This window comes from uncultured Thioclava sp., assembly GCF_913064665.1.
GTDB classification, from domain to species: domain Bacteria; phylum Pseudomonadota; class Alphaproteobacteria; order Rhodobacterales; family Rhodobacteraceae; genus Thioclava; species Thioclava arctica.
Window position 1 is genome coordinate 1 of sequence record NZ_CAJYBT010000009.1, and the last position, 57,671, is coordinate 57,671.

The 57,671-nt window shown below is 61.3% G+C and carries 50 protein-coding genes and 1 pseudogene (1 of these 51 running past the window's edge); 12 read left to right on the plus strand and 39 right to left on the minus strand.

Annotation, left to right across the window (positions count from 1 at the left end):
• Positions 1-571: 571 nt before the first annotated feature.
• The 10 genes from pssA to QZ571_RS05355 form a co-directional block, all read right to left on the minus strand.
• Positions 572-1,303, minus strand: coding sequence for a CDP-diacylglycerol--serine O-phosphatidyltransferase (gene pssA / locus QZ571_RS05310; protein ID WP_295532674.1), 732 nt, complete (start codon positions 1,301-1,303; stop codon positions 572-574).
• Between the two features lie 23 nt (positions 1,304-1,326).
• Positions 1,327-2,025, minus strand: a complete 699-nt coding sequence (locus QZ571_RS05315) for a phosphatidylserine decarboxylase (RefSeq protein ID WP_295532675.1) — start codon at positions 2,023-2,025, stop codon at positions 1,327-1,329.
• 615 nt (positions 2,026-2,640) lie between these two features.
• Complete coding sequence (gene mraY, locus QZ571_RS05320) at positions 2,641-3,723, minus strand: phospho-N-acetylmuramoyl-pentapeptide-transferase (protein WP_295532676.1); 1,083 nt, start codon at positions 3,721-3,723, stop codon at positions 2,641-2,643.
• Positions 3,723-5,171, minus strand: a complete 1,449-nt coding sequence (gene murF, locus QZ571_RS05325) for a UDP-N-acetylmuramoyl-tripeptide--D-alanyl-D-alanine ligase (protein ID WP_295532677.1) — start codon at positions 5,169-5,171, stop codon at positions 3,723-3,725. The genes mraY and murF overlap by 1 nt, the downstream gene beginning before the upstream one ends.
• Positions 5,171-6,652 carry a UDP-N-acetylmuramoyl-L-alanyl-D-glutamate--2,6-diaminopimelate ligase gene (locus tag QZ571_RS05330; RefSeq protein ID WP_295532678.1) on the minus strand — a complete coding sequence of 494 codons (1,482 nt, stop codon included), beginning with the start codon at positions 6,650-6,652 and terminating at the stop codon, positions 5,171-5,173. Before QZ571_RS05330 ends, murF begins: the two co-directional genes overlap by 1 nt.
• Before the next feature lie 108 nt (positions 6,653-6,760).
• Positions 6,761-8,575, minus strand: coding sequence for a penicillin-binding protein 2 (locus tag QZ571_RS05335; protein ID WP_295532775.1), 1,815 nt, complete (start codon positions 8,573-8,575; stop codon positions 6,761-6,763).
• Positions 8,572-8,919 carry a cell division protein FtsL gene (locus QZ571_RS05340; protein ID WP_295532679.1) on the minus strand — a complete coding sequence of 116 codons (348 nt, stop codon included), beginning with the start codon at positions 8,917-8,919 and terminating at the stop codon, positions 8,572-8,574. Before QZ571_RS05340 ends, QZ571_RS05335 begins: the two co-directional genes overlap by 4 nt.
• Positions 8,916-9,926, minus strand: a complete 1,011-nt coding sequence (gene rsmH, locus QZ571_RS05345; RefSeq protein ID WP_295532680.1) for a 16S rRNA (cytosine(1402)-N(4))-methyltransferase RsmH — start codon at positions 9,924-9,926, stop codon at positions 8,916-8,918. Before rsmH ends, QZ571_RS05340 begins: the two co-directional genes overlap by 4 nt.
• 3 nt (positions 9,927-9,929) lie before the next feature.
• Complete coding sequence (gene mraZ / locus QZ571_RS05350) at positions 9,930-10,415, minus strand: division/cell wall cluster transcriptional repressor MraZ (protein WP_295532681.1); 486 nt, start codon at positions 10,413-10,415, stop codon at positions 9,930-9,932.
• 719 nt (positions 10,416-11,134) lie between these two features.
• Positions 11,135-12,217, minus strand: coding sequence for an Mrp/NBP35 family ATP-binding protein (locus tag QZ571_RS05355; RefSeq protein ID WP_295532682.1), 1,083 nt, complete (start codon positions 12,215-12,217; stop codon positions 11,135-11,137).
• Between the two features lie 395 nt (positions 12,218-12,612).
• Between QZ571_RS05355 and QZ571_RS05360 the strand changes: the two genes are divergently transcribed.
• From QZ571_RS05360 to QZ571_RS05370, 3 genes are all read left to right on the plus strand, one after another.
• The gene (locus tag QZ571_RS05360) at positions 12,613-12,765 is read left to right on the plus strand and encodes a DUF1127 domain-containing protein (RefSeq protein ID WP_295532776.1); all 153 of its coding nucleotides are present in this window, start codon (positions 12,613-12,615) and stop codon (positions 12,763-12,765) included.
• 711 nt (positions 12,766-13,476) lie between these two features.
• Positions 13,477-14,259, plus strand: coding sequence for a 23S rRNA (adenine(2030)-N(6))-methyltransferase RlmJ (gene rlmJ, locus QZ571_RS05365; RefSeq protein WP_295532683.1), 783 nt, complete (start codon positions 13,477-13,479; stop codon positions 14,257-14,259).
• A gap of 146 nt (positions 14,260-14,405) precedes the next feature.
• Complete coding sequence (locus QZ571_RS05370) at positions 14,406-15,926, plus strand: acetyl-CoA hydrolase/transferase family protein (RefSeq protein ID WP_295532684.1); 1,521 nt, start codon at positions 14,406-14,408, stop codon at positions 15,924-15,926.
• Here QZ571_RS05370 and mntR read toward each other — a convergent pair.
• Positions 15,923-16,420, minus strand: coding sequence for a manganese-binding transcriptional regulator MntR (gene mntR, locus QZ571_RS05375; protein WP_295532685.1), 498 nt, complete (start codon positions 16,418-16,420; stop codon positions 15,923-15,925). The genes QZ571_RS05370 and mntR overlap by 4 nt on opposite strands.
• A gap of 96 nt (positions 16,421-16,516) precedes the next feature.
• Here mntR and QZ571_RS05380 point away from each other — a divergent pair, with 96 nt between their 5' ends.
• Positions 16,517-17,806, plus strand: coding sequence for an Nramp family divalent metal transporter (locus tag QZ571_RS05380; protein ID WP_295532686.1), 1,290 nt, complete (start codon positions 16,517-16,519; stop codon positions 17,804-17,806).
• A gap of 144 nt (positions 17,807-17,950) precedes the next feature.
• Positions 17,951-18,706: pseudogene (locus tag QZ571_RS05385) on the plus strand (Hint domain-containing protein); the annotation flags it as partial.
• Positions 18,707-18,966: 260 nt separating this feature from the next.
• Here QZ571_RS05385 and QZ571_RS05390 read toward each other — a convergent pair.
• The 17 genes from QZ571_RS05390 to QZ571_RS05470 form a co-directional block, all read right to left on the minus strand.
• Positions 18,967-21,426, minus strand: a complete 2,460-nt coding sequence (locus QZ571_RS05390) for an ATP-dependent helicase (RefSeq protein ID WP_295532687.1) — start codon at positions 21,424-21,426, stop codon at positions 18,967-18,969.
• Between the two features lie 345 nt (positions 21,427-21,771).
• A complete protein-coding gene (locus QZ571_RS05395) occupies positions 21,772-23,196 on the minus strand; it encodes an aldehyde dehydrogenase family protein (protein WP_295532688.1) in 1,425 nt (474 codons plus the stop codon).
• 26 nt (positions 23,197-23,222) lie between these two features.
• Complete coding sequence (locus QZ571_RS05400; RefSeq protein ID WP_295532689.1) at positions 23,223-24,284, minus strand: ABC transporter ATP-binding protein; 1,062 nt, start codon at positions 24,282-24,284, stop codon at positions 23,223-23,225.
• Positions 24,274-24,897, minus strand: a complete 624-nt coding sequence (locus QZ571_RS05405; RefSeq protein WP_295532690.1) for a cupin domain-containing protein — start codon at positions 24,895-24,897, stop codon at positions 24,274-24,276. The genes QZ571_RS05400 and QZ571_RS05405 overlap by 11 nt, the downstream gene beginning before the upstream one ends.
• A 55-nt stretch (positions 24,898-24,952) precedes the next feature.
• A complete protein-coding gene (locus tag QZ571_RS05410; RefSeq protein WP_295532691.1) occupies positions 24,953-26,002 on the minus strand; it encodes an extracellular solute-binding protein in 1,050 nt (349 codons plus the stop codon).
• Between the two features lie 56 nt (positions 26,003-26,058).
• Positions 26,059-26,835: an ABC transporter permease gene (locus tag QZ571_RS05415; RefSeq protein ID WP_295532692.1), complete on the minus strand. Its 777-nt coding sequence runs from the start codon at positions 26,833-26,835 to the stop codon at positions 26,059-26,061.
• Positions 26,832-27,779, minus strand: coding sequence for an ABC transporter permease (locus tag QZ571_RS05420; RefSeq protein WP_295532693.1), 948 nt, complete (start codon positions 27,777-27,779; stop codon positions 26,832-26,834). The genes QZ571_RS05415 and QZ571_RS05420 overlap by 4 nt, the downstream gene beginning before the upstream one ends.
• 41 nt (positions 27,780-27,820) lie before the next feature.
• Positions 27,821-29,113, minus strand: a complete 1,293-nt coding sequence (locus tag QZ571_RS05425) for an FAD-binding oxidoreductase (RefSeq protein ID WP_295532694.1) — start codon at positions 29,111-29,113, stop codon at positions 27,821-27,823.
• A gap of 538 nt (positions 29,114-29,651) precedes the next feature.
• The gene (locus QZ571_RS05430) at positions 29,652-30,437 is read right to left on the minus strand and encodes an SDR family oxidoreductase (RefSeq protein WP_295532695.1); all 786 of its coding nucleotides are present in this window, start codon (positions 30,435-30,437) and stop codon (positions 29,652-29,654) included.
• A gap of 46 nt (positions 30,438-30,483) precedes the next feature.
• Positions 30,484-31,413 (minus strand): LysR family transcriptional regulator, encoded by a 930-nt coding sequence (locus tag QZ571_RS05435; protein WP_295532696.1) that lies wholly within the window; start codon positions 31,411-31,413, stop codon positions 30,484-30,486.
• Positions 31,414-31,433: 20 nt separating this feature from the next.
• Entirely contained in the window at positions 31,434-32,735 is a 1,302-nt protein-coding gene (locus tag QZ571_RS05440; protein ID WP_295532697.1) for a TRAP transporter large permease subunit, read from the minus strand.
• A gap of 2 nt (positions 32,736-32,737) precedes the next feature.
• Positions 32,738-33,283, minus strand: coding sequence for a TRAP transporter small permease (locus QZ571_RS05445; protein ID WP_295532698.1), 546 nt, complete (start codon positions 33,281-33,283; stop codon positions 32,738-32,740).
• Positions 33,284-33,340: 57 nt separating this feature from the next.
• Complete coding sequence (locus QZ571_RS05450; protein ID WP_295532699.1) at positions 33,341-34,321, minus strand: TRAP transporter substrate-binding protein; 981 nt, start codon at positions 34,319-34,321, stop codon at positions 33,341-33,343.
• Between the two features lie 11 nt (positions 34,322-34,332).
• Complete coding sequence (locus QZ571_RS05455) at positions 34,333-35,070, minus strand: aspartate/glutamate racemase family protein (RefSeq protein ID WP_295532700.1); 738 nt, start codon at positions 35,068-35,070, stop codon at positions 34,333-34,335.
• A gap of 122 nt (positions 35,071-35,192) precedes the next feature.
• Positions 35,193-36,473 (minus strand): TRAP transporter large permease, encoded by a 1,281-nt coding sequence (locus tag QZ571_RS05460; protein WP_295532701.1) that lies wholly within the window; start codon positions 36,471-36,473, stop codon positions 35,193-35,195.
• A 29-nt stretch (positions 36,474-36,502) separates the two neighbouring features.
• Positions 36,503-37,066, minus strand: a complete 564-nt coding sequence (locus QZ571_RS05465; RefSeq protein WP_295532702.1) for a TRAP transporter small permease — start codon at positions 37,064-37,066, stop codon at positions 36,503-36,505.
• A gap of 55 nt (positions 37,067-37,121) precedes the next feature.
• Positions 37,122-38,123, minus strand: a complete 1,002-nt coding sequence (locus QZ571_RS05470) for a TRAP transporter substrate-binding protein (protein WP_295532703.1) — start codon at positions 38,121-38,123, stop codon at positions 37,122-37,124.
• Between the two features lie 278 nt (positions 38,124-38,401).
• Between QZ571_RS05470 and QZ571_RS05475 the strand changes: the two genes are divergently transcribed.
• Positions 38,402-39,268 (plus strand): polysaccharide deacetylase family protein, encoded by an 867-nt coding sequence (locus QZ571_RS05475; protein WP_295532704.1) that lies wholly within the window; start codon positions 38,402-38,404, stop codon positions 39,266-39,268.
• Positions 39,269-39,310: 42 nt separating this feature from the next.
• The gene (locus QZ571_RS05480; RefSeq protein WP_295532705.1) at positions 39,311-39,679 is read left to right on the plus strand and encodes a cupin domain-containing protein; all 369 of its coding nucleotides are present in this window, start codon (positions 39,311-39,313) and stop codon (positions 39,677-39,679) included.
• Positions 39,680-40,256: 577 nt separating this feature from the next.
• Here QZ571_RS05480 and QZ571_RS05485 read toward each other — a convergent pair.
• The 4 genes from QZ571_RS05485 to QZ571_RS05500 form a co-directional block, all read right to left on the minus strand.
• Complete coding sequence (locus tag QZ571_RS05485) at positions 40,257-40,829, minus strand: sarcosine oxidase subunit gamma (RefSeq protein ID WP_295532706.1); 573 nt, start codon at positions 40,827-40,829, stop codon at positions 40,257-40,259.
• A complete protein-coding gene (locus QZ571_RS05490; RefSeq protein WP_295532707.1) occupies positions 40,822-43,776 on the minus strand; it encodes a sarcosine oxidase subunit alpha family protein in 2,955 nt (984 codons plus the stop codon). Before QZ571_RS05490 ends, QZ571_RS05485 begins: the two co-directional genes overlap by 8 nt.
• Positions 43,773-44,096 carry a sarcosine oxidase subunit delta gene (locus tag QZ571_RS05495; RefSeq protein ID WP_295532708.1) on the minus strand — a complete coding sequence of 108 codons (324 nt, stop codon included), beginning with the start codon at positions 44,094-44,096 and terminating at the stop codon, positions 43,773-43,775. The genes QZ571_RS05490 and QZ571_RS05495 overlap by 4 nt, the downstream gene beginning before the upstream one ends.
• A gap of 91 nt (positions 44,097-44,187) precedes the next feature.
• Positions 44,188-45,432, minus strand: coding sequence for a sarcosine oxidase subunit beta family protein (locus tag QZ571_RS05500; RefSeq protein ID WP_295532709.1), 1,245 nt, complete (start codon positions 45,430-45,432; stop codon positions 44,188-44,190).
• A gap of 197 nt (positions 45,433-45,629) precedes the next feature.
• On the opposite strand from QZ571_RS05500, the gene ccmI reads away from it, so the two are divergent.
• The 4 genes from ccmI (at position 45,630) to QZ571_RS05520 (ending at position 48,998) form a co-directional block, all read left to right on the plus strand.
• Entirely contained in the window at positions 45,630-47,198 is a 1,569-nt protein-coding gene (gene ccmI, locus QZ571_RS05505; protein ID WP_295532710.1) for a c-type cytochrome biogenesis protein CcmI, read from the plus strand.
• Positions 47,195-47,668, plus strand: coding sequence for a Holliday junction resolvase RuvX (gene ruvX, locus QZ571_RS05510; RefSeq protein ID WP_295532711.1), 474 nt, complete (start codon positions 47,195-47,197; stop codon positions 47,666-47,668). Before ccmI ends, ruvX begins: the two co-directional genes overlap by 4 nt.
• Positions 47,665-47,895 (plus strand): DUF1289 domain-containing protein, encoded by a 231-nt coding sequence (locus QZ571_RS05515; RefSeq protein ID WP_295532712.1) that lies wholly within the window; start codon positions 47,665-47,667, stop codon positions 47,893-47,895. The genes ruvX and QZ571_RS05515 overlap by 4 nt, the downstream gene beginning before the upstream one ends.
• A gap of 83 nt (positions 47,896-47,978) precedes the next feature.
• The gene (locus QZ571_RS05520; protein ID WP_295532713.1) at positions 47,979-48,998 is read left to right on the plus strand and encodes an NAD-dependent epimerase/dehydratase family protein; all 1,020 of its coding nucleotides are present in this window, start codon (positions 47,979-47,981) and stop codon (positions 48,996-48,998) included.
• Between the two features lie 12 nt (positions 48,999-49,010).
• Here the strand turns inward: QZ571_RS05520 and QZ571_RS05525 are convergent, their stop codons facing one another.
• From QZ571_RS05525 to QZ571_RS05555, 7 genes are all read right to left on the minus strand, one after another.
• The gene (locus QZ571_RS05525; RefSeq protein ID WP_295532714.1) at positions 49,011-49,451 is read right to left on the minus strand and encodes a YtoQ family protein; all 441 of its coding nucleotides are present in this window, start codon (positions 49,449-49,451) and stop codon (positions 49,011-49,013) included.
• A gap of 63 nt (positions 49,452-49,514) precedes the next feature.
• A complete protein-coding gene (locus tag QZ571_RS05530; protein ID WP_295532715.1) occupies positions 49,515-50,891 on the minus strand; it encodes an aminotransferase class III-fold pyridoxal phosphate-dependent enzyme in 1,377 nt (458 codons plus the stop codon).
• A 163-nt stretch (positions 50,892-51,054) separates the two neighbouring features.
• Positions 51,055-52,830, minus strand: a complete 1,776-nt coding sequence (xsc, locus tag QZ571_RS05535) for a sulfoacetaldehyde acetyltransferase (protein WP_295532716.1) — start codon at positions 52,828-52,830, stop codon at positions 51,055-51,057.
• Between the two features lie 103 nt (positions 52,831-52,933).
• The gene (locus QZ571_RS05540) at positions 52,934-54,406 is read right to left on the minus strand and encodes a PLP-dependent aminotransferase family protein (RefSeq protein WP_295532717.1); all 1,473 of its coding nucleotides are present in this window, start codon (positions 54,404-54,406) and stop codon (positions 52,934-52,936) included.
• Positions 54,407-54,496: 90 nt separating this feature from the next.
• Positions 54,497-56,161: a Na/Pi cotransporter family protein gene (locus QZ571_RS05545; protein WP_295532718.1), complete on the minus strand. Its 1,665-nt coding sequence runs from the start codon at positions 56,159-56,161 to the stop codon at positions 54,497-54,499.
• 52 nt (positions 56,162-56,213) lie between these two features.
• Entirely contained in the window at positions 56,214-56,507 is a 294-nt protein-coding gene (locus QZ571_RS05550) for a hypothetical protein (protein ID WP_295532777.1), read from the minus strand.
• Between the two features lie 17 nt (positions 56,508-56,524).
• Positions 56,525-56,752, minus strand: coding sequence for a hypothetical protein (locus tag QZ571_RS05555; protein ID WP_295532719.1), 228 nt, complete (start codon positions 56,750-56,752; stop codon positions 56,525-56,527).
• Positions 56,753-56,904: 152 nt separating this feature from the next.
• Here QZ571_RS05555 and QZ571_RS05560 point away from each other — a divergent pair, with 152 nt between their 5' ends.
• Positions 56,905-57,671, plus strand: the 5' portion of a protein-coding gene (locus QZ571_RS05560; RefSeq protein ID WP_295532720.1) for an ABC transporter substrate-binding protein. 205 nt of this gene lie beyond the right edge of the window; only the first 767 of its 972 coding nucleotides appear in the window; the start codon lies at positions 56,905-56,907; its stop codon lies off the right edge, out of view.

A 57,671-nucleotide genomic window follows, 5' to 3' on the forward strand; every position in this document is an offset into this window, starting at 1 on the left:
ACAAACAGTGAAGCTGACACTCATATCATCGGACCGAAATCCTAATGAGCCGATATGCTACGGTTAAACGTCGAAATCGACCAAACCGCCCACATATCTCTTCAGATAAATAGCAATGTCAAAGAGCGTGAGGCCAAAAAGAACCGGAAGCGCTTATCTCTAAGCGCAGCCCGCCCTTAAACCTCGAATTCCTAGTGCCATCCATTCCAGCCCTGCTGGTCTTTCCGGCGTCCCGTGCAGCGTTGTGTGCCGCTTCGGTGAGGGGACTTCTACGGTTAGTGCCCAAACTCCGCAACCACTTTTTTCACTTCGGGCGCATTTTTTTCTCACCCCCTTTATTTCATTGGTGAAAAATCAGGCGTCTAGCGCGAACACGCCGTCAGTGCAGCGCTGCGAAAAGCCGATCGGCGCCGCCTCCCCTAGGGGAAAGCGATTCATCTCGGGGTTTTAGGTGAGTCTTGGGGGCGTTTTGAGCGCGCAAACGGGCGATTCCAAAGCGACTCGCGCGTGCAAGGGACCTAATATCAGGGAAACGCCTTAGTCATGCCGCTCAAAGGCGAGTCGGCCCGGCTTAGCCGCGCAGAATCATTCCGCGCGCACGCCAGATCGCGGGCATCAACAGCGCCACATAGATTATGACGATAATCACCATCAGCAGCCAGATCTTGGTGAACACCATGCCCACCGCGATCACCGTGCCGATCAGGGCAAATCCGACAGCCCCCCGCGGGATGCGCAAGGCTTTGGGCGAGAACGTCTTGATCCGCGAGATCATCAGCGTGCCCACCAGCCCAAGCCAGATCGCCACCAGAGCCGGCACAGCGCGCGCGTCCCCGAGATCGGCGAAGGTGACAAACATCGGCAAAAGCGCAAGCCCCGCCCCCGCAGGCGCGGGCACCCCGGTGAAATGACGCATCGATTCGGGCTCGGCGCGCATCACATTGAACCGCGCAAGGCGCAAACAGGCGGCCCCGGCATAGATCAGCACGAAAATCCAACCAAACGCGTGGGTCTCTCCCAGCGCGAACCGATACACCAACAGACCGGGCGCGACGCCAAAGCACAGGAAGTCAGACAGGCTGTCGAGCTCCGCCCCAAAATCAGAGGTCGCGTGCAGACGGCGCGCAATCAGCCCGTCCAAGCCATCAATCAGCCCTGCGAGCAGGATCAGCACCACAGCGAATTCGAACCGGTCATCCATCGTAAAGCGGATCGCGGTCAGACCAAGGCCCATCCCCGCAATCGTGACCAGATTGGGCACAAGCTGCAAAAACGGCATCCGGTCTTTTTCATGCGGCTCCATTCTGCGCTCCCCTGCCCTGTTGCTTAGCGAACGCCGCCTTGGCGCTGCGGTTCCGTGCCGTCGAGATCGGCGATCACGGTTTCGCCTGCACACATCGTTTGACCAATGCACACCAGCGGCGTCACCCCTTCGGGCAGATAGATATCAAGACGCGAGCCAAAGCGGATCAGGCCAAAGCGCTCACCGCTCATCAGGCTCTGGCCCTCTTTGGACCAGCACAGGATGCGCCGCGCCACGAGTCCCGCTATCTGCACCACGCCATATTGCCGCCCATCGGGCAGCGTGACGGCCAGCCCGTTGCGCTCATTATCCGAGCTCGCCTTATCCAGCGCGGCATTGAAAAACTTGCCAGGGCGATAGGCGACTTTCGAAATCCGCCCTGCAGCGGGCAGCCGGTTCACATGGCAGTTGAACACCGACATGAACACCGAGATCCGCATCATCGGCTGATCGCCCAAACCCAGCTCGACCGGCGGCACGGCGGGTTCAAGCAGCGAGACAACCCCATCCGCAGGCGAGACCATCAGCCCCTCGCGCGTGGGTGTCACCCGATCCGGATCGCGGAAGAAATAGTAACACCACACCGTCAGTCCGACACCGATCCAGCCCAGCGGCTCCCACAACAGGAACAACACAAGGGTGATGCCCGCAAAGATGGCGACGAATTTGCGCCCCTCGGGATGCATCGGTTTCACAAAGGTGGAGAGCATAGAGACGGACATGGGGCCTCGCATAAGGTGTTTGCCCCCGTTGCTTAGCCTATGCGGTCGGGCTTGGAAATCCCGTGCATTCGGCTTTGACACATCACGACCGCGCGTGCGCTGCGCATCTGGTGCCCCGCGTTGCCGAAAAGTCGGCTATGTTTAGCACGTGCCGGGACACAGGATTGACCCCGGCACGGCCTGTTCAGGCGTCGGGATTGCCGTTGAGGGGCGACGACGCAGCGGGGGCGGGGGGCGCGGGCCCTCGCGCCCGCGCCACCAAAGCCGCCGACATTCATCATCGTGATGCGGTCGCATCTTTTCGGCCGGGCGCATCATCGCCTCAAGGGTCGCGGAAAACGTCCCTGGCTGCTCACAATGACTCTGGCGATGAAATCGCCACTCGGGATGATAGATTTGTTTCAATAGTGCCCCCTCGCCAGCGCGCCGTTGAGGGGGACGCTATTTGACCAAACTCACGCTAAAACTGCGTGCACAAACAGCTATAATTCGACGAAGACTGGGCAAAGCCGTGGCGTTGCAGACGAAACCAGTGACAAGACCAGCCTGATCTGTTGGCAACAGGGCGCGCGTGTCTTGAACGGGATGGGCCGCGCCAAAGGCGCACCCCTGCCTTTAGCGGATTTTCAGTGTCGCCAGTCCGATCAGCGCCAAGATCAGCGAAATGATCCAGAACCGAATGACGATCTGGGGCTCGGACCAGCCCTTTTTCTCAAAATGATGATGGATAGGGGCCATCAGAAAGACCCGTTTTCCGGTGCGTTTGAAATAAGCGACTTGAATGATCACCGACAGCGCCTCGACGACGAACAGCCCGCCCACGATGCCAAGGACGATCTCATGCTGGGTGCACACCGCGATCGCGCCCAAGGCACCGCCCAGCGCAAGGCTGCCCGTGTCGCCCATGAACACCGCCGCGGGGGGCGCGTTATACCACAAGAACCCAAGCCCGCCGCCCATCAGCGCCGCCGTGAAGATCGCCAATTCCCCCGTGCCGGGCACGAATTGCACGCCCAGATATTCGGTGAAATCGGTGCGCCCGACGACATAGGCAATCGCGCCCAGCGTGCCCGCAGCGATCATCACCGGCATGATCGCCAGCCCATCCAGACCATCCGTCAGGTTCACCGCATTGGCTGACCCGACAATCACGAACATCGCGAAGGGGATGTAGAAATACCCCAGATTGAGCACAACGCTTTTGAGGAAGGGCACCTCGACATGACCAGCCAGCTCTGCCGGGTGCAAATACCAGGTGGCCAGCGAGGCGATCAGGGCGAGCAGAAACCCAAGCCCAAGGCGAATCTTACCGCTGACACCTTTGGTGTTTTGCTTGGAGACCTTGGCGTAATCATCGGCAAAACCAATCGCCGCGTAACCATAGGTCACCAGCAGGACAACCCAGATATAGCCATTGCTCAGGCGCGCCCAAAGCAGGGTCGAGACCAACAGCGCCGACAGGATCAGGATACCGCCCATCGTGGGCGTGCCTGCCTTGGCAATATGCCCTTCGGGGCCGTCATCGCGAATGGGCTGGCCCTTGCCCTGACGCATCCGCAAGGTGCGGATCAGCCAAGGGCCAAAGATAAAGCCAAACAGCAATGCGGTGAAAAACGCCCCGCCCGCGCGGAAGGTGATATAACGAAACAGGTTAAACGCGCCGCCGCCATCGGACAGATCGGTGAGCCAGTAAAGCATTACTCTTTCCCCCTATGCGCATCGCGCGCGCCGGGCTGGCGCAGTTTCTTCAAAGCCTCGACCACAAGGCTCACCTTTGAGCCTTTGGACCCTTTCACCAACACCACATCGCCGGGATCGACAAGGTGGCGCGCGCGCGCAGCCAATGCTGCGGCGGTCTCAAAATACTCGCCCCGTTTGGCGCGCGGCAGCACATCGCGCAGCGCCGCCATGCGCGGCCCCGCCAGATGCACTACATCGACGCGCGCCATCGCAGGATGTTCCGCAAGGGCTGCGTGCATTGCCCGCTCGTCGGGGCCAAGTTCCAGCATATCGCCCAAGAACGCGATCCGGCGACCCTTGGCGGTGCGCCCGACCCCATCGCGCGGCGTGCTGCCAGCCAGCACCTCAAGGGCGGCCACCATCGAGGCCGGATTGGCGTTGAACGCGTCATCAAACAGATCAAAGCTTTCGCGCTCATCCACGATATCCATATAGATCCGCTGGCGTTGGCCCCGCCCCGCCGGGGGCTCCCAAGCGCCGAGATCCATCGCAGCGACCGTTGGGTCGCAGCCCGCGGCCTCGGCCAATGCCAAGACGCCAAGGGCGTTAGAGGCAAAATGCGTGCCCGGCGTCATCACCTTGAACAGCATCGGCTTGCCCGCGCGCTCGGCCTGCACCACCGTGGCATCGCCCGCGATATGGGCGCTGATCAGGTGATAATCAGAACCCGGCGCAGTGCCAAAGGTCACGATCGTTGCAGCCCCCGCTGCGCCTGCGCGCAAAATATCGCTGACCTCAAGCCCGGTGGGAATTACGGCAGTGCCGCCGGACTCCAGCCCCTCAAAGATCGAGGCCTTTTCGCGCGCAATCCCGGCCAGATCATCAAAGGCCTCAAGATGGGCGGGGGCGATGGTGGTGATCATCGCGGCATGCGGACGTGCCATTTTCGCCAGCGGCGCGATCTCGCCGGGGTTGGACATGCCGATCTCGATCACCGCGAAATCGGCGTCTTGCGGCAAGCGCGCCAGCGTGATCGGCACGCCCCAGTGATTGTTGAAACTCGCCTCGGCGGCGTGAACGGTGCCATGCGCCGACAGCACTGCGCGCAGCATTTCCTTGCTCGAGGTTTTGCCCACCGAGCCGGTCACCGCCAACACGCGCGCCCGCGCCCGCGCCCGGCCCGCGCGGCCCAGATCTTGCAGCGCGTCCAGCACATCGGGCACGACCAGCAACGCATCATCTTGCGAACAGCCCTCGGGGATACGCGAAACCAACGCCCCTGCCGCCCCCGCATCCAACGCCGCGCGCACAAAATCATGCCCATCGCGCGCGTCTTTCAACGCCACGAACAAATCGCCGGGGCGGATCGTGCGAGTGTCGATGGAAATGCCCGTGGCGGCAAAGCGTTGCGTGGCGCGCCCTCGGGTCGCCGCCGCCGCATCCTCAGAGGTCCAGAGCACCGACATCAGATTTTCCCATCCAGAGCAGCCACCGCAAGGCTCGCCTGTTCGACATCATCAAACGGGTAGACATCGCTGCCGATGACCTGCCCACTTTCATGACCCTTGCCCATCACAAGCAGCGCATCTCCGGGTTGCAGCGCATCGACGCCGCGCAAGATTGCCTCGGCGCGATCGCCCACTTCCATCGCCTCGGGCGCGCCCAGCATCACGGCGGCGCGGATCACGGCGGGGTCTTCCGAGCGCGGGTTGTCATCGGTCACGATCACCAGATCGGCATTCTTATGCGCCGCCTGCCCCATCAGCGGGCGCTTCGTAGCATCACGATCGCCCCCCGCCCCGACAATCGCAATCAGGCGGCCCATCACATGCGGGCGCAGCGCGGACAACGCGGTTTTCACCGCATCGGGCGTATGGGCATAATCGACGAAGACGGTGGCGCCGTTTTCGCGCGTCGCGGCCAGTTGCATACGCCCGCGCACGGTGGTCAGGCGCGGCAAGGTGGCGAACACCTCTTCGGCCTCGGCCCCGCACGCAATGGCAAGGGCGGCGGCGCTAAGCACGTTCATCGCCTGAAATCCGCCAATCAGCGGCAGGCGGGTCATCTGCGTCCAGCCCTGCCAGGCAAAGCGCACATCCTGCCCCGTCGCGTCATAGCGCTGCCCGAGAATCTGCATCTCGCAATCATCACCAGTGCCGATCCCGATCAGTTCCTGACCGCGCGCGACGATGTATTTCGCCAACTCGCGCCCCTTGGGATCGTCGAGATTGATCACCGCCGCGCCATCCTCGGGCAGAACGCGGGTGAACAGCCCGGCCTTGGCAGCGAAATAATCATCAAAACTGGCGTGATAATCGAGGTGATCTTGCGTGAAATTCGTGAACGCCGCCGCGGTCAGCGTTACCCCGTCAAGGCGGCGCTGCGCGAGACCATGCGAGGAGGCCTCCATCGCGGCATGGGTCACACCTGTTTCCGCCATATCGCTGAGCAATCGGTGCAGGGTGATGGGTTCAGGCGTGGTATGGGGCGAGGGCGCGGTATAGCTGCCCTCAACGCCCGTGGTGCCGATATTGGAGGCCTCAAGCCCCAGCTCTTGCCAGATCTGGCGGGTAAATGTGGCCACGCTGGTCTTGCCATTGGTGCCCGTCACCGCGACCACCGTCTCGGGCTGGCGGCCAAACCAAAGTGCCGCCGCAAAGGCCAACGCCTGACGCGGGTCTTCGGTCACGACAATGGCGACATCGGTGCCCGCAAGTGCGGCGCGCGCCACGCCTTCGCCGGCGCGATCGGTCAAGATAGCGCCCGCGCCCATGCGCAACGCGTAGGGCACAAATTCAGCGCCGTGCATATTGCTTCCGGGAAGGGCTGCGAACAGATGGCCGGGCTTGACCTGACGGCTATCCACCGACAGCCCCGACACCGGACGGTCCGGCCCGTTCAACGGCGTCAGCCCCAACTCGCTTAGCATCTTGGTGCCTGCGGCCATATCGTTTTATTCCTCACTCAGCCCGCAGTTCTTATCATGGCCCGGTCTGCCAAGGTCAAGGCGGCGGGACGCACTGGGCACGGCTCTGTGTGCGACCGTGTGCCCGGCTTAGTCGGCTTTCACCAGCGAGATCCCGTCCAGCACATCGGGGGTCGTCGGTTCCGGGCGCAACCCCATCAAGGGCGCGACGCGGCGGATCACCTCGGCGGCGACGGGCACAGCCGTCCAGCCTGCGGTGCGCCGCGGGGTCTTGCCCGAGGTGTCAGAGGGTTCGTCCAGCGTCAGCACCAGCACATATTTCGGGTTCGTGACCGGGAATACTCCGGCGAAGGTCGAGATCACCTTCTTGTCGTAATAGCCCCCTTGCGGGTCGGGCTTGTCGGCGGTGCCGGTCTTGGCGGCGACCTGATAGCCCGCGACATCGCCATAGCTGGCCGTGCCCCGAGTCACCACGGCGCGCATCATCGCCAACACCTTACGCGCCACGTCCGGCGCAACGACCTGCGCCCCCTCAGGAGCGCCGAATTGCTGTTTCACCTCTTTGCGCGGGCCGCCTTTCGCAATCAGCGTGGGCAGCACCCGCTTGCCGCCATTGGCAATCGTGGCATAGGCAGCGGCGAGATGCAGCGGGCTGTCGGACAGGCCGTGACCATAGCCGATCGTCATCGAAGACATCTCAGACCACTTACTCGGCACGATCGGACGCCCCGTGGGGGCCTCGATCAGCTCGACCGGGGTCGGCTCAAGCAGGCCCAGCTTGCCCAAAAACGCCTTTTGCGCTGCGGGGCCGATCTTTTGCACGATATGGGCGGTGCCGATATTGGACGATTCCACAAGGATATCGGTGACCGACAGTTGCTTGCCGTAATTGTGGAAGTCGTGGATCGTGAAGCCGCCAAAGCGGAACGGCTTGGTGTCGATCATCGTGTTTGGCGTTACCAGCCCTTCGCCCAAAGCCTGCGCCACAGCGAAGATCTTGAAGGTCGAGCCAAGTTCATACACGCCCTGCACAGCGCGATTGAACAACGGGCTGTCCGAAGGATCGCCCTTGAGCAGCGGCGCGGGACGATCATTGGGGTCGAAATCGGGCAGGCTCGTCATCGCGACGATCTCTCCGGTCTTGACCTTCATCAGCACGGCCGTCGCGCCCTTTGCATTCATCAGCTTCATGCCACCTGCCAGCACATCTTCCAGTGCGGTTTGCACCGTCAGGTCAATCGACAGGCGCAGCGGCTTGCCGCCATTGGCCGGGTCGCGCAGCCAGCTATCATAGTCTTTCTCAATCCCCGCGACGCCCAGAATCTCGGCCGAATTGACCCCCTGAGCGCCATAGCGCGCGCCGCCCAGAATATGGGCCGCCAAATGACCGTTGGGATAAAGGCGCATCTCGCGCGGGCCAAACAGCAGCCCCGGATCGCCGATGTCATGTACCGCTTGCATCTGCTCGGGCGAGATCTGCTTTTTGATCCAGACGAATTTGCGCCCGCCCGTGAAATCCTTGATCAACCGGTCGCGGTTGAGATCGGGGAAAATCTTGACCAGCTTGTCGATTGTGCCCATCGGATCAATCATCAGCGGCGGCTGGGCATAAAGCGCATGCGTCAGCAAGTTGGTCGCCAGAACGCGGCCCTTATCATCCACGATATTGGCGCGTTGGGCGGAGATCGCCACGCGCGGGCCATCGGTTTGGGGCTCTTCGGGGCGCGCGGCGGCAAACGACCCCATCCGCAGACCCACCGTCAGAAACGCCGCCAGAAACAGCACCGACATCACCAAAAGACGCCCCTCGGCGCGCTGGCGGGCATCATCGCGCGTGACCTCGCCGCGCAGACGGCGGTTTTCGCGCTCGATCGCATCGGTATTTTCGCCTTTGGCGCGCGCGTTCAGGATGCGAGCAAGAGGGCGAAGCGGCGTGCGCATCAGCGATCCTCCTGCGGGGCGCTGCTGACCTCGATCGGGGCCGAGATCGGCTCCATCTGCGGGGTCGGATAGGCGATTTCGGCAACGGTACCGAATTGCTCGGGCGTCATCGGCAGCAGTTTGAGCGCGGTGAAATTCAGATTAACAAGTTCGCGTAACCGCTTGGGGCGGTTCAAATAAGCCCATTCGGCATTGAGCACCGACAGCCCCTCGTTCAACGACGCAATTTCACGGTTGAGATCGCGCAGATTATCGACGCGATCCTGCGTGTCGTAATTGACGTGATAGGCCCAGAACGCAAGCGCCATGACCCCCAAAGCCGTAGCAAGATAAGCAAGATGTCTCAACGGCGGCGTCCTTTCTTCGATCCGACGACCAGCCCGGGCAGACCCAACTGGCTGCGGTCGGTGGCGATAGCGGGTGCATCGGTGCGCCGCGCCACGCGCAGCCGGGCCGAGCGCGCACGCGGGTTGATCGCCAGCTCCTCATCATCGGGACCATCGCCCTTGACGGTAATCTCGAATGCGGGAACGCGGGTGTCGCCCATCGGGGCATGGCGCGAGCCGCCACCCCCGGTCGAAGCGCGCGCCGCCATAAACCGTTTGACCACCCGATCTTCGAGCGAATGAAAGCTGACCACGGCGAGTTGCCCGCCGGGTTTGAGCGCACGTTCTGCGGCCTCCAGCCCCGCGATCAGCTGGCCAAATTCGTCATTCACCGCGATGCGGATCGCCTGAAAGCTGCGCGTGGCGGGGTGACTTTGGCCGGGCTTGGGGCGCGGCAGGCAAGATTCGATCACCTGCACAAGCTGCGCTGTGGTCTCAAACGGGGTGCCTTGGCGCGCGGCCACAATGGCCTTGGCGATGCGGCGCGAAGCGCGCTCTTCGCCATATTGGAACAGGATATCGGCCAGCTCGGCCTCATCCAGGCTATTGACCAGATCGGCGGCCGAGGGGCCCTCTTGCGACATCCGCATATCGAGCGGGCCGTTGCGCATGAAGGAAAACCCGCGCTCGGCCTGATCGAGCTGCATCGAGGAGACGCCCAGATCCAGAACGATCCCATCGAGCGGCACATCGCTATAGCGGTCCATGTCAGAAAATGTGCCCTCGACCAGCTCCAGCCGGTCGCCATATTCATCGCGCCAGCTTTGCGCCATCTTGAACACGGCGGGATCGCGATCAACGCCGATCACCTTATCCGCGCCTGCCTCAAGCAGACCGCGCGTGTAGCCCCCTGCCCCGAAAGTGCCATCCATCCAGGTTCCCGAGACCGGCGCAACCGCCTTGAGCAGCGCGCGCAACAGCACGGGAACATGGGGGGGCGCGGTTGGTTTGGCGTCCCGATCCGACATCGCTCACTCCGCGTATAGCAAGCTGAGGGGGTCGAAATCTTCACCCTGCTCTTCGACCCAAGTCTCGGTCTGTGCCGCGTCAACGGCGTCGAAGGTTTCGGGTTTCCAGATTTCAAAGGTCTCACCGACCCCGGTGAATTTCGCCTCGCCCTCCAGCGCAATCTTCGTGCGCAGCGCGGCGGGCAATACCAGGCGCCCATCCGGGTCAACCTCGGTCGGGTGCGATTTCGACAGCACGAGACGTTGCAGCATCACGCGGTTTTTCGACCCGCGCGGCATCGCGGCGATATCCGCGGCCAAAGTCTCAAAGGCTGTTTGGGTATAGACTTGCAGCATTTTCTGGCTGTCAGAGCCGAACACGATAACCATGCGCGGGCGGTCAACATTGGGGCGCTGGGGGTCGCCCTCTTCGAGCTCACGACGAAACAGGGCGGGAATCGACACGCGACCCTTGCTGTCCACCTTGAAGGTGTATTCGCCTATGAACATGCCCGCCAAACCGCGCGCTCCTTAACCTGTCCCTGACCCGAAGGCCCCGAATGGAAAACGGCGGACTGAGCTGCTGCCACTGCTCAATCCGCCGCCCTCGTCCCATCACTGGGTATGTCCGACTACACGCGCCACCTGGGGGGATGTCTGCTCGCCCGCGCGCCGGATCTCTTTGTTTTCGTGAAGCGAGAGCCTGTATGAAACCTGCATTTCGCCGTGAGGTCTTAGTGCCTCGTTTGTTTTCGCTTCCGATGAACAAGGGATGCCACGGGAATTCATGGCACGCAACAAAAAACTTGCTCTTTTTGACCTAGATGTTGCGGCGGAGTCGCCTTAAAAACAAAGCTTAGTAGGTGAATTCTACTAATTGTTGACGTCATGTCGACGAATGACACCACATATAGATATAAATTAGTTCCAAATTTTTTCCGATTTTTCCCCATAAAATCCCAGAATTCGCCCTGATACCCCCGGATCATCCCCTCAGAGCCAAATATCACACCCCATCACGCAACCGTGATTCGGCCATATTCAACGTGATTAGCGCGTGACTCCTCCGAATCTCGGCGCGAAATCCCGTCACGGACCGAAAACACCCCCGTGACTTCCCATATACTGTGCCATGAATTCCCATGTCTCACCCAAACGCCGCGTCAGATAGAAAAACGGCGCCCCAAAAGGACGCCGCTTTCCCTCTCTATAAGAGACCCTTTTCGCGGTCAGATCAGCCCTTGAGCGATCAAGCCCTGCGCCAATACAGCGTAACTCTGCGCAGCCGGCCCCTCCCCCGAAGCGATCGGCGTACCCGAATCTCCGGCCAATCGCACCTCAAGGTCGAGCGGCAACGCGCCAAGGAAGGGCAGATCCAGCCGCGCCGCCTCGGCAGCAACCCCACCATGGCCAAACAGATGCGCCTCATGCCCGCAATTGGGACAGATATAGGTAGACATGTTTTCGATCAGTCCGACGATGGGGGCCTTGAGGCGGCGGAACATGTCGATTGCCTTCTTGGCATCCAACAGCGCCACGTCCTGCGGGGTGGATACAATGATCGCACCGTCCAGCGTGGTTTTCTGACACAAGCTAAGCTGCACGTCCCCTGTCCCGGGCGGCAGGTCGATCAACAGCACGTCCAGCGGGCCGTATTCGTCCCATTTCACCTGAAACAGCATCTGTTGCAGCGCGCCCATCAACATCGGACCGCGCCAGATAACCGCCTCATCCTCTTTCAGCATCAAGCCGATCGACATCAAGGTGACGCCATGAGCCTGCAACGGCAGGATCGTCTGGCCATCGGGAGAGGCGGGGCGTTTCGTGGCGCCCATCATGCGTGGCTGTGAGGGGCCATAGATATCGGCATCCAGCAGCCCGACCTTCTTGCCCGCGCGTGCCAGCGCGACAGCAAGGTTTGAAGAGACGGTGGATTTCCCCACGCCCCCCTTGCCCGAGCCAATCGCGAGAATCGTTTTCACGCCGGGTACTTTTTGCGGCCCCGATTGCGGCTTGGCATGACCGCCAATCGCGGGGCCTTTTTGCTGTTGCGCCGTGTTACCAAGCCCGCGCGGCGGGCCTGCGGGCACAACGACCGTCACGCTAATAATACCGGGCAGCGCGCGCACAGCCGCCTCGAGCGCGGGACGCATCGCCTCCAGTTCGGGCTGCGCCGCCCCTTCCAGCACAAATCGCACCGTGCCGTCCTGCACCGCCAACGCGCGCACCAGATCGCGACTCACCACATCGCCACCGCCAGGCAAAGCCACCCCTTGCAGCGCCGACAGCACCTCTTCTTTGCCCAAAGCCATGCAAATTTCTCCTTGCTCATTTTCCGGGCGCAGATGTCTTGCTGGCCCGTTTCGCGCCGACTGTGGCGTTTTTGCCTCGGGGTTCAAGGGGCGAACCTATCTGAAAGGTCAGGAAACCCACCGCCAAAACTGAAGCTGCGCACATATCTTGCCGAAATGGCCCCAAAATGGGTCAGAATCGGTTATGCATTTTCTGCATAGCGGCATTGCCCACCTCCGCCATTGTGCAATCGCAGCATTCACCTCATCTTAAGGCCAACGCGATAGAAAACGCATCGTAACAGACACGGGCCTCAAGACGGAAAATCCGCACGGGCCCAGTAGGAAAGAGTGAGGCTAAAGCAATGGCACTCGTACAAGACATTCGTATCTCTGAACATGGCCTAAGCGGCGTCATGACCAAAATTTCCGAGGCGCTGGCACGTCGTAAAGTGTACCGCCAGACGTTGAGCGAACTGCGTTCGCTGAATGGGCGTGAGCTGGACGATCTGGGGCTGCATGCCTCGATGATCACCCGCGTGGCCTATGAGGCCGCATACGGCAAGTAATTGAATTCCTGAGCCTCTCCTCCTCCTCCCTGAGGCTCGGAAATCGGCGGCACCCTCTCTCCTCCTCCCTGAGGGTGTCGCCACAAAGATACCGGCCCGACTTGGCGCGATGCCTTGATGCCGGAACGAGCTGCTCGGTTCCCTCTCCTCCTCCCTGGGAATCGCGCTGAGAAGGCGGCGACCTCTCTCCTCCTCCCTGAGGTCGCCGCCTATTCTTCAGCGGGCAAACTGCGACAGGCTGTCGCATGCTGCAGCGCAGCACTTGAACACCGGAGCAAATGCTCCACTTTAATACGAAAGGCCCTCTCCTCCTCCCTGGGCCGATCGTTTCGGCGGCACCCTCTCTCCTCCTCCCTGAGGGTGTCGCCACAAGGAATACCGAGGGTCCTCTCCTCCTCCCTGGACCCGAGGCTGCGATGTCACTCCTCTCCTCCTCCCTGGAGTGGCGTCGATCATACCGAAGGGTCTCTCCTCCTCCCTGAGACCCGAGGTAGCTAAAGACGGCGGCACCCTCCTCCTCCCTGGGTGCCGCCGTTTTTTTGTGTCTGGAGCTGCGTTAGGGGTGCTGCCCCCGTCGCCGGATGGCGACATGTGCAAACAAAAGGGGGCGCTGCCCCCGGCCTGCGGCCTCCCCCGGAGTATTTCTTGCTAGATGAAGGGGGCTTGCGCGTGCCCGGCCGGGCGGGCAGGTAGTCTGCAAGGAGTTTGCCGATGCTGTCTTATCAACACGCCTATCACGCGGGAAATCTGGCCGATGTGCACAAGCATGCGCTATTAGCTTGCGCGCTTGACTATCTGACGCGCAAGGACAAGCCGCTGAGCTATATCGAGACCCATGCCGGGCGCGGGTTGTATGCGCTGGATGGGGCGGAAGCAGTGAAAACCGGCGAGGCGGCGGCGGGGATTGCGCGGATTGCCGATCTGGACTGGTTTGCGCCCGAGCACCCCTATGCGCGCGCGCTGGAAACGGTGCGCGCGGCGCATGGTGCACAGGCCTATCCCGGTTCGCCGCTGATCGCGCAAGCGCTGTTGCGGCGCAGCGATACGCTGCATCTGTGCGAATTGCATCCGCAGGAATATGAGGCCCTGCGCGAGGCGATCGGGCGCAGGCGCGCGATCTTGCATAAGGCGGATGGGTTGGAGATGGCGATTTCGCTGAGCCCACCAACGCCACGGCGCGGATTGATGCTGATTGATCCCTCTTATGAGGTGAAATCCGATTATGATGCGATCCCGCGTGTCATGGCGCAGGTCTCAAAAAAGTGGAACGTTGGGGTGATCGCGCTTTGGTATCCGCGTCTGGCCTCGGGAATGCAACGCGCGATGGTGGCAAATTTGGCCGCGAATTTCCCCGACGCGTTGAGCCATGAGGTCGATTTTCCACCCGCGCGGGACGGACATGGCATGATTGGCTCGGGGATGTTCGTGATCAATCCGCCTTGGGGGCTGGCGGATGAGGCCAAGCGGCTATCGACGCTGTTTGCCGCGCTCTAAAATGCCTATTCAGTCAGAGATTGGAGCCATGCAAACAGCGCATAGCTGATCCAGCATGGACAATCCCCCTGCGGCGCGCAATTTTTTCGCGAAACGGCTGCATGCAATGGCATACGGCTGCCACAAGGTCAGAAGGAGGACGCGCCTTGTCCAACAACCCGCGCCTGCGCCATCCCAAGTTTCGCGAAAAGCTTATGAGCGCCGAGGATGCAGCGATGCTGATCACGCCCGGTGCGGTGATCGGAATGAGCGGGTTTACCGGTTCGGGCTATCCCAAGGCCGTCCCCCAAGCTCTCGCCAAACGGATCAAGGGCGAGCACGCCGCAGGACGCCCATTCAAGGTGTCGATCTGGACGGGCGCTTCGACTGGGCCCGAATTGGACGGCGCGCTGGCAAAGGCGGATGGCATCGAATTTCGCCTGCCCTACAACTCTGACCCGATCGCGCGCGAGCGTATCAACAAGGGCCAGATGCAATATTTCGACATGCATCTCAGCCAAGTCGCGCCGATGGCGTGGATGGGGTTCCTTGGCAAGCTTGATACAGCGGTGATCGAGATATCGGGCGTTACCGAGGATGGTGCACTGATCCCGTCGTCTTCGATCGGCAACAACATGACGTGGCTGGAGCAGGCCGATCAAGTCATCCTTGAGGTCAATAGCTGGCAGTCCGAGGCGCTCAACGGGATGCATGACATCTATTACGGCACTGCCCTGCCCCCCAATCGCGTGCCGATCCCGCTGGTCAAGCCCGATGACCGGATCGGGCAAACGCATTTTCGCGTGGATCCCGACAAGATCGTGGCGGTGGTTGAGACGGACGGACCAGATCGCAACGCCCCCTTTAGCCCACCCGATGCGGTGGCCGAAGCGATTGCTGCGAACATCATCGACTTCCTCGCCAATGAGGTGAAACTGGGCCGCATTCCACGTGGTCTGTTGCCGCTGCAATCGGGTGTGGGCAATGTTGCCAATGCGGTGATGGCGGGTTTGATCGAGGCTCCCTTTGACCAGATGACCGCCTTTACCGAGGTCATTCAGGACGGCATGCTGGACATGATCGAGGCGGGCAAGCTGCGCATGGCCAGCGCCACGGCGTTTTCGCTATCGCCAGAAAAAGCGCAGTATTTCAACGATAACGCGCAGGCCTTTCGCGATAAGCTGATTTTGCGCCCGCAAGAGATCAGCAATCATCCGGAACTGGTGCGTCGCCTTGGCTGCATCGCGATGAATGGGATGATCGAGGCTGATATTTACGGCAATGTGAATTCCACGCAGATCATGGGCTCGCGCATTCAGAACGGCATTGGCGGCTCGGGCGATTTCGCGCGCAACGGCTATGTGTCGATCTTCATGACGCCCTCGGTGGCGAAGGGTGGCAAGATTTCCGCGATCGTGCCGATGGCCGCGCATGTCGATCATATCGCGCAAGACGTGCAGGTGATCGTGACCGAGCAAGGGCTGGCCGATCTGCGCGGTCTCTCGCCGCGTCAGCGCGCCGAAAAGATCATCACCAACTGCGCCCACCCCGCCTATCGCGACATGTTGCGTGATTATTATGAGCGCGCCAAGAAAGGTTCGTTCGGGGGGCACGCGCCTAATCTGCTGGGAGAGGCGCTGAGCTGGCACGAACGCTTCGTGCAAAGCGGCTCGATGCTACCCGATTAATCCGTTTTGCGGGTCAGATAGGCTTCGAACGCCGCCAAAGTGCGGCTGGAAACATGGTGCTCGATGCCCTCGGCGTCGAGTTCGGCGACCTCGTCGGGCACGCCCACTGCACGCAGCAGCGCCACGACCACCCGGTGACGCGCGCGCACGCTTTCGGCCATCGCCTCGCCTTCTTCGGTCAAAAACACCCCGCGATAGGGGCGCGATACTGCCAGCCCCTCGCGCTTGAGCCGCGCCACCGCCTTGGTTGCCGTGGGATGTGCCACGCCCAGACGCGCCGCCAGATCGGTGATGCGCGCCTCGCCGAATTCCGCCGCGAGATCCGAGATCATCTCAACGTAATCCTCCGTCAGCGCCCGCGAGGCGGCCTGTCTGGCACGGTCAAAGCCCTTGGTCTGGGTCGGATCTGTCTCGGTCATCGGCATGCCTTTCGGGGCCTGTTTCGTAGCGTGCTGGCGCTGCCCTGCCAAGGGAAACTTGTATCTGGGTGACACTCTTTCAGCATTGAAATTAGCCCCTTGATAAAATTGTAGCCAAGGCTACATTCCGCAAGACTTTTGTTTTTGATCGCCCCGACAGAAAGCCCCCCCATGAGCACACACGGCCTTTCAGACCGCACCCGCCTCAAGATGTCAGATGTTCTGGCCGGGCGCAGACGTGGCGGTTTACTGTTGTTCTTTGGCCCTGCGGTGATCGCATCGGTCGCCTATATGGACCCCGGCAATTACGCGACCAATATCGAGGCAGGCGCAGGCTATGGCTATGGGCTGCTTTGGGTGGTGGTTGTAGCGAATATGATCGCGATGCTATTTCAGGCGCTTTCGGCCCGCGTCGGGATCGTGTCGGGGATGAACTTGGCCGAGCTGTCGCGCGAACATTTCCCCCGTCCGGCTGTAATCGCGATGTGGATCGTGTCGGAAATCGCAGCGATGGCCACCGATCTGGCAGAGTTCTTGGGCGGTGCGCTGGGGCTGTCGCTGCTATTTGGCTGGCCGCTGATCTGGGGCATGGGGGTGACGGCCATCGTGACCTACGCGATCTTGATGTTCGAACGCGGCGGCTTTCGCCCGATGGAGTTGGTGATCGGCGCTTTGGTGATGATCATTGGGGCGAGCTACCTGATCGAGATGTTTATCGCCCCCGTCGATTGGGCTGGCGTTCTGATGGGGATTGGCACGCCCGATCTGCCCGATGCGCGTGCGCTAACGATCGCGGTGGGCATCATCGGCGCGACCGTCATGCCTCATGCGATTTTCCTGCATTCCGGGCTGACCCAACATCGCGCCGTCACCAAGGATCCGTCTGAAAAGAAACGCATTGTGCGCTTTTCCAACATTGAGGTGATCATCGCGCTCGCGCTGGCGGGAATGGTGAATATGGCGATGGTGATCATGGCGGCCTCGGCCTTTCATCAAGGCCATTCCGACGTCGCCGAGATCGAGACTGCCTATCACACGCTGACGCCGCTTTTGGGCGGGGCGGCGGCGGCGGCGTTTCTGGTGTCGCTGATCGCCTCGGGCGTGTCGAGTTCGGTAGTGGGCACGATGGCGGGCCAGATGATCATGCAAGGCTTTATTCGTCGCCAAATTCCGGTCTGGTTGCGCCGCGCAATCACCATGCTGCCCGCCTTTGTCGTGGTGGCGATGGGCGTGAACACGACCGAGGCGCTGGTGATGAGCCAAGTGGTTCTGTCGATCGCCCTGCCCGTGCCGATGGTCGCGCTGATCTTGTTTGCGCGTCGGCGCGATGTGATGGGCGAGTTTGCCGTGCAGGGCCCGGTCTTGTGGCTGGCCGGATTGGGCGCGGGCTTGGTTTTGGCGCTGAACTTCGTGCTTTTGTGGCAGATGGCAGGCTTTGCGGTGCCGGGGCTTTCCAGCTAATATTTGCCGATAACCATTTGACAACTATAATCGTTTACAGTGACGGCTCCCTTCGTAGGAAGCCGTCTGATGTCTATGATCATCTACGCCATTGATGAACAGTTTGCCGTATCCACGGGCAGCAACGTCAACTCGTCGGCGGGCATGTCTACCTTCGACTATCCACCAAACTCATCAAAGGATTTGGTGATTGAATCGCATCCCGGTGATCCAACGCCGTTCGTTTTCTCACCGGGTGACACCTATACGGTCAGCTTTGCTGGACATGGTGGCACAACGATATCAGACGCCACGGTGCTGCGATCAGATTACATCGACTATGACGGGGATCAGGGCCACGCTATCGTTTTTGAAGGGCTTGATGAAAACGGCGACCTTACGCAAGTGGCTTGGTCGCCGGATTTCAATCTGGAAGACTGGTATTGGCACAACTTCCATGCGGGCAATCCACCGGGATTTTACACCACGGACCAATCCGCAGCGACCGAATATCAAGCCCCCTGTTTTGAGGCCAGCACTTTGATTGCGACGCCAGATGGACTGCGCCGCGCCGATACGTTTAGCGCGGGGGACTGGGTGGTGACACATGATGGCGGCCCGCGTCAGATCCGCTGGGTGTCGCGCCGACGCGTGCGCGCGATGGGACGGGGCGCCCCGATCTGGTTTGAGCGCGGCGTTCTCGGCAATCATCTGCCCCTTGAATTAAGCCTCCAGCATCGCGTTTTGTTGCAAACACCGCTGGCGCAGGCCGCCTATGGTCAAGATCAGGTGCTGGTGCCCGCATTGGCCCTGCTCAACGGCGCAACCGTGCGTCCCGCGCCCCGCGCGCAGGTCATGTATGTGCATCTTCTGCTGGATGATCATGCCCTTGTCACGGCGTCCGGCGCACTTTGCGAAACCCTGTTGATGGGCGAAATGACGGCGCGCATCTTGCCCGATCCACAAGCTCCGGGCCTTACTCCGGAGCTTGCAAGCCTGTCGCAAACGCCCTGTCGCCCGATCTTGAAGCTGCGTCCAGCGGCAGAGCTATGGCGCGCCATGCAAGCCGCGCGCCCGATTGCGCGTGCAGTGCTTGGAAAACGCGGCAAAACCCACGCCAAGGCGTTTATCTTTCACCCCACGCCCGGCCAGAATTGCCGCCTGTCAACCGAGTTCGCCGATCAAAATGGCACGTCATCAGCGCTGTCGGCAGGCACCACGAAAGACGCCAGAAGGTGCTTTTCGCCCGCCTTGTCAAACTCGACCACCAGCTTGCCACCCTCAGACCCCATCACCTCGCCATAGCCGAATTTCTTGTGAAAGACGCGATCGCCAATGTCGAACGCGGCAGCCTCTTCGGCGTCGATGATCACAGGTTTGCCGCGCGGCTTGGGTGAACTGTAGACGGTGCCACCGCGCGCAGTCGATTGCTGCAAACGCCGCCAGCCCGGTGAGTTATAGACATCGGCGCGCGCGGCGCGGTCCGCCATCGCCGGGCTTGCGGCCACATCGCTGCCAAAACCACCGCCCATACCGCCGCCATACAGGCCCGGCGGGGTCAGCACATCGACATGACGACCGGGCAATTCATCGATGAAGCGCGAGGGCATCTGGCTTTGCCATTGACCATAAACGCGCCGGTTGCCTGCGAAGGAAATCGTGCAAAGCTGCTCGGCGCGGGTAATTCCGACATAGGCAAGGCGGCGTTCCTCTTCGAGGCCCTTCTGCCCGCTTTCATCCATCGAGCGCTGCGAGGGAAACAGCCCGTCCTCCCAGCCCGGCAGGAAGACCACGGGAAATTCCAGCCCCTTGGCGCCATGCAGCGTCATGATCGAGATTTTATCGTCATTCTCTTGTTTATCATTATCCATGATCAGCGAGACATGTTCGAGAAATCCCTGAAGGTTTTCAAACTGTTCCAGCGCCTTGATCAGTTCCTTGAGGTTCTCCAGACGGCCCGGCGCCTCGGGCGTCTTGTCGTTGAGCCACATCTCGCTATAGCCCGATTCCTCAAGGATCGCTTCGGCCAGACGGACATGGGACAAGTCATTGGCCGGTGCCACGCCCGCGGCATCGGGCTCGATCAACTGATCATCATCCAGCGCCGCCGTGCTGGCCGTCGCGGGCGATGCGGCCCGAATTTCGCCATGCCAGCGGGTGACATTCTCCACGAACAGGCGCAACTGCCCCGCCGCCTTGCCCGACAGCGCGCCCTCTTGCAGAAGCAATTTGGCCCCATCAAGCAGGCTCAGCCCGTTCTCGCGCGCCGCGATCTGAATGCGACTTTGCGCCTTGTCGGCAAGACCGCGCTTGGGCGTGTTGATCACGCGCTCAAAGGCAAGATCATCTTCGGGACTGATCGCAAGACGGAAATAGGCCATTGCATCGCGAATCTCGAGGCGTTCATAAAACCGTGGGCCACCAATCACGCGATAGGGCAGACCAATGGTCAAAAACCGATCCTCAAAGGCGCGCATCTGATAGCTGGAGCGCACCAGAATCGCCTGATCGTTCAAGCTCACCGGGGCATTGCCGCGCGTGCCGCGTTGAATGGCCTCGGCCTCTTCGCCGATCCAGCGCGCCTCTTCCTCGCCATCCCAATGGCCGATCAGACGCACCTTGTCGCCGCCCTCGGCCTGCGTCCACAGCTCTTTGCCCAGACGGCCCGCATTCTGCGCGATCAACCCCGAGGCAGCGGCCAGAATATGTTCGGTGGAGCGGTAATTCTGCTCAAGCCGAATGACGGTCGCGCCGGGAAAATCCTTTTCGAACCGCAGGATATTGCCCACTTCCGCGCCGCGCCAGCCATAGATCGACTGGTCGTCATCGCCCACGCAACAGATATTGCGATGCCCCTGCGCCAGCAGCCGCAGCCACAGATATTGCGCGACGTTGGTATCTTGATACTCATCGACGAGGATGTATTTGAACCAGCGCTGATACTGTTCGAGCACGTCCGGGTAGGTCTGAAAAATCGTGACCATATGCAGTAGCAGATCGCCGAAATCGACCGCGTTGAGCGTTTTCAGCCGGGCCTGATAGCTGTCATACAGCTCTGACCCGCGATTGTTGAACGCCGCCGTTTCGCGCCCCTTCACCTTTTCAGGGGTGAGCGCTCGGTTCTTCCAGCCGTCGATCAGCCCGGCCAACTGGCGCGCGGGCCAGCGCTTTTCGTCAATATCGGCGGCGAGAATGAGCTGCTTGAGCAGTCGGATCTGGTCATCGGTATCCAGAATGGTGAAATTTGACTTCAACCCGACCAGTTCAGCGTGGCGGCGCAGCAATTTCACGCAGACCGAGTGGAAGGTGCCAAGCCAAGGCATCCCCTCCCCGCCCGTGCCCAAAAGCGCGCCGACACGTTCCTTCATCTCGCGCGCAGCCTTGTTGGTAAAGGTCACGGCCAGAATTTCATTGGGACGCGCGCGGCCCGTGTTAAGCAGATGCGCGATTCGGCAGGTCAGCGCACGGGTCTTGCCCGTGCCCGCCCCCGCCAGCATCAAGACCGGGCCGTCCAGCGCCTCGACCGCAGCGCGTTGTTCGGTGTTCAGCCCATCCAGATAGGGCGTGCCGCGCGCCGACATGGCACGTTGCGACAGGCTCATCGCGCCTTCATAGGGATCATCATCAAAAGCCTCGGTCATAGCGGCAATCTAGCGTTTGCGCGCGCCAAGGCCAAGCCCATGTTCGGCATCTGTTCGCAATTTTCTTTGCGGCAGAGAGAGGCGCTACCCCCGTCGCCAGATAGCGACAATTCATAACCAAAGAGGGAGGCCGAGTTTGCCCATGATTTGCTGGCACCAATAACGGACAAGAAATTGCGAGCGATTGAAAGGCCTAGGGGGCAATATCGGCCCAATACAGACCCTCCAGACTTTCGCCGCAGTCATGCCATTGGTCGGTTTTGGTGACCGTCGCGGCCTGCCTCGCGCCGCCCGACACGTGTCAGTATCGGGCAGCGCTCGGCCCACGCTTTGCTCTTGCGGGGCTCAGTCCCAGCCGACGACGCCCTTGATCTCGGTGAAGTCGTGAAGCCCCCAGTCGGCATATTCGCGGCCGTTGCCCGACTGCTTATAGCCGCCGAAAGGCGCGAAGAGATCCCAGTCAGGCCCATTCAAATAGACCGACCCGGCGCGCAGTTGACGAGCGACCCCTCGGGCGCGCTCGAGATCGCCCGACTGCACATAGGCGGCCAGCCCGTAGACCGTGTCATTGGCGATCGCGATCGCCTCATCAAGGTTCGTGTAGGACAGGATCGACAGCACAGGACCGAAGATCTCCTCGCGCGCGATGGTCATCTCGCTGCTGACATCGCCAAAGACAGTGGGTTTCACGAAATAGCCGATGTTGTGCCCTTCTGGTTTGCCCAGGCCACCGGTCGCCAAGGTAGCACCTTCGGAAATACCCGTCTCGATCAGCCGCTGAACCTTGTCGAATTGCAGAGCCGAGACCAGCGGCCCCATGGTGGTCGCCTCGTCCGCCGGATTACCCACCACCACGGTTTCCGCAGCGGCGCGGGCGATCGCCATGGCTTGCGCCATGCATTCGGCAGGAACCAGCATCCGGGTTGGCGCATCGCAGGACTGTCCGGTGTTGCTCATCACGGCGAGTGTGCCTTCGGTCACCGCCTTTTCAAGATCGGCATCGGGGAGAATGATATTCGGAGATTTGCCGCCCAATTCCTGCGCCACGCGCTTTACCGTTTCGGCGGCCGTACGTGCCACACTAATGCCGGCGCGGGTCGAGCCGGTGAAGCTGACCATGTCGATATCCGGGTGCCCCGACATCACCTGCCCTACATCCGTGCCGGTGCCGTTCACTAGGTTAAAGACGCCTTTTGGGAAACCCGCCATGTCGATGAACTCGGCAAAGAGCACCCCCGACATCGGTGCGATTTCCGACGGTTTGAGGACCACGGTACAGCCCGCCAGAAGTGCCGGCGCCACCTTGCACATGATCTGGTTCATCGGCCAGTTCCACGGCGTGATCAGTCCGCAAACGCCAACGGGTTCGCGCAGGATCATAGTGGTGCCGCGCGGAGCCTCCCATTCGAAGGTTTCGGCGGCGGCAATCGCCGCTTCAAGGTGGCCCGATCCGGCAAAAGCCTGAGCCTCGCGCGCCCAGGTGATCGGCGCGCCCATCTCAAGGCTGATCGCCTGCGCCATCTCCTCGTACCGGGCATTGTAGACCGCAAGCAGGCGTTTCGCGGCGGCGATGCGCTCGGTCACCGGGGTCGCGGCCCAGCCGGCGAAGGCTGCGCGCGCGGCCGCCACGGCGCGGTTCACGTCCGCCTCGGCACCAAGTGAGATCTTCGCATAGGGTTGTTCCGTCGCGGGGTTGATCACCTCAAGCTCGGCCGGGACTGCGGGGGGCACCCATGCGCCGTCGATGTAAAAATTCTGGGCGTTGGTCATCGTCGTCTCCAAATGTCAGTGGCCAATCAGGCCGGAAGCAGGATGGCGCCAGCGCCGGGGCGCAGGGCAAGGGCGGCGGCACCACCGTCGGCGGGCAGCCCGGCCGAGGCGGCACGTTGCACGTCAAGCACCACTTCGGCACCATCGTTCAGCCGCCCGATCACCCGCAGGCTGCGCCCGTGGAAGACCGTGGTCTTGACGGTCAGCCGCGCACCAGCGCCAATCGGCGCAAGGATTAGGTCTTCGGGGCGCAGGCCTAACGTCACCGCAGTCCCCGCAGCAAGCGCTCCGGCGCCTTCGACCGGCAGCACAAAACCCGCGCTTTCGACCTGTCCGTCGCCGGTGACGCGGCCCGCGAGCAGGTTCATGGTGCCGATGAAACTCGCTACGAACCGGGTGGCGGGACGGTCGTAGAGTTCGGCCGGCGTGGCGATCTGCTCGACTTGGCCGCCATTCATCACCACGATCCTGTCCGAGATCGACAGGGCTTCGGTTTGGTCATGAGTGACCAAAATGAAGGTAGTTCCCAGCCTGTTTTGCAAGTTCTTGAGCTCGACCTGCATCTGTTCGCGCAGGGACGCGTCAAGCGCCGAGAGCGGTTCGTCGAGCAATAGCACCTGCGGCTCGCAAACGATGGCTCGAGCCAGTGCCACACGCTGCCGCTGCCCACCCGAAAGTGCTGCAACTGGGCGTTTGGCCTTGTCGCCCAGCCCCACCATTTCCAGCGCCTCGGCGACCCGGCGCGTGATCTCGCGCGCCCCGGTGCCGCGCACCGAAAGGCCAAACCCCACGTTCTCGGCCACGTTCATATGCGGAAAGACCGCATAATCCTGAAATACGGTGTTTACGGGGCGGCGATTGGCGGGCAAATGCCCGATCTCGCGCCCGTTGAGCAGGACCTCCCCGGCAGTAGCGGGCTCGAATCCGGCGATGACTCGTAGCGTGGTGGTCTTACCGCAGCCAGAGGGGCCGAGCAGGCTGACAAATTCGCCCGAGGCGATGTCGAGGTCGATGTCCTTCAGTCCGAAGACGCCGCCGCCGAAATCCTTCGACACCCCGCGTAGGCTGAGGAGCGGATCAGTAGTCATCCCGGATCTCCGATGGCTTGGTGGTATTCACCCAGATAATGACGCAACGCTCTTCACCATTATTGCTGAAAGCGTGAAGCAGCGTCGAGCGAAAGGCAAAGCTGTCGCCTTGGCGCAAAAGATAGGTGGTGCCGTCGATGATCAGGTCTACCGAGCCGGTCATCACATACCCGAATTCGTGGCCTTGGTGCGCATAGGCCTCTGCAGTGCCGCCGCCCGGCTCGATCTCGACGGTCATCCCGGTAAGGGTAGCGCCGGGGGGCGACAGCAACTGTTTGCGGATCCCTTCGGAACGTACCGGCAGATCACGACGGCGTTGGGCGCGGACGCAGTAGATGTCATTCCCCTCTGACCCCTCGTCCAGCAGCAGCGAGGGCTCAATCCCCAGCGCGGCGGCCAGCGGCCAGATCGTGCGCACACGAAGCGAGGAGACCCCGCGCTCGATCTGGCTGAGCGCGCCAACCGAAATCCCGGCCTGCCCGGCCAGATCGGCGAGCGAAAGCCCCGCTTCAAGTCGCAGCGCGCGCAGGCGACGGCCCACCAGAATGTCGGCCAGATTGCTGTCCGCAGGCTTGCGCGCTGTTTCAGCTGAGGGGGGGGTATCACGGGTCATAGGGTTCCTGTCGTCGCGGTAGGTAAGGGGCGCCGATTGCCGGCGCCCCGCTGTTTCAGCCACCGGCCTTGATGCGTTCGAACATCTTGGCGAGCGCGTCGTTCTGCTTCATTGGCCCGGTGAAGATGGTCGTCTCCAGCATCTTCTGCGGATCTGCGGGCAGTTTCAACTCGTCGAGCGTCTCGGCGGGGACTTCCGCAAAGGCGCTATCGGTCGAAGCCCCGTAGCCGTAATCCTCGATCAGATGCTTGCCCGAGTTCGCATCGAGCCGAGCGTTGATGAAGTCATAGGCTAGATCAACGTTCTGCGCATCCTTCAGCATCACGAAGCCACAGGTCCAGGTCAGCATACCCTCTTTCGGATTCATGAACTCGACCGGCACACCTTGCGCCTTTAGCGCCACGGCCGAGGCGTTCCAGGTCATCGCGGCGGCAAGCTCGCCCGAGGCCAGAGACTGCTCGATCGAGGTCATGTCAGTGGTGTAAGTGGTCAGCAGCGGGCGCTGTTCGCGCAGCTTGTTGGCGACCGTCTCCAGATCGGCGTCGGACATGTCGAACGGGTTCACCCCGGTCAATACAGCTGCAACCAGCGGCGTATCATGCACCGCGTCAATGGTCGCAAGGCGCCCCGCATATTGCGGATCCCACAGCATATTCCAGCTCATTTCGGCGTCGGGAGCGACCATGTCGGTGCGGTAAAGAATCGAGGTGTTGCCCCAGTCCCACGGGACCATCCAGACCTTTCCGTCACCGGCCTGAATGTCGGGCAGTTCGCGGAAGACCTTGAAGATGTGGTTCCAGTTTTTGATGCGCGAGGTATCGATCGGTTGCAGCAGGCCTTCGGCGTTCCAGCGCGCGATCTTGTCATAGCAGGGATGCGCCAGATCCGGATGGAAGCCTGCCTTTACCTTGGTGAAGGCGTCGTCGTCATCGCCAAAAACCGAAACATCCAACGCGTCGGGATGGGCGGCGGTGTACCCTTCATGAAAGACTGGCAGCTCATAGCCTGACCAAGTGAAATATGCCAGTTTGCCGTCAGCCAAAGCTGGAGCCGCTAGCATCGCCAATGCGGCCAAGGATGTCGTGAGCAGGAATTCTTGTTTCATTTTTGGACCTCCGTGTTGTTGATTATCGTTTCGTTTTTTCTTTTGGGATGTGCCTGTCAGATCCGGCTGCGGCGGCGCAGAACCTCAGCCAGCGTCGCCAGGATGACTGACGCCAGCAGGATCAGCGTGCCAAGCGCCATCACGACGGGCAGCGATTTCGGGAAGCGCAGCTGGCTCCAGATATAAAGCGGCAGGGTGGGTTCGGTGCCGGAAAGAAAATAGGCCACGATGAATTCATCGAACGAGGTCAGGAAGGCCAGCGTGAAGGCCGAGGCGATGGCAGACCCGGCCAATGGCAGGATCGCACGACGAAACACCGTCCAGTCCGAGGCGCCAAGGTCGGATGCAGCCTCGGCCAAGCTTTGCGGGATCGCGACGAAGCGCGCGCGGATCACTGTCACCGCAGCAGGCAGGCAGACCAGCACATGCCCCATCACGATCGCCGGGCGTGAGGGGCCAAGCCCCGCGAGGTTCACGAGGATCAGCAATGCAATCCCCACAATTACGCCCGGGATCAGGATCGGCATTCGCGCCAGCCCCGAAACCAGCCGCGACAGAACCGGCCGTGGGAAAACGTCGAGATAAGAGATCGTGGTAGCGCAGAGCGTGGAAATCGCGGCGGCGGCTGTGGCGATGATCAGACTGTTGATCAGTGCCTGGCCAATTGCCGGGGTCTCCAACAACGTACGATACCAAGACAACGTGACGCCCTTAAGCGGAAAGGCCGCCTGAATCGCGTCGTTGAAAGAGAACAGCGGGATCAGCGCCACCGGCAAGTAGAGAAAGACAATATAGATCCCTACATAGGCGGGCAGGATACGCGAGGATTTCATACGCGGCTCCCCCAGCGACGGTCGGCCTGGCGCAGCAAAATCACGGCGATCAGGATCACGAGCATTGTGGCCACGGCCAGCGCCGCGCCAAAGGGCCAGTCGTTGGCCTTGCCAAACTGGGCTTGAATAAGATTGCCGATCATCGTGCTCGACGGGCCTCCTAGCATGGCAGGTGTCACATAGTCGCCAATGGTAGGCACGAAGACGACCAGCGCGCCGCCGAGCACTCCGGGCATCGACAGCGGCAGAATAATGCGGGCAAAAACCTGCGTCCGGCTCGCCCCGAGGTCGGAGGATGCCTCAATCAGCGATCTCGGGATCGTCTGCAGCGCCACAAAGATCGGCAAGATTGCGAACGGAGCATAAGCATGGGCTAATGTAATGATGACGGCGGTGGGGTTGTTCAGGAACGCGGTCGATGGTTGGTCCCAGATCCCTAGGCTGACCATGGCCGAATTCAGCACCCCATTGTAGGCCAGGACCACCTTCCAGGCGAAGACTCGCAGCAGGTAGCTTGTCCAGAACGGCAAGGTGACCAGAAACAAGATCAGGCCACGTCGCTTGCCCGCATGGAAGGCTAGATACCAGGCTACCGGATAGGCGGTCGCCACTGTCGCCAGCGTCACCAGCCCCGAGATCCACAGCGAGCGCAGCATCACCCGCGCATAGAGGCTATCGGTCAGTATCGTGATAAAATTCGCGAGTGACATTGGCCCCTTCAGGAAGGCACCGTCGTTGATCCGGAAGGCCAAAGCCACCACAAGCACCATCGCAAACAGCACCAGTCCGAAAGTGACCAAAACGCCGGGCAGCGACATCGTTGCCCGGAAACCGGTTCCGTTTGTCAGGGCGTGTCTGGGGCGCATTTGGTTTCCTGCCATGCCGGTTTCGTGAATAATTATTACTTTAAGTGCCAAAAATGAAATAGCAACATCAAATTTCATTTTTAGTAAAATTTCCGTGCGCCTCTTCACATTTTCAAGACTCAGAGCCCCAGTGTGTCGCGCAGGCGAAATAGCACCACAGCAGAGCGAACGGCGGGCTTGCGCAAGAAATGGAAAGGAAGCGGTCGCGCGGGCGTGACTGGGAAGTCGAGCGCCGCCTCGGGCACGCCTGCAGCCCAGTCGGCCAGCACCTTTCCCATCGCAGTTCCAAGCGCCAGTCCCCGCCCATTGAACCCCGTCGCCGACATCACCCCTTCACCCAGCCGTGACAGATGCGGCAGATGGCTGGCCGTCATCGCCACATACCCGCCCCAAGCATATTCGAAGGGCACATTCCCCAGTTGCGGGAACATCTTGCGGCTGACTTGGCGCAGGTTCTCTTGCAGCTTGGCGGTGGTGGCGTTGCTATAGTCGCCACGCCCGCCCATTAGCAGTCGCCCTGCCCCATCCATCTTGTAATAGACCATCACCCGTCTGCTGTCCGAGGCCGCCTGCAGCCCCGGCAGGATGGTGCGGCGGATATCGTCGGGCAGAGGGGCTGTCGCCACCTGCACCGAGCGTACGGGCACCAGAGTTCGCTCCAGCGGAGGGCACAGCCCGTCTGTCTCGGCATTGGTACAGATCAGCACACGCCGCGCCCGAACTGGGCCTGCGGCGGTCTGGACCAGCGTAAAGTCTCCATTTGTTTTCAATGAAGTAACACGAGTCTTTGCATGAATGCGCACACCCGCTGCCCGGGCCGCTCGCGCCAGACCAAGCGTGTAATTCAATGGGTGCGCATTGGCGCCGCGCGGATCCAGCAATCCGCCAATATAGATCTTGGTGCCGATCATCTGCGTCACGGCCTCTCGATCAAGCAGCTGCAGTGAGATGCCATGGCGCGCCCATTGCTCTGCGCGGCGCTCCAGCGCCCGCATCGAGGCCGCGTCATGAGCCGGCTGGATCCAGCCCGATTGCAGCGCGTCGCAGGAAATCTCGTGACGCGCAATCAGAGCCATGGCCAGATCCGGAGCGCTCCCCGATAGATGGAGCATACGCTCCCCCATGGCTTGTCCGAAGCGTGCGATTAACGCGTCCGGATCGTATTTCAGCCCCGGATTGAACTGACCACCATTGCGCCCGGACGCCCCCCAGCCTGGAGTCTCGGCCTCAAGAACCATGGTGTCGATTCCGTGTTCCTTCAGGTGCAACGCGGCCGAAAGCCCTGTTACGCCGGCGCCGATGATCACCACTTCGGCCTCGGCTGCGCTGTCCAAAGGTGCGCAATCGGGCACAGGTTGGGCCGTCGCCGCCCAAAGGGAGTTCGCAAGGACAGAGGGTTCGTTCGCGATCATGAAGGTCTCCTGCCGCTGCCCGTCGGATGTGTCAAAGACCAGACACACGACGGCATTCATGAAATTTAAACTCTAATAGTCTATTATATGAAATGACAACTATAAATTTCATTTATCGACAATATGTAACGGCAACCTACGTGTTTAGCCTCGCCTGCATATGAGGTCCGCTGTAGGTTGGGAGCGCTCATTACACTTGTTTCGCCCGAGCTACGGCTCTGGGTTCAACGCGTCCCACCACGATGCCAAGCACCCAGCTCAGTTGCGCGAGCCAAGCTTGCAATCGCTGTATTGCAGCTCTGACGGCGTGGTTGTGGCGCTCTCGTGACGCACGTGTCCAAGGATGCACCCTTCCCTTCCTGCAAAAGATCGCACGGTTTGACTTGATCTATTCGTGCGGATTGGCGGCGAAAAGACGTCGGGCTGCGGGCGCGAATTTGCCGATTAGGGGGACACGTCTTCGACGGGGGCGTATGGCGATGACCGACGTCGTCGTTGGAATGCGCCCGCCCGACCGGGCGAGCGCATAGGGCCACGATCAGATGCTAGCGATATAGCCGCCATCGATACGGATCTGGCTCCCCGTGATGTAGGAGGCACGTTCCGAAGCGAGGAAGGTGACCATATCGGCGTATTCCTCGGGGTCGCCATACCGCCCCATCGGGATCGCCGCGAGGCTTTGCGCGCGCACATCCTCGACGCTGCGGCCTTCGCGCTCGGCTTTCTTCTCGTCAAGGAAGGTAATGCGCTTGGTCGCAATGCGGCCTGGCATGACGATATTGCTGGTGACGCCGTCTTTGCCAACTTCTCCGGCGAGAGTCTTGGACCAGCCGACCAGACTGAGCCGTAGCGCGTTCGACAGACCGAGATTGGGGATCGGGGAGACAACGCCCGACGAGGTCGAGGTGATGATCCGGCCCCAACCACGTTCACGCATTCCCGGCAATACGCGATCGGTGATCGCCATGACCGAAACCACCATCGAGTCGAAGAACTTGCGCCAGATGTCAGGGCTTTGGCCGTTCACGGTTCCGGGCGGCGGGCCACCGGTGATTGCGACCAGAATGTCCACCTGGCCAAGTTGGGCTTCGATCTTTGAGACATGCGCATCGATATCGTCGATCTTGCCAAGATCCCAGGCAAGAGACATCGCTTTGCCGCCCGCATCCGTGATTGCCTTGGCGGTTGCGTCTGCGGCGCCTTGATCAAGATCGACGACTGCCACAGTGGTGCCCTCGGCGGCAAGGCTGGTGGCGATGGCGCTACCCAATCCGCCACCGGCGCCCAATACCAGTGCCACCTTTCCATTCAAACCAAGATCCATCTACATTCTCCTTTTCCAGATTTTGAAAATTTCGGCGTTTGGCGCATCAGTGTTCGCCTTGGATGATTTCGGCGAAGATCTTGTAGATCACGTCGCGAAACCATTTCTGACCTGGGTCACGGTCGCTGCGCGCATCCCAGCGCAGGTCGACCGAAAAGCCGACCTCGCTCATCGGCAATTCCCGCGCAACAAGTGCCGCCAGCCGACTGTCGGCCTTCAGCCATTCGCTGGGAACGACGGCGATGAGGTCGGTCGTTTCGATGATCTGCGGCAGATCGAACCACGAGGGCACGGTGATCACCTGACGCCGCTGCAACCCGCGCCGCGCAAGTGCATCGTCGATCAGCGTCGTGCCGATCGCTGCTGGCGAGATCCGCGCATGGCGCAGACTGGCATAGCGTTCGACAGTCAAATCCTCGCGCGCAGCGGGATGCTCTTGCCGCATCACCACTAGAAAACGGTCGTCCAGCAGTCGCCGCGTCCGCACCGCGGCTGACAGGCTCGCCTCGGGGGCGAACATGATCTGAACATCCGTCTGCTTGCGTCCCGCCTCGGTGCCCGTGCCGAAGGGGATCACGTTTACCGAGACCCCCGGCGCGTCCGCCTCCAGTCGCTGGGCCAGTGGTGCCAGAACCATCCCGGAAACGTAATCAGCGATCTGCATGGTAAAGACCCGATCGCTCATGGACGGGTCGAAACGCTGCTGCATGTCGATCGCGGTCGAGATGTGATGAAGTCCTTCGCCGATCTCCAGCCCGACTTCCAGAGCGCGTTCGGTCGGCTCTAACCCGTTCGGGGTGCGCCGGAACAGTTCGTCGTTAAACATGACCCGCAACCGGGCCAGCGCGTGACTAACAGCCGAGGGCGACAGCCCCACTGCATCGGCCGCGCCAGCGACCGATCCTTGCGACAGGATCGCCTGAAAGATCACCAGAAGATTTAGGTCGAAGCGGCGTAAATTGGTCTGATCGGGCATGGTCTATCCTCGGCTATATGTCACGATCCAAGCATGGCGTCCGGCAGCCACGTGGCAAGCCCCGGAAACAGCACGAGCAGCAAGATCGCGACGAGCATCAGTAGAAAGAACGGAAACGCCGCGCGGGCGATGCGCAGAATATTCGCGCCGGTCATCCCCTGAATAACGAACAGGTTGAACCCGACGGGCGGGGTGATCTGGCTCATCTCCACGGTAACCACCAGATAGATTCCGAACCACAAGGGGTCGATGCCCGCGGCCTGAACCATCGGCAAGATGATCGCCGTGGTCAGGATCACGATGGAGACACCATCCAGAAGGCAGCCAAGAAAAATGAAGACCAGCGTCAGGGCTGCAATCAGTGCGGAGGCGCTCAGACCCATCTCGCCGATCCAAGAGGCAAGATTGGCGGGCAGGCCAATGAACCCCATCGCGGCGGTCAGGAAACTCGCCGCGGCGACGATCAGGCCGATCATGCAGTTGGTGCGGACAGCGCCGTACAGGCCGTCGCGGAACGTTTTCCAGGTAAGGTCGCCGGACAGGCCAACCACGATAAGCGACAAGAGGATCCCGATTGCAGCCGCGTCCGTCGGGCTTGCCAGTCCGGCATAGATCGACCCGATGACGCCGACGATCAGCGCCACGACCGGGATCAAGCGACGCGACAAGCGCAGTTTTTGGGCGAAAGGGATCGCGGGCTCGGGCGCAGGAACAAGCCCGGGCGAAAGCGTCGCGCGGATCATCACATATCCCATGAACAGTCCGATCAGCATCAGCCCCGGCACCACGCCGGCGATGAACAACCGCGCGATCGACTGTTCGGCGGAGACGCCATAGACGATAAGGATGATCGAAGGCGGGATCAGTAGGCCCAGCGTTGCCGAGCCTGCCAAGGTGCCAAAGATCAGCGACTCGTCATAGCCGCGGCGTTTGAGTTCTGGCACCGACATCCGGCCGACCGTGGCGCAGGTGGCCGCCGATGAACCAGAGACCGCCGCAAAGACACCGCAGCCGATGACGTTCACATGAACCAGCCCGCCGGGCAGTCGCCGCAGCCATGGGGCCAATCCGTCAAACAGGTAGGCCGACAGACGTGACCGGGTCAGGATTTCTCCCATCCAGATGAAAAGTGGAAGCGCGGTCAGGGGATAAGAGGCGGTCGAGCTCCAGCCCGCGCTCGCCATCAACTGACCCATCGGGACATGCGTGAACAAGGTTACCGACAGCGCGGCCACCGCCAACAGCGCCAGCGAGACCCACAAGCCCATGGCAAGCAGTCCGACCAGCGCGCCAAGCGTGACGATCGCAACAATTGCATCCATCGTTATTCGCCTCCAAAGCCTTCGGTTTCGCCCCATGGCGGGGGGGCATCGCGCAGAAAAGCCAGCGCCAGATCGGCCAGCGCGACGGTCATGATCGCAAGGCCCAAAACCATCGGCACCTGAGGGATCCACATCGGAATGGAAACCGCTCCCAAAGACCGATCTCCGAATTGCCAACTTTGCAGCGCCATTTCGCCCGCGCAGATCGTGAAATAGCCCACCAGGATGCAGGCCAATGCGCTTGTCGCGATTTGCATCGCCCGTGCCGCAGACGTGGGCAACGCCCCCAACAGCAAGGTGACCCGGACATGCGCGCCCGCCCGCAATGCGCCAGCGGTGCCAAGAAAGATCGAGCCCGCGAGAAGGAAGCCGCAAAATTCCGCATAGGCCGGCACCGAGAGCCCGGGCGCGGGTTCGCCGAAGGCTTGTGCGCCTCTGTCGAGCAGACCGAAGCCGACCTGCAGCAACATGATCGTCAAAATCGCCACCACTTGCAGCGCCGCCAGAAATTCGGCCAGCCGGTAGATTGGGTCGAGAAAGCGTCGCATCGAAAACCTCCCGTTACTGGTCCGGGGCATGGACAGGCCATGCCCCGGACCTTCGGTTTACTTGCCCATCGCCTTGAGGATGTCTTCGCCCTCGGGACCTGCGCGTTTGCGCCACTCGGTCAACATCTCGGCGCCGACCTTCTGCAGACCTGCGACCAGTTCGGGCGAGGCATCCTCCACCGTCATCTGGTGCTCGGCGAGCGTCTTGGCCGCGTCGGCATTGTTTTGTTCGGACAGTTGCCAGCCGCGTTGCTCGGCCGTTGCTGCAGCTTCCATCAGGGCGTCCTGTTCCTCCTTGGACAGGGCGTCAAACATGCGGGCGTTGACCACCACGATGTTCTTGCCAAGGAAGGAATTGACCTTGGTGTAGCGCTTGACGAAATCCCATGCCGAAATGGATACCCCGGTCGAGGCCGAAGTGATCAGCGCATCGACCCGGCCCGTCGCGAATGCCTGCGGGATATCGGGCACTTCGACCTGTGTGGGCACCGCGCCGGTCAACTGGGCGAGCCGGTCGGTCGTGGCATTATAGGTTCGCAGCTTGAGCCCGCGCAGATCCTCGACCGACTCGAGCGGCTTATTCGAGTAGAGGCCGTTGGTCGGCCACGGCACGGCGAAGAGAACCTTGAGGTTTTGTTGCGCCAACTTTTTCTCGATGACCGGGCGCGAGGCATCCCACATCTTTTTCGCTTCGCCATAGCCATCGACAGCGAATGGCAACAGGTCCAGTTCGTAGATTGGGCTTTCATTGGCAAGCCGGCCCAAAAGAAACTCACCCATCGGAACGGTGCCGTTGCGCACCGCATTCTTGATTTCAGGATGGGGGATCAGCGAATTGCCAGTGTGGACCGAGATCGTCAACTTTCCATTGGTGGCCTGTTCCACATCCTTGGCGAACTGCAAAATGTTCTGTTCATGGAAGTTCGCTTCGGGATAAGGCGTCGCCATATCCCAGTTCTGGGCCGTGGCGGGGGTGGCAAGCATCCACGCACTTGCGGCCGCGGCCGCAAGGACCATCCGGATCGGTTCGAGTTTCATAGTTTTCCTCCCTACTGGTTAGACCCGTCCTCCACGGGCATTTTCATCAATCTGCCAAAGCCGGAGCGATCCGGCGCGACGCCGGTGCGGCGCATGGCCAGCCATGCAAGGGCCTGGTTGCTGGTAAGAACCGGCCGTTGCAAAGCTTCTTCGAGCGGCGCGATGATGCGATGGCTGCGAATGGCGGTGCAGCTGAGAACATAGGCCTCGGCCCGGTCATCTTGCGCGGCAAGGCACATGTCCTGCCAACGCGCTTCGGGCTCCTGCGCCATGTCCCAGTTGCTGTTGATACCTGCGCCATGGGCGCCCAAAACCTTGACGCCGTGCCATTCGAAGAACGCTGTCTCGCGGGCCACTACGGCGTCGATATATGGGGTGACCAGAACGATCTTCCGGGCGTTCAGCGCGCGCAGCCCCTCGATCAGCGCGGTGCCCGTGGTGATCGCGGGGTAGCCTGTTTCGCGTTCGATCCGTTCGGCGATTTCCGTGTCGGATCCGGGGCGGCGGGTCGAAACGGCCGTGCAGTTGAACGCGATCAGGTCCGGGCGCGTATCGGCCACAAGCGAAGCGGCTTGCGACAGGTCGGTCAGCATCCCGTCGAGATCGGCATCGCTGCTACCGGTAAGACGCAGCCGGGTCACGTGCAGCTCAGCAGTGGCAGGCACCATATCGCGGATCTGGCTTTCGGCCAAAATGTTACCCGAAGGCAGGATCATCCCGATCCGCACAGGGCTTTCGTTGCAGCTCATCGTGCCTCCCATTCCCGCGCATTGCGAGAAACCTTGACCTAGCCTAGGGGGAGGGCATGCTGCACCAAAGCGAATAACATACAGTCATAACTGCATATGGTGCAGGTGCCTGGGTAAGGCGCTCAGTGCAGAATGGATTGCAGGAACAAGGTCACCGGTGGCACGAAGGCCGTTGCCAAAAGCACCAACGCCATGACCCCGAGCATCGGCAACATCGCCCGAGAAATCGCCCCGATGGGCTGTTTGCTGATCGCCGCACCGACGAACAAAGCATAGCCGAATGGCGGCGTCGCCATACCGATGGTGAAGTTGATCGTCACCATCGCACCGAACTGAATCGGGTCGATCCCCAGCTGATTGCCAATCGGGATGAGCAGGCTTGACAGGATGATCATCGCCGCAAGGTTGTCCATCAGGCAGCCTATGACCAGCAGGACCAGATTGAGCATCAGGATGTAGATCACCGGGTGATTCGCAAATTGCGACAGCGCACCGGTCAATTTGGCGGGCAGCTGTTCGAATGCGATCAGCCAGCCAAAGCCGTTGGCCGCCGCGATGATGAACATCACCATCGTCATCGTGCGTACAGACACGCGGCTGACGGTGATGATCGAAGTCAGGGTCAATTCACGATAGGCAAACCGCCCGACAAACAAGGCGAAAACTACGGCGACGACGGCGGCTTCGGTCGGGGTGACAATCCCGCCATAGATCCCGCCCAGAACGAAGACAGGGCCAAGCAGTGCCCATTTGCCTTCGTTGATCGCCGCGCGCCGTTCCCGCCAGCTGGCGCGGGCTTGCACGGGGATGGCGTTGCGCCGTGCATGGAACCAGCTGATCACCATCAACCCGGCCGCCAGTAGCACCCCCGGCACCACACCAGCCATGAAAAGGCGGCTGATCGATTGTTCGGACATCACTCCCCAAATAACCAGAGGGATCGACGGGGGAATGAGCGGACCGATGATCCCGCCTGATACCGCGAGCGCCGCTGCAAACGCCCGCGAATAGCCGCGCTTTTCCATTTCGGGAATCATGATCGTACCGATCGCGGCGGTCGTCGCCGGAGCAGATCCTGAAATGGCGGCGAAGAAGGCGGCCGCCAGCACCATCACCATGCCCAGCCCGCCGGTCCGGTGACGCACCAGCACATCAGCGACATTGACGAGCCTGCGCGAAATACCGCCCTTGGTCATCAGGTCGCCGGCAAGGACAAAGAAGGGAATCGCAAGCAGGCTGAAGGATTGCGTCGATGCAATGAAGCGCTGCGCCAGCACGACAATGTCGATATGCGCCAAATAAAGCGCGAGCGCACTGGACAACCCGAGTGCAAGGGCAAGGGGGACGCGCGCGACCACCAACGCAAGCGTCCCGAAGACAAGGGCATAGCCGATACCGCTCATTCGATCGTCCTTTTCGCGCGTTCTCTAAATCAGTTCCGGGCTTCGCTGCCGGAAGGCGGCGAGGGGTCAGAAGGCTCTTCCCAGGGATCGGCGCCGGTTCCGTGAGCCGTGTCGTCACGCGCGAGAGGCGAGACCAGCGCCGCAATCGCATGCAGCGCGATCAACGCACCGGCGACCGGGGCCGACAGATACAGAATGTCGATGGGAGCTTGCAGTGCTGCTGTGCGTTGTCCCTGAGTACGCAACACATAGAACCAGCCTGACCAAAAAAGGATTCCCCCGAAGGTCAGAACCAGAACCTGCACGATCCGATCGGAAACGGCGCGGATACGTTCGAACCGCTCGGGAAGCAAATCGACTGCCACCTGCGATCCTTCCCGTAGCCCGACCGACCCGTAAAGCAGAACCACCCAGCAAAACAGGATGATGGCCATCTCTTCGGTCCAGCTTGGGGGGGCGCCTAACAGGTACCTCATGGCGACCTGCAAGCTCAGCAACCCCAACATCACGAAGATCAGCAGCACGCAAATGCCCGATGTTACCTTTGCGATCCAATCGCTCAGCCATCTGATGGCAGCTGTGATGCGGTTCATCGGCTCCTCCCCTCTGGCGGCGGCCCGGCGCATCGACTGGCGCCGGGCCGTCTTGTCAATTGTCTTGCGCGACCGCGTCTTCGGCTTCTTTCAGCAGATCCGGGCCGATCGAATTGGCGAATTGCCCGTAGACACCTTTCACTTTCTCGCGGAAGGCAGCAAGGTCGGCTACGTCATTGATCTGCATCCCCTCCGCCACAAGCTTTTCGCGGACCACGGATTCGTTGGCTTCGACGGTCTTGCGTTCCTCCAGCACGGCTGTGTGCCCGGCTTCGCGGATCGCAGCCTGAACATCTGCAGGCAGACCATCGAGTGTCTTTTTCGAGATCAGCAGATGGACCGCCGAATAGGTATGCCGGGTCATCGAGGCATATTTCACCACTTCGGGGAACTTGTTCGCCTGAACAACCGACAACGGAATTTCAAGCCCGTCGATCGTCCCTTGCTGAACGGCGGTATAGACCTCACCCCAAGCCATCGGCACCGGGCTGCCGCCAAGCGAATTGAACATGTCAATAAAGACCGGGTTCTGCATCGTGCGGAACTTGACGCCTTCAACATCCGAGGGTTTCTCGATCGGATGATCGTTGTTGATCATGTTGCGGAACCCGCCCTCGGCCGCACCAAGCGAAACCACGCCGCGCTTTTCAAGATTGGCTGCCAGTTTCTCGCCGACCGGGCCATCAAGCACCTTATGTGCCTGCTCGGCGCTGGAAAACAGGAAAGGCAGGTCCAGCAGTTGGTAGCTTGGTTCGACCGTCGCGACCACAGCGTTGGTGATCACCCCCATGTCGATCGTGCCGAACTGCATGTTCTCCAGCACGTCCTTTTCGTCTCCAAGCTGCCTGTTGGGAAACAGCGCGACGCTGACCTTGCCCGGCATAGCCGCCTCGATCGCGTCTTTGAAAGCATGTGCTGTAACCGCGTAGGGGTCATTAGGGCTGTCGGCGCTCAGCCAGGCGAGCTTCAGCTCAATATTTTGAGCCTGCGCCGCGCCGCTCAGGGCGGCAATCGCAATTGTGGTCGCAGCCGCGAGACTGCTCAATGTCCGTTTCATCATTTCTCCTCCCATTCACCAATGCTCGCCAAGCGCGGCTGACCGGCCCAGGCATCGTCGGTGTCTGATGAGGTTGGCACAGCCCGGGCCGAGGGCGTTAGCCGTTTTTACCTGAAGGTGATGCAAATTCTTCATGTCAAAATGAATGAGGTGCATGAGCGTTCTATCTGGGCATGATGCACGACATGCAGTGTGCCCTGCCGCATATGAAATGTAATGCAGTGCGCCGGGGCGCTATCAACACATCAGGAGATGGCCGCAAGCAAGGGAGAAGCCTCATGCCCCGAGATAACGTTCAACCAGAAATCGTCGAAGCCCCCAAAGGCTTCCGTTGGCCGGGCGACCGGCATGTAGCGGTCGTTTTCAATATCGCCTACGAAGTCTGGTCAGAGGGTACATCCTCGGGCGTTGGGCCGATGGGCAATCCTCTCCCTGCCGGGGTTTTTGATCCCAATGCCGACAGTTACGGCAATTACGGTGCGCAAACAGGGATCAAGCGTCTCGTGAAAGAACTCGGGAAATCAGAGGTCTCGGCCAATATCTTTACCTCTGGTGCAATCGCTGAACGCGATCCCGAACAGCTGCGCGCGGTGATTGAGGCGGGGCATGAAATTGTCGCGCACGGTTACGCACAGGATCTGATCCCCGCCAAGTTGAGCGCTGAAGACGATGCCCGATACATTGCCCAGACGACGGATCTGCTGGGCGGTGCGCTTGGGCAGCATCCGAAAGGCTGGATCAGCCCACGTGCGACGGCTGGCCATGACACGATGCGCCGCCTGATTGGTGCGGGATATGAATGGCAAGGGGACATGCTTGATCGCGATCTGCCCTATCTGCAACGTTATCCCGAAGGCGAACTGATTTCGATTCCATTGACGATTGATTTCAACGACTTGTCGCACTCCATGCGGTTCGGGCGGACGCCGCGCCAATTCGTGGAAGTCTTCGATGACGCGCTGGAGCATATGCTGGCCAATACCGACGACCCGGTGATCATCGATGTTCTGGTGCATTGCCATTGCTACGGTCGCCCCGCCGGGGCTTGGGCCTATTCGGAAATTGCCAAGAAATGCGCTGGCCGCGACGATATCTGGGTCACCACCCGTGGTCAGATCGCCGAGCATTTCCGCAAGAGCCTGTGACCGCGCATACCTGGGCACAAAAACTTAGCAAGGGAGACAAGGATGTTGATTGATTGGAGTGCGCTGCCCACGGTGGGCGGAATGCGCGCAGGTTCGGACCGGCAAGGAATTTGCGGCGACAAGATCTCGGCCGTGCGTGTCGTGACCGAACCGGACGCAGAGTTCGATGGCAAGACCCATTGGCATGAGAACGAACAGCTGTTGGTGATGGTCGAGGGGATGGTGAAGGTCACGATCGACGACCGTGAGATGGAAGCCAATCCGGGCGATCTGATTTTCTTTCCTGCAGGGTCGCGCCATGCTGCGATCGGCGTCGGACCCGAAGGGGCCGTCTATTACGAGATTTTCGCCCCCGCGCGCCCCGACCAGCTTCCCGGTTGGGTCGGCAGTTCCGTCCTGCGCTTCGACTAAGAGCGCCTGCCCCGGCCATCAGGCCCGTTCCCCACCTGATGGCCGAAGACGGCAAATTGCCAAAAATCGGACGGCCATCAGCCCGGCCCCGCCACCACCGCGGGGCCGTTTTGATTCTATCAGGTCAACGAGCCGGACTGAGCATCTGACCAAAAAGGCATTGCCTGTCATGGGACGCGAGGTGGGACCGAAGATCTCAGACAAACGAGAGAAGCCGGAAGCCCTCCTCACCAAGCTGCGGCGGGTTGAAGGGCTGCAGGTTCCAGGCGCAAAGCTTGCAGATGCGGTGCGCCAGATCAGGAACTCCCTGCGTCGGTGGCCGACACGTCGCAAAGACAGCCACGGCGCACCTAGCCAACGCGCACTAGGTCAATTTAATCCGAAGGATCACCCTCACACCGGATCCGGAAAATCCAAAGCACCTGAACGCCGAGATCGAAATTGACCTCGGCGATTTGCTGTGTGCCGCAGAGCAACCGATGCTCTTGATTGAGAGAGGCACAGGGGATCGGCAAATAGCGGTCAAGCTGGGGGCGCTGCCCCCGGCTCCTGTGGAGCCTCCCCCGGGATATTTGGATCAAGAGGAAGGAGAGGCGGTTTCGAAAAGCTCTGATCCGGGGCGCGCGGATATTTCGAGCAGCCCCATCACGTAACTCGCGACCGAGCGAAAACAGATCAGCGAAATTTCATTTGGGCCCGAGCGCCAGAACGCGGCAGGCACTTGCGCCAGACGCGTGCGGCGCATCTCTCCCGTGGGCAGAGCCGCGATATCGGCGGGGCACAATTTCATGATGACCTGATCGGATTTCGCGCCTTGGATGCGAAACAGCGCGCGCGCATCCGAAACATTACCGATCAGCGCATGAGTTTTCTCCAGCGCCTCCGACAGCGTCCGCGCCAGTTGCGCGGCCTGCGCATGATCGCATATCAGCAGCAATTCATCCGGGCTCATCCACGCCAACGCGCCGCTTTCGGCTTCCACGATCTGGCGCGGCTCAGGCTTGGGAAAACCATGCGCCTTCAGCGCCTTGAGAAGCGTTTTTGATGTTAAATCACAGCGGATCGACAGCATCCCGACCAGCCCGGCTTCGGCCACGGTGACAAAGCCCTCATGCGTTGCGCCTTGCAAGGCGCTCACAGCGTCAGACATTCTGCTTCTCCCCGTCCTTGTCGTAAAAGACCGGATCGGTGATGCGCGCCTTGACCATCGCATCGCCCTCTCCGGTAAACTCAATCACCTCACCCATCCGGTCGGGCCCGTGCAGCACCAGCCCCATCGCAATGCCTTTGCCGATCGTGGGCGAATAATAGGTTGAGGTGACGCGGCCTTGGGTGTTGCGCTGCCCATTGGCGTTATAGCCATCTGCGGGGGCGTGGCTGCCATCGGGGATCACCGAGCCATCAAGTGTTTCTAGCCCGACCAGTTTCCAGCGGTTGGGATCAGTCATATGCGGGCGCTGTTGGGCGCGTTTTCCAAGGTAGTCGGACTTCTTTTTCGAAATCGCCCAGTTCAGCCCCAGATCCTGCGGGATCACCGTGCCGTCGGTCTCATCCCCGATCATGATAAAGCCCTTTTCAGCGCGCATCACATGCAGCGCTTCGGTGCCGTAGGGCATGACGCCAAGGTCTTTGCCCTCGGCGACCAGTTTCTCCCACAGCGCAAGGCCCTGCGAGGCGGGCACGGCGATTTCGTAGCTGAGTTCGCCTGAGAAGGAGATCCGGAAGATGCGGGCGTCGAAACCGCCAAGCCTGCCCTCAAGCCATTGCATGAAGGGCAAGGCCTCTTTGGACAGATCCATGCCGCCAAGCCTCTCCAGCAACTGGCGCGCCTTGGGCCCGACCACTGCGATCTGGGCGAATTGCTCGGTGAGATTGGCGGTATAGACCTTCCAGTCCCACCATTCGCATTGCAGCCAATCCTCCATCCAGCTGTGGATGCGATCGGCCCCGCCCGAAGTGGTGTGGCACAGCCAGCTATCGTCAGACAGGCGCGCCACGACACCGTCATCCATTAGAAAGCCGTTCTCGTTGCACATCAGCCCGTAGCGGCATTTTCCGACCGGCAGGGTCGACATCATGTTGGTATAGAGCATGTCGAGGAAGCGTCCGGCATCGGGCCCTTTCACCACGATCTTGCCTAGCGTCGAGGCATCGAGCAGCCCGACATTGCTGCGCGTATTGGTGATCTCGCGATTGACCGCCTCGCGATGGGATTCGCCCGCTTTCGGATAGCAATAGGGGCGGCGCCATTGGCCCACCGGCTCCCAATGGGCGTGGCGCGCCTCGTGCCAGCTTTGCATCGGCGTGCGGCGCAGGGGTTGGAACAGCGGCCCCTTGGCCTCAGCAGTGATCGCGCCAAGGCTGATCGGAGTGTAGGGCGGGCGGAAAGTGGTGGTCCCGGTGGCCGGGATCGGCTGACCTAGCGCATCAGAAAGCACGGCGAGCCCGTTGATATTGCTTAACTTCCCCTGATCGGTCGCCATGCCGAGCGTGGTGTAGCGCTTGGTATGTTCAACGCTTTCATAGCCCTCGCGCGCCGCAAGCTGCACATCCGAGACCTTCACGTCATTCTGAAAATCAAGGAAGCTTTTGAAGCGCAACGCAGGGGGTGCGCCTGCCGGCATTTGCCAGACCGGCATCATCGCGGCCTCATCGCTGGAACAGGCGCCAAGCCCCGCCCCCCCCATGACCGCCGCCAAGGTCAGATCGCCATTGGCCGCACCGACCACCTGCACCATCGCCGTGCCATCCGCGCCCAGGGGGGGGCGCTCGGGATCGGGGCGGAACATCGCCTGCCCCGCGTCCCAGATCAGCTTGCCGCCACAATGCGACCACAGATGCACAACCGGCGACCAGCCGCCCGACATTGCCACGCAGTCGCAGTCGATGGTTTCAATCGCACCGCCCTCGCCAGCCTGTGTGCAGATTTCCACCCCCGAGACCTGCTGGCGCCCCAAAACCTTGGCCACCGCGCGCCCCTCAAGCACGCGCACGCCGCGCGCCTTGACCTCTTGGGGCAGCGCGCCGTGACTGGTCTCGCGCGCATCCACAATAGCGGGCACCGACAGCCCGGCATCCAGCAGCGCCAGCGCCGTGCGATAGGCATCGTCATTATTGGTCACGATCACCGTGCGATCCCCGGGCGAGACCGCCCAATTCGCCACATAATCGCGCACCGCACTGGCCAGCATCACGCCGGGCACGTCATTACCCGCGAAGGCCAGCGGGCGCTCGATTGCGCCCGTCGCAGTGATCGTGCGCCCTGCGCGGATGCGCCACAAACGATGGCGCGGCAGGTCAGCACCGGGGCGGGTATCGCCCACGCTTTCCAGCCCGATGACATAGCCATGATCATATTGACCCGCCGCCATCAGCCGTGTGCGCAGCGTGACATTTTCCATCGATTCAAGCTCTTGCAGGGTTGTCTTAATCCAGTCGCAAGCCTCGAACCCGTCGATCTGGCCGCCATCGACAGGCGTGCGCCCGCCCCAATACGCGCTTTGCTCAACCAGCCAGACGCGCTTGCCCGCGCGCCCTTCGCGCAGCGCCGCCGCAAGCCCTGCCACACCGCCGCCCACAACCAGCACATCGCAATGCGCATAGGCCTGTTCGTAGCGGTCGGGATCGGCCTCTTTGGGCACGCCGCCGAGCCCTGCGGATTTGCGAATGATCGGCTCAAACAGGTGTTTCCACGCGGCTTGCGGGGCCATGAAGGTCTTGTAGTAGAACCCTGCGGGAAGGAATTTGTAGAACGCGTCGTTGATCTCGCCAACGTCGAATTCAAGGCTGGGCCAGTGGTTCTGGCTGCGCGTTTCCGCGCCCTCGAACAGCTCGGTCGTGGTGGTGCGCTGATCGGGTTCGAAACGGGCGTTGCGACCAAGCCCCACCAGCGCGTTGGGTTCTTCGACGCCGCTGGCCATGATCCCACGCGGGCGGTGATATTTGAACGAGCGCCCGACCATCACCTGCCCCGCCCCGAGCAGCGCTGAGGCCAGCGTGTCGCCCTCATAGCCCTGCATCGGCTTGCCGTTGAAAGTGAAATTCAGCCGTTTTGCGCGATCAATCAGGCGACCGCCCTTGCTTAGACGTGTGCTCATGCTTGAGGCTCCCATTCGGGCCGTTTCGCCTTGATTTTCTTAATCAAATCGGCAGGCGGCTTGTGGGTTTGCGCCGCGTAGGTGCCAAAGACTTCCAGCGTCGCGGTGCAACGCGCGGCCAAGAACCACTTGCCGCAGCCATAGGCGTGACGCCAGCGTTCGAAATGCACGCCTTTGGGGTTCTTGCGCGCGAACAGGTAGCCCTCAAAGTCGGCATCCGAGGAATCCGGGCCGAAGCGTTTGAGATGGGCCTCGCCGCCGGGCGCGAATTCGGTTTCCTCGGCGGTAATGCCGCAGCAGGGACAGGTGAGGGTCAGCATGTCAGCGGGCCTTTGCTTGGCAGGCGCCGGGGGCTTCGCGCCCCCGGACCCCCGCGGGATATTTTCGTCAAGAGGAAGACAGATTGCGCCATCAATGCGCCACCCCTGCCGCCACCGACTCGTCGATGAAACGGCCTTCCTTAAACCGGTTGAGGTTGAATTCGGCGGCCAGCGGTGAGTGGCCGCGCGCAATCAGTTCGGCCATTGCAAAACCCGAGCCGGGAATCGATTTGAACCCGCCAGTGCCCCAGCCGCAATTGACGAAGATGCCCTCAACCGGGGTTTTGGACAGGATCGGAGAGCGGTCGCCCGTCATATCCACGATACCGCCCCATTGGCGCAGCATCTTGAGACGCGAGATGATCGGGAAGGTTTCGACCAGCGCGCGGGTGGTTTCCTCAACATGATGCCAACTGCCCCTTTGGGTGTAGTTGTTAAACCCGTCCGTGCCGCCGCCGATCACCATTTCACCCTTGTCCGATTGGCTCATATAGCCGTGCACGGTGTTGGCCATTACGACCACATCCATGCAGGGTTTGATGGGTTCAGACACCCAAGCTTGCAGCGCCACGCTTTCGATTGGCAGGCGGAAGCCGCCCATTTCGGCCAGAACCGAGCTATGGCCCGCTACCACAATTGCGAGGTTTTCACAGCCGATCTCGCCCTTGCTCGTGGTGATTCCTGTCACTTTTCCTGCATTTTGCGAGATTCCAGTGACTTCGCATTGCTGAATGATATCCATCCCCATGCTTGAGCAGGCGCGCGCATAGCCCCAGGCCACCGCATCATGGCGCGCGGTGCCGCCACGGGCCTGATACAGGGCCCCCAGCACCGGATAGCGCGGCCCGTCGATATTGAGGATTGGCACCAATTCCTTCACGCGTTCGGGTCCGATCCATTCAGTGGCGATACCTTGCAGGCGGTTTGCATGGACCGTGCGCTGATAGCCGCGCACCTCATGTTCTGTCTGGCCCAGCATCAACAACCCGCGCGGCGAGAACATCACGTTATAATTAAGATCGCGGCTCAGCCCCTCATACAGTGAGCGGGCCTTTTCATAGATCGCCGCCGAAGGGTCCTGCAGGTAATTCGAGCGGATGATCGTGGTGTTGCGCCCGGTATTGCCCCCGCCCAGCCAGCCTTTTTCGATCACCGCGACATCGGTGATCCCGTGCACCTTGCCCAAGTAATAGGCCGTCGCCAGTCCATGGCCGCCTGCGCCGATCACGACCACCTTGTAGCGTTTCTTGGGCTCGGGGCTGCGCCAAGCCCGCTCCCATCCCGCGTGATAGCGCAGCGCCTCGCGCGCGACAGCAAAGATCGAATAGCGTTTCATGGGCGGCCCTCGGTAACTGATCTGGCGACTCTCATCTGTCTTTGTGATGGACTGCGCGCCCCTTTGACAGCCCCCCCGATGCGGCATTGCAGAGAAAAAAGCGACATCAGGCTGCGACATCGCGCTCCATCGTGGTGCTGGGGGCTTTCAGGCAGGGCATTTCTCGCCTAAATGAATGCGCAAGGAGAGGAAACGCCATGCTGTTCTGGACTATCGCTGCCGCGCTTGTCGCGATCATTACGCTATTGTTTGCACTTGCCGTGATGCGCGGGGGGGCAAGCGATCCAGCCCCGACTGCGTCATATGATGTGCAGGTTTATCGCGATCAGCTGCGCGATATCGAACGCGATGTCGAACGCGGCGTGACCTCGCGCGAAGAGGCCGAGCGCGCCAAGCTTGAAATCTCGCGCCGGATGCTGGAGGCAGACCGCAAAGTGCAGGCGGGGTCGGACACGTCGCGCGCACCTCAGTGGGCGATGATCGTGCTGAGCGTCGGGGCTGTTGCGCTGGTTGGCGGGGCGTTCTGGCTGTATGGCCGGGTGGGCGCTGAGGGCTATGCCGATCAGCCCATCGCCGAGCGTTATGCGCTGGCCAACAAACGCTATGACAGCCGCCCGACACAGGAAGCGGCCGAGAAAATGGTCGCCGCGCGCCAGGTTGACCAGCCCAAACCCGACCCGAAATTCACCGAACTGATGGTCAAACTGCGCGAAGCCGTTTCAAAAAAACCAAACGACCCCAAAGGGTTGGAATTGCTGGCGCGCAATGAAGCCGCGATGGGCAATTTTGACGCGGCCTGGAAGGCGCAACAGCGGTTGCTGGCGCTCAAAGGCGAGGCAGCCAGTGCCGATGACTACGCCCAGCTTGGCGAATTGATGGTTGTGGCCGCAGGGGGGCTTGTCACGCCCGAGTCGGAGAAAGTCTTTGCCACCGCGCTGCAGAAAGATCCGGAAAACGGGCTGTCGCTTTACTATGTCGGCCTGATGATGGTGCAGAATTCACGTGAGGACCGAGCGTTTCGCATTTGGGACGGCTTGCTGCGCAACTCGCCCGATGATGCGCCTTGGGTGCCCACGATTCGTCAGAATATCAACGAGTTAGCATGGCTTGCGGGCGAAAACGACTACACGCCACCGATGCCGCGCGGCGTTGGGCCAAACCAAGCCGATATTGCCGCCGCGGCCGATATGACCCCGGCCGAGCGTCAGAACATGATCCGCGGGATGGTCAACCAGCTCAATGATCGGTTGGCGCAAGAAGGTGGCAGCGCAGATGATTGGGCGCGGCTGATTTCCTCGTTGCGCATGCTTGGCGAGGTGGATCGCGCCAATGCGATTTATGGCGAGGCGAAGGGCAAATTTGCCGCCCAGCCCCAAGATATGGCCAAGATCGACACGGCGCATCAGGCCCCCGTGGGCAAAGCGCTTGAGGCGACGGGTGGCACGCCTGCCCCTGCCCAAGGTGCGACCCAAGGCGCCCCGATGCTGCCCGGCCCGAGTGCCGAGCAGATGAAGGACGCCGCGCAAATGAGCCCCGCAGATCGCAAACAGATGATTCAGGGCATGGTTGATGGGCTGTTTGACCGCCTGACGACCGAGGGCGGCACCGCGGCGGAATGGTCGCGCGTGGTGTCGTCGCTTGCCACGTTGGGCGAAAAGGATCGCGCGCTTGAGGCATTGGGCGAGGCGCAGCAAGCACTGGCCAGTGATCGCGCCGCTTTGGCGCAGGTTCAAGCGGCTGCGCAAGCCGCCGGGTTGTCTCAGTGATCTGCCCCGACATGATCGCATTCGCTGCCCAGCTGCCGCGTACAGGCGGGGTGGCGGGTCTTGATCTGGGCACGAAAACGATCGGGGTGGCGGTGTCGGACGGGCTGCGCTCGGTCGCCTCACCGCTGCTCACGATCCGGCGGCGCAAGTTCGGTCTGGATGCGCAGGCGCTGCTGGCCATCGTGGCCGAGCGGGATTTGCGCGGGCTGATTCTGGGGCTGCCGATGAATATGGACGGCTCTGAGGGGCCGCGCTGCCAATCGACGCGGGCCTTTGCGCGCAACCTTGAAAATCTCACAGACCTGCCAATCTCTTTCTGGGATGAGCGGTTGTCGACAGTGGCCGCCGAACGCGCGATGCTAGAGGCCGATCTGTCGCGTGCCAAACGCGCCGAGGCGATTGACCATGTGGCGGCGGCGTTTATCTTGCAAGGCGCGCTGGATCGGTTGCGCTATCTGGGGGCGCAATGAGCGACGAAATCTGGAAACGTGACGAGGTCGAAAGCCCCTGCGTCAAGCTGTGCCAGATTCACCCCCAAGAGCGGCTGTGCATCGGCTGCTTGCGCACCCTCGACGAGATCGGCGCCTGGACCCGTCTCAGCCCCGAGCAGCGTCGTGACATCATGGCGCAACTGCCTGCCCGCGCGCCTCGGTTGCAACAACGCCGCGGCGGGCGTGCAGCCCGGCGCGAGCTCTGATCGGGTGCACCACAGGCCTGCCGTTGAGCAGGCCCGCCTCCCGCCCTATAGTGGCGCGCGCACCTCTAGAACGGATATGACACATGGCTGCTAAACGCGTTCTCATCACCGGCTCTGCCGGGTTTATCGGCTACCATCTTGCCAAGCTGTTATTGGCGCAGGGTGTGCGGGTGCACGGCTTTGACGGGATGACCGATTATTACGACGTCGCGCTGAAACAGCGCCGCCATTCGATGCTGCTGCAAGATGCGAATTTCTCGGCGACCGAGGGGATGCTGGAAGATCGCGATCTGCTGGATCGGGTCTGCGATGAGTTCGCCCCCGATGTGATCGTGCATCTCGCCGCCCAAGCCGGCGTGCGCTACAGCCTTGAAAACCCACGCGCTTATATTGAAACCAACGTGGTGGGCACGTTCAACATCATGGAGATCGCGCGCCGGCTTGAGGTCGATCATCTGCTGATGGCCTCGACCAGTTCGGTTTACGGGGCCAACACGGACATGCCCTACGCTGAGACCGACAAGGCCGACACGCCGCTCACGATCTATGCCGCGACGAAAAAAGCGACCGAGGCGATGGGCCATTCCTATGCCCATCTGTGGAATATCCCGACCACGATGTTTCGGTTTTTCACGGTTTACGGGCCGTGGGGGCGCCCCGATATGGCGCTGTTCAAATTCACCGATGCGATCCTCGATGGACGGCCCATCGACGTCTATAATCACGGCGAAATGTATCGCGATTTTACCTATGTCGAGGATCTCGTGCGCGGTATCGCCTTGCTGATCGACACCCCGCCCGTGCGCCCTGCGACCCCCGAGGACATCGCCGAGGGCGACAGCCTGTCCCCCGTCGCGCCCTATCGCGTGGTCAATATCGGCAATTCCGACAAGGTGCGCCTGTTGGATTTCGTCGAGGCCATCGAGGCGGCGATCGGCATCCCCGCCAAACGCAATTACATGGATATGCAAAAGGGCGATGTGCCAGCAACCTGGGCCGATGCCAGCCTGTTGCACAGCCTGACCGGCTATCGCCCACAGACCGATTTCCGCGACGGGGTTGAACGCTTCGTGGCGTGGTTTCGCGACTATTACAACCGCTAGGCCACGCCCCGCCTAAAGCGTGCCCGTCAGCACATAGCGCAGCGCGCGCGCGACTTGTTCGGGTGTGCGCGCAACGGCATTGGCAGCCGCGTCCACCTCTTTGAGCGCATGGTCGTGATCATCGGGTTGCAGCACGATGATCGGCTTGCCCAGTGCCGCCCCGTAGCCCGCATCAAAGGCCGCGTTCCACTGTTTGTATTTCTCACCAAAGCACACAACCAGCACGTCACAGCCCTCAATCCCGCGCCGCGTGCGGATCGCGTTGAGCGACGCCCCCTTGCGGTCATGCCAGAACTTATCCGCCTCGGCCCCGAATATCTCGACCCCGCAATCATCAGAGGCCGCGTGATCGGTGACCGGGCCGGACCAGTCAATTTTGAGCCCCTTGCACGCCGATTTAACGCTGTCACGCCAGTCGGTGTGGATCTCGCCCGAGAGATAGACTTTCAGCATAGTGCTTCCTTTCATTACCCTCGGGCAAAATGGCGCGCACATTCACGCAGTGCAAGACCGCGCCTAGCCAAACACCCGTCCCAGCGCGCCATCCACCGCAGTTGTGATCGCGTCAATGTCATCGGGCGTGGCGATCAGCGCGGGGCTGAAACACAGCGTGTTGTTAAAGCCGGGCAGCGAGCGGTTGGTCATGCCGATGATCACGCCCTGCGCCATGCAATCTGCGACCACGGCGGCGACGCGTTTTTCATCCGCAGGCTCTTTGCTGGTGCGATCGTTGACCAGCTCGGCGCCACAAAACAGCCCCTTGCCGCGCACATCGCCGATCACCGCATGACGCTCCATCAGCGCGTGCAGATTCTCCATCATCCGCGCGCCCATCCGGTTGGTGTTGTCCAGCAGGTTCTCGTCTTCGATGATGCGCATGTTTTCCAGCGCCGCCGCAGGCCCTGACGTGCAGCCACCAAAGGTCGAGATATCGCGGAAATAGCCCAGCGGATCGCTGTCATCCTTGAACATCTCGAACACCGCCTCGGTGGTGACGGTGCACGAAATCGCGGCATAGCCAGAGGCCACGCCCTTGGCCATCGTCACGAAATCGGGCTTTACCCCGTAATGCTGATAGCCAAACCACTCGCCGGTGCGCCCGACGCCGCAGACCACCTCGTCGATATGCAGCATGATATCGTATTTGGCGCAGATCTCTTGCACGCGCTGCCAGTAGCCCTCGGGGGGCGTGATGACGCCGCCGCCTGCCGTCACCGGTTCCAGACACAGCAGGCCGATTTCATCAGGACCTTCGCGCAAGATCACCTCTTCGATCGCATCCGCTGCGCGGCGTCCGTAATCTTCGACATCCCATTGCGCGCGATATTCCAGACAATGGGGCACTTCGATGAAACCGGGCGTGAAGGGGCCGTATTGCTGCGCGCGCTGGGGCTGACCGCAAGCCGCGAGCGCGGTGATCGTGGTGCCGTGATAATCGCGCTCACGATAGAGGATCTTGGTTTTGCGCCCGCCATGCACCCGGTGGCCGATCTGGCGCACCATTTTGAAGACCTTCTCATTGGCCTCCGATCCCGAGTTGGCATAATAGACCCGGCTCATCCCCGGCATCTTTTCGATCAAAGCTTCGGCAAACAGCGCCCCCGGGATCGAGCCCGCCGAGCCTGCGAAATAATTCAGTTTCACCAGTTGGTCGCGCACAACATCGGCGATGCTTTCGCGCCCGTAGCCGACATTGACCGTCCAGACACCGCCCGAGACCGCATCCAGATGCTCTTTGCCCAGCGCATCCCACAGCTTCATGCCCTTGCCCTCGACCATCACGCGCGGGTCGATGCTTTCGAAAGGTTTATGCTGCGTCAGGTGGTGCCAGACCCGCGCCTTATCAGCCGCGATCACATGGCTCAGATCGTTCGAAGTCAGGTTCTTATTCATGCTAATCGCTCCACTCAGGGGGGCCGCAGGGCGCGGCGGATCAAGCGCTGATCTTTCCGCGCTGCGGCGAAACTGCGTAGTGCCAATTGTGCCCGCCAGATAAGACCAGTTTTGCAAATTGCACAGACACGCCGTCAAAAGCCCCGCCAAAAGTGCCTTTGCTTCAAACGCCGGTTTGCGGGCGCATATCGGCAGCGCTGATCCCGGCGACGCCAACGGGTTTCTTCATCGCGTCGCGGCGGAACGGCTCGCCCAGCTCCTGATTGATCAGCGCCTCGATAAAGGTCGTCTGGCCTGCTTTTTGCGCCTTGATCGCGCCATCTAGCGCGGCTGTCAGATCGTCCATGGTTTTCACCTGCACCCCCTTGAGGCCGCAGGCATTGGCGATGGCGGCATAGCTGACGCCCTCATTCAGCTCGGTGCCCACGAAATTGTCGTCAAACCACAGCGTCGTGTTGCGCTTTTCCGCGCCCCATTGGTAGTTGCGGAAAATCACCATCGTGATTGCAGGCCATTCCTTGCGCCCGATCGCCGTCATCTCGTTCATCGAAATGCCAAACGCGCCGTCGCCCGCAAAGCCCACGACTGGCATATCGGGCTGCGCAATTTTTGCCCCCATGATCGCAGGCAAGCCGTAGCCGCACGGTCCGAACAGACCCGGCGCCAGATATTTCCGCCCCGCCTCGAAACTCGGATAGGCGTTACCGATGGCGCAGTTATTACCGATGTCGGAACTGATGATCGCCTCTTTTGGCAGCGCGGACTGGATCGCACGCCACGCCATGCGCGGGCTCATCCAATCGGGCTTGGCGTCGCGCGCGCGGGCGTTCCAAGTGGTGCCCGGATCGTCGTCCTCGTGATCCATGCTGGACAGCTGCTGCGCCCAAGCCGATTTGGTTTGCCCGATCAGCGCGCGGCGCGCCTCGCGCCCGGCATCGCCCGCATCTGTCGCCAGTTCCGCCAAAATCGCATCCGCCACCTTGCCCGCATCACCAACAATGCCCACCGCCACCGGCTTGGTCAGCCCGATCCGGTCGGGGTTGAGATCGACCTGAATGATCGCGGCGTCTTTGGGCCAGTAATCCATGCCATAGCCCGGCAGCGTCGAGAACGGGTTCAGCCGCGTGCCCAGAGCCAGCACCACATCGGCTTTGGCGATCAGCTCCATCCCCGCCTTGGACCCGTTATAACCCAGCGGCCCCGCAAACAGCGGATGCGAGCCGGGGAACGCGTCATTATGCTGATAGCCACAGCAAACCGGCGCATCCAGCCGCTCTGCCAGCGCAATTGAGGCAGGAATAGCCCCCGCCAGCACGACACCCGCGCCGTTCAGGATCACCGGAAACTTCGCTTGCGACAGCAGTGCGGCGGCCTGCGCAATCGCGTCTTGGCCACCCGTGGGGCGCTCAAAACTGACGACCTTGGGCAGATCGATATCAATCACCTTGGTCCAGAAATCGCGCGGGATATTGATTTGCGCGGGCGCTGAGGCGCGCTTGGCCTTGAGGATCACGCGGTTGAGCACCTCGGCGATGCGTGACGGATCGCGCACCTCCTCCTGATAGGCGACCATATCGGCAAATAGCCGCATCTGTTCGACCTCTTGAAAGCCGCCCTGCCCGATCGTGGCATTGGCCGCTTGTGGCGTGACCAGCAAGAGCGGCGTGTGATTCCAATAGGCGGTTTTCACGGGGGTGACGAAATTGGTGATGCCGGGGCCGTTTTGCGCCACCATCATCGACATCTTGCCACTCGCGCGGGTAAAGCCATCGGCCATCATCCCCGCATTGCATTCATGCGCGCAGTCCCAAAAGGTGATGCCCGCCGCCGGGAAGAGATCGGAAATTGGCATCATGGCTGATCCGATAATACCAAAAGCATGTTCAAGCCCATGCAGTTGCAGGGTTTTAACAAAGGCCTCTTCGGTCGTCATCTTCATGGCATAGGCTCCTTGGGATCTCGGGTTTGGGGCCTGAATACGCGCCCCTTCCGCACGATCTATGACGTGGTGCAGCGGGACTGATTAGGGCCAGCCGGACAGGCTACTTAAGTCCAGTTTTGGCGATTTCTTGGGCGATCAGCGCAATGCCCTCGGGGATACGCGCGTTGCGGATCGAGGAATAGGCGAGGCGATAGAACGGGCACGGCCCCTGCGATTCGTCAAAAAACGCAGCCCCCGGTTCAATCAACACCCCGCGCGCCGCCAGCCGTTCCGCCAGATCGCGGGTATCGATGCCCTCGGGCGCGCGCATCCAAAAGCTGGAGCCGCCAAACGCGCCCTGCCCCGCGACCTGCAATCCCTGCGCGATGATCGCCTCATCCATCAACATACGACGGCGGCGATAGGCCTGATGCAGCCGGTTGACCAACGCATCATAATGGCCCAGCGCCAGAAAATAGGCGGCGGTGCGCTGCACATGGCCGGGCGGATGGCGCAAGACGGTGGCGCGCAGTGCGCGCGCCTCGGCGATGAAGGGCTCAGAGCCCACCAGAAAGCCCAGCCGCAGCCCCGGAAACAGCGATTTGGAGAACGAGCCGACATGGATCACCCGCCCCTCGCGATCCAGCGATTTCAACGAGGGCGAGGCGGCCTTGAGAAAGGACATCTCGAATTCGTAATCATCCTCGACCACGACGAAATCACGCTCGGCTGCCAACGCCAACAGCCGTTCACGCCGCGCGCGCGGCATCGTCGCATTGGTCGGGCATTGATGGCTGGCGGTGGTGAAAACCACATCGACATCTTCGGGCAGCGCCTCGGGGGGAAGACCGTCTTCATCAACGTCGATCTGCACGCTGCGACAGCGGGTCTGGTCCAGCACGCTGCGCAGCCCCGGATAGCAGGGGTTTTCCAGCGCCGCCGTGCGCCGGCTATTGAGCAAAACCTGCGCCGACAACCACAGCGCATTTTGCGCCCCCAGCGTTAGCAAAATCTGGCTTGGATGGGCGGAAATCCCGCGTCGCGGCAGAATGTTGCGCGCGATATATTCGATCAGCATCGGGTCGTCATGTTCGTAATAATCGCCCGCCATCACGTCGAAATCGCGCTTGCCCAGCGCGCGCAGCGCACAGTGCCGCCAGTTTTGATGATCAAACAGTTCGGGGTCGGTCTGCCCATAGATGAAGGGGAATTCGTAGCTGCGCCAGTTCTGCGCCTTGGGAAAGCTGCGCTGACTGGTGAATCGCTGGCCCGTCACGCGCGCCCAATCCACGCTGTCCGTTTGCGCCCCGGATGGGCGGGTGAATTCGGGCTGGCGCGGCGCGGTATCAGACACGAAATAGCCCGAGCGCCCGCGCGATGTCAGATAATCATCGGCCACGAGTTCAGTATAGGCCAGCGTCACCGTGATCCGGCTGACGCCCAGATGCACGGCGAGTTTCCGGCTAGAGGGCAGCTTGTCGCCCGCGCGAAAGCGCCCCTCAAGAATGCCCTCGGCGACCATCTGCTGAATGCGCTGTTGCAGCGTGCCGCTTTGATCGGGCGCAAGGAAGAAGGTCTCGGCAGGGACTGTCATACTGGACCTAAATGCGAACGAAACTGGACTGAAGGCATTTAGCCGTCATCGCCCCGTCTGCGTCAAGCCAACTGCCCGCTGGCGCAGCGCCTAATTGCGATGCGCCAGACGGCTGCTTAGCAAATCGCCGGTTTCCGACAGGATCGGCGTGGCGACGGTCGCGAACGAGGTATTGACCTGCTTAAGCGCACGCAGCGTTTCCTGATGGATATTGCTGGTTTCAATGCTTTCGCCCGCGCCCTCATGCAGACGCATCAGATGCGCGCGCTGCAGGCGTTGTTCGAGCGCGCGGATGTCGTCTTTTTCCTCGACCAACTCGCGCGCCTCATCGGGGTTTTGCGTCATCATCACGCTAAGCGCAAGCTGCACATTGGCCAACACCCGGTCATGAAAATCGCAGATCTCTTTCCAGCCCTGCTCGGAAAAGCGCACCCCTTCGCTATCAAGACGGCGCGCCAGAGAGACCATGTTGCGCGAGATCATCTCGGCCGCGGCAGACAGGTTTGCGGCATTGCTCGACAACTCCATCGAGCGCGTGCTGGTCTCATCGCTCAGCGCGGCCTGGTTGAGCTTGGCAAGATACAGCTTCACCTCCATCAAGGTTTTGTTGGCGTGGTTTTCATCCGTCACCATGCGCGCGGCAAGCACGTCATCCCATTGCACAAACAGCGCCGGAACCGCGCGCAGCATCGCCTCGGCGGTCTCGCCCATATGCATCACCTCGCGCGCTGCACAGGTCAGCGCGCGCTCGGGGCTTGCAAGCGCTGCCGGGTCCAGCGCGCTGGTGGGGCCGATCCCCGCGCTCGGGTCCATACGCGGGGGCATCAGCGTGCCTGCCAGCCGCGTCACCACCCCGGTCAACGGCAGCGCCAACAGCGCCAGACCAATGTTGAACGCCAGATGCAAATTGATGATCTGCTGCGCCGGGCTATGGCCCAGCCAGTCAAGCGGCAAGGACAGCCTGCTGATCAGCGCCAATAACATCACCGCCCCGCCGCCGCGCAACACGAAATTCGCAACGATCATGCGGCGCGGCTCAATCGGGGCGGTCAAGGTCAGCATGAAAGCGATGAACGTGCCGCCCATATTGGCCCCCAGAACCATCGCCACCGCCGCTTCGGGGGGCAACAGGCCTTGCGACACCAGCGTCACGAACAGCAACACTGCCGCCACGCTGGAATGCACGACCCAAGCAAACACCGCGCCAATAACAAAGGCCGTCACCGTATCGCGCGCCAGATAGGCCATCACATTCGCCGCCCCCTGACTGTCCACCAGCGGCGTCGTGGCCTCGCGGATCATCGCCAACGAGACAAAGATCAAAGCCAGCCCGATCAGGATACGCCCGGTCTGGCGGATGCGGCGCTGATGGCCGCGCAGGAACATCGCAACCCCAACCAGCAACAGCAGCGGCAGCAAGAAGGTTTGGCGTAACAACAAGAGCTGCGCCACGATCGCCGATCCCACATCCGCACCCAGCAAGATCGCCAATCCCACCGCCACCGCAATCGTGCCGCGCGCAACGAAATTGGACACAAGAAGCGCCACCGCCGTCGAGCTTTGCAGCAAGATCGCCGTGCTCATCCCCGAGGCTGCTGCCAGCACCCGACTGCCCGCTGACCAGCGCAGCCAGCGACGCAATTGCAACGAGAACGCGCGCTCGACCCCGGTGCGCACCAGACGCACCGACCAGATCAACAGTGCTGCCGCCCCCGCGATATGCAGGAAAAACATCGGGATATTAGGGTGGTCCAAATTGCGTCCTCTCTGCCCCCTCTTGTGATCGGGGCTTCACATTACATAGCGCTCAACGCGGCAAAACCAGCATCCCGCCCGCCGTCTCGAACACCGCGCGCGTCTCTTGAGGGGGCGCGGCCTCGGTCACCAGACGGTCGATCTTGCTAACCGGGCATACCGAAAATGACGCGAGGGCCGCAAATTTCCAGCTGTCAGCCAAGACCATCACGCGATTGGATTGCTCAATCATCGCGCGTGCGATCTGCGCCTCTTCGAGAGTGTAATCCATCGCCCCGCTGCGCGCGTCAAGCGTGCCCACCGTGAGAACCGCGTGATCGGCCCGAAAGGCGCGGATCTGAGTCAGCCCTTCGTGCCCACAGTCTAGCTGTTATCGGCGCTGAATTTGCCCCCCATCAGAAACGCCCGGCTGCCAGTATGGGCGCGGGCAATCGCCTCGACAAAGATCAGCGTCGTCAAACCGGTATCGATGAACAAGGCTTTGATGTCGCCATTCTCGGTGCGGGCGTGGTGGGCAGGGCGATGGCGCGCCGCTTGACGCAGGAAGGCGCGCGCGCCTTGGCGCCTCAGCCGCCGAGCATGACGATGCAACTGACCCTCAACACTCACCGAGGCGCTGGCCGATCCTGGGCGCAACTTCCTTAACGAAACTTAACAGAACTGTCACACGAACCCGTTAGGGAGCCGTGAAAAGGGCAGCACACACCCTTTCGAACGCAACCCGACCTATCTGGAGATAGCTGATGTCCCGTTTCCTTCTGGCCGCCGTCATTGCCGTGGCCTTGCCCTCGCTTGCCGGTGCCGAGACCCTGACGCTCTATACCTCGCAGCCCAATGCGGATGCGCAACAAACCGTTGATGCGTTCTCCGCAGCAAACCCCGGCATTGATGTCGAATGGGTGCGCGATGGCACGACCAAGCTGATGGCCCGCGTCGCCGCCGAGTTGGAGGCAGGCCAGCCGCAGGCCGATGTCTTGCTGATCGCAGACACGGTAACGCTGGAGGGCATGGCGCAGGCGGGGCAGCTTGCGGCTTATGCTTCGCCCGAAGAAACCGCTTACGACCCGGCGCTTTACAGCGCGGATGGCTATTACCACTCGACCAAGCTGATCACGACCGGGATCGTCTACAATACGGGCGCGCCAAGCGTGCCGACCTCTTGGGCTGATCTTGCCAAGCCGGAAATGGCCAATCTCGTGGCCATGCCCTCGCCGCTATATTCCGGGGCCGCGCTGATCCATCTGGCAACCCTGACCAACACCAAAGGTCTGGGTTGGGAATATTATGAGGCGCTGGCGGCGAACAAGACGCGCGCCGAGGGCGGCAATGGCGGTACGTTCAAGGCCGTGGCCTCGGGCGAAAAGCCCTACGGTGTCCTCGTCGATTTCTTGGCGCTGCGCGCGAAGGCCCAAGGCTCGCCGGTCGATTTCGTCTTTCCCAAAGAAGGCGTTTCCTACGTCACCGAGCCGGTGGCAATCATGGCTGGCACCAAGCACATGGATGCCGCGCA

Excerpts from the sequence above, each read along its gene's own strand:
- QZ571_RS05500 (WP_295532709.1), bottom strand. The coding sequence starts at position 45,432 with ATGAAACGCTATTCGATCTTTGCTGTCGCGCGCGAGGCGCTGCGCTAT.
- QZ571_RS05415 (WP_295532692.1), bottom strand. The coding sequence starts at position 26,835 with ATGAAATCCTCGCGTATCCTGCCCGCCTATGTAGGGATCTATATTGTC.
- QZ571_RS05540 (WP_295532717.1), bottom strand. The coding sequence starts at position 54,406 with ATGACAGTCCCTGCCGAGACCTTCTTCCTTGCGCCCGATCAAAGCGGC.
- QZ571_RS05455 (WP_295532700.1), bottom strand. The coding sequence starts at position 35,070 with ATGAGCTGCAACGAAAGCCCTGTGCGGATCGGGATGATCCTGCCTTCG.
- xsc (WP_295532716.1), bottom strand. The coding sequence starts at position 52,830 with ATGAAGATGACGACCGAAGAGGCCTTTGTTAAAACCCTGCAACTGCAT.
- QZ571_RS05465 (WP_295532702.1), bottom strand. The coding sequence starts at position 37,066 with ATGAACCGCATCACAGCTGCCATCAGATGGCTGAGCGATTGGATCGCA.
- QZ571_RS05525 (WP_295532714.1), bottom strand. The coding sequence starts at position 49,451 with ATGCTGAAAGTCTATCTCTCGGGCGAGATCCACACCGACTGGCGTGAC.
- QZ571_RS05400 (WP_295532689.1), bottom strand. The coding sequence starts at position 24,284 with ATGACTACTGATCCGCTCCTCAGCCTACGCGGGGTGTCGAAGGATTTC.
- QZ571_RS05405 (WP_295532690.1), bottom strand. The coding sequence starts at position 24,897 with ATGACCCGTGATACCCCCCCCTCAGCTGAAACAGCGCGCAAGCCTGCG.
- QZ571_RS05460 (WP_295532701.1), bottom strand. The coding sequence starts at position 36,473 with ATGAGCGGTATCGGCTATGCCCTTGTCTTCGGGACGCTTGCGTTGGTG.
- QZ571_RS05420 (WP_295532693.1), bottom strand. The coding sequence starts at position 27,779 with ATGAAATTTGATGTTGCTATTTCATTTTTGGCACTTAAAGTAATAATT.
- QZ571_RS05515 (WP_295532712.1), top strand. The coding sequence starts at position 47,665 with ATGAGCGACGAAATCTGGAAACGTGACGAGGTCGAAAGCCCCTGCGTC.
- QZ571_RS05475 (WP_295532704.1), top strand. The coding sequence starts at position 38,402 with ATGCCCCGAGATAACGTTCAACCAGAAATCGTCGAAGCCCCCAAAGGC.
- QZ571_RS05315 (WP_295532675.1), bottom strand. The coding sequence starts at position 2,025 with ATGTCCGTCTCTATGCTCTCCACCTTTGTGAAACCGATGCATCCCGAG.
- pssA (WP_295532674.1), bottom strand. The coding sequence starts at position 1,303 with ATGGAGCCGCATGAAAAAGACCGGATGCCGTTTTTGCAGCTTGTGCCC.
- QZ571_RS05530 (WP_295532715.1), bottom strand. The coding sequence starts at position 50,891 with ATGAATAAGAACCTGACTTCGAACGATCTGAGCCATGTGATCGCGGCT.
- QZ571_RS05440 (WP_295532697.1), bottom strand. The coding sequence starts at position 32,735 with ATGGATGCAATTGTTGCGATCGTCACGCTTGGCGCGCTGGTCGGACTG.
- QZ571_RS05330 (WP_295532678.1), bottom strand. The coding sequence starts at position 6,652 with ATGGCCGCAGGCACCAAGATGCTAAGCGAGTTGGGGCTGACGCCGTTG.
- QZ571_RS05450 (WP_295532699.1), bottom strand. The coding sequence starts at position 34,321 with ATGAAACTCGAACCGATCCGGATGGTCCTTGCGGCCGCGGCCGCAAGT.
- QZ571_RS05490 (WP_295532707.1), bottom strand. The coding sequence starts at position 43,776 with ATGAGCACACGTCTAAGCAAGGGCGGTCGCCTGATTGATCGCGCAAAA.
- QZ571_RS05470 (WP_295532703.1), bottom strand. The coding sequence starts at position 38,123 with ATGAAACGGACATTGAGCAGTCTCGCGGCTGCGACCACAATTGCGATT.
- QZ571_RS05425 (WP_295532694.1), bottom strand. The coding sequence starts at position 29,113 with ATGATCGCGAACGAACCCTCTGTCCTTGCGAACTCCCTTTGGGCGGCG.
- QZ571_RS05485 (WP_295532706.1), bottom strand. The coding sequence starts at position 40,829 with ATGTCTGACGCTGTGAGCGCCTTGCAAGGCGCAACGCATGAGGGCTTT.
- QZ571_RS05495 (WP_295532708.1), bottom strand. The coding sequence starts at position 44,096 with ATGCTGACCCTCACCTGTCCCTGCTGCGGCATTACCGCCGAGGAAACC.
- QZ571_RS05410 (WP_295532691.1), bottom strand. The coding sequence starts at position 26,002 with ATGAAACAAGAATTCCTGCTCACGACATCCTTGGCCGCATTGGCGATG.
- QZ571_RS05395 (WP_295532688.1), bottom strand. The coding sequence starts at position 23,196 with ATGACCAACGCCCAGAATTTTTACATCGACGGCGCATGGGTGCCCCCC.
- mraY (WP_295532676.1), bottom strand. The coding sequence starts at position 3,723 with ATGCTTTACTGGCTCACCGATCTGTCCGATGGCGGCGGCGCGTTTAAC.
- QZ571_RS05480 (WP_295532705.1), top strand. The coding sequence starts at position 39,311 with ATGTTGATTGATTGGAGTGCGCTGCCCACGGTGGGCGGAATGCGCGCA.
- ccmI (WP_295532710.1), top strand. The coding sequence starts at position 45,630 with ATGCTGTTCTGGACTATCGCTGCCGCGCTTGTCGCGATCATTACGCTA.
- QZ571_RS05520 (WP_295532713.1), top strand. The coding sequence starts at position 47,979 with ATGGCTGCTAAACGCGTTCTCATCACCGGCTCTGCCGGGTTTATCGGC.
- QZ571_RS05390 (WP_295532687.1), bottom strand. The coding sequence starts at position 21,426 with ATGACCGAGGCTTTTGATGATGATCCCTATGAAGGCGCGATGAGCCTG.
- murF (WP_295532677.1), bottom strand. The coding sequence starts at position 5,171 with ATGTCGGTGCTCTGGACCTCTGAGGATGCGGCGGCGGCGACCCGAGGG.
- QZ571_RS05430 (WP_295532695.1), bottom strand. The coding sequence starts at position 30,437 with ATGGATCTTGGTTTGAATGGAAAGGTGGCACTGGTATTGGGCGCCGGT.
- rlmJ (WP_295532683.1), top strand. The coding sequence starts at position 13,477 with ATGCTGTCTTATCAACACGCCTATCACGCGGGAAATCTGGCCGATGTG.
- QZ571_RS05445 (WP_295532698.1), bottom strand. The coding sequence starts at position 33,283 with ATGCGACGCTTTCTCGACCCAATCTACCGGCTGGCCGAATTTCTGGCG.
- rsmH (WP_295532680.1), bottom strand. The coding sequence starts at position 9,926 with ATGTCGGATCGGGACGCCAAACCAACCGCGCCCCCCCATGTTCCCGTG.
- QZ571_RS05355 (WP_295532682.1), bottom strand. The coding sequence starts at position 12,217 with ATGGCTTTGGGCAAAGAAGAGGTGCTGTCGGCGCTGCAAGGGGTGGCT.
- mraZ (WP_295532681.1), bottom strand. The coding sequence starts at position 10,415 with ATGTTCATAGGCGAATACACCTTCAAGGTGGACAGCAAGGGTCGCGTG.
- QZ571_RS05380 (WP_295532686.1), top strand. The coding sequence starts at position 16,517 with ATGAGCACACACGGCCTTTCAGACCGCACCCGCCTCAAGATGTCAGAT.
- QZ571_RS05435 (WP_295532696.1), bottom strand. The coding sequence starts at position 31,413 with ATGCCCGATCAGACCAATTTACGCCGCTTCGACCTAAATCTTCTGGTG.
- QZ571_RS05360 (WP_295532776.1), top strand. The coding sequence starts at position 12,613 with ATGACCAAAATTTCCGAGGCGCTGGCACGTCGTAAAGTGTACCGCCAG.